Below are 42,329 nucleotides of genomic sequence, written 5' to 3'. Positions count from 1 at the left end.
TCACCCCAATCATCTGTCCCACCTTAGACGGCTGGCTCCAAAAGGTTACCCCACCGGCTTTGGGTGTTACAAACTCTCATGGTGTGACGGGCGGTGTGTACAAGGCCCGGGAACGTATTCACCGCGACATGCTGATTCGCGATTACTAGCGATTCCGACTTCGTGCAGGCGAGTTGCAGCCTGCAGTCCGAACTGAGAGCAGCTTTAAGAGATTTGCTAAACCTCGCGGTTTCGCGACTCGTTGTACTGCCCATTGTAGCACGTGTGTAGCCCAGGTCATAAGGGGCATGATGATTTGACGTCATCCCCACCTTCCTCCGGTTTGTCACCGGCAGTCTCGCCAGAGTGCCCAACTGAATGCTGGCAACTGACAACAAGGGTTGCGCTCGTTGCGGGACTTAACCCAACATCTCACGACACGAGCTGACGACAACCATGCACCACCTGTCATTTTGTCCCCGAAGGGAAAACCTAATCTCTTAGGTGGTCAAAAGATGTCAAGACCTGGTAAGGTTCTTCGCGTAGCTTCGAATTAAACCACATGCTCCACCGCTTGTGCGGGCCCCCGTCAATTCCTTTGAGTTTCAACCTTGCGGTCGTACTCCCCAGGCGGAATGCTTAGTGCGTTAGCTGCGGCACTGAAGGGCGGAAACCCTCCAACACCTAGCATTCATCGTTTACGGCGTGGACTACCAGGGTATCTAATCCTGTTCGCTACCCACGCTTTCGAACCTCAGCGTCAGTTACAGACCAGAGAGCCGCTTTCGCCACTGGTGTTCTTCCATATATCTACGCATTTCACCGCTACACATGGAGTTCCACTCTCCTCTTCTGCACTCAAGTTCCCCAGTTTCCAATGCACATCTTCGGTTAAGCCGAAGGCTTTCACATCAGACTTAAAGAACCGCCTGCGTTCCCTTTACGCCCAATAAATCCGGATAACGCTTGCCACCTACGTATTACCGCGGCTGCTGGCACGTAGTTAGCCGTGACTTGCTGGTTAGATACCGTCAACAGGTGAACAGTTACTCTCACCCGTGTTCTTCTCTAACAACAGAGTTTTACGATCCGAAGACCTTCTTCGCTCACGCGGCGTTGCTCCATCAGACTTGCGTCCATTGTGGAAGATTCCCTACTGCTGCCTCCCGTAGGAGTCTGGGCCGTGTCTCAGTCCCAATGTGGCCGATCAGTCTCTCAACTCGGCTACGTATCATTGCCTTGGTAAGCCGTTACCTTACCAACTAGCTAATACGCCGCAGGTCCATCCAGAAGTGATAGCAGAGCCATCTTTAATCATTTGACCATGCGGTCAAATGACCTATGCGGTATTAGCATCTGTTTCCAGGTGTTATCCCCCGCTTCTGGGCAGGTTACCTACGTGTTACTCACCCGTCCGCCGCTCATCGGTAAACCATCGTCAATCGGATGCAAGCATCTTCAATCAGTTGGGCCGATGCGCTCGACTTGCATGTATTAGGCACGCCGCCAGCGTTCATCCTGAGCCAGGATCAAACTCTCGATTTAAAATCTTAAGTCGATTAGACTCGTAAAAATTACTAGCGAATTGACATTCGCAAATGTTTTGCTCTTGCGTCTAGCAAGAAGCCCTACACATTTGATTTGTCGAAACTTTATTCAGTTTTCAAAGATCTACTTTAAAGTGTTTTTGTTAACACTTAGATAAGTATATCATTTTTTATTGATTTGTCAACTCTTTGTTGAAAAAATTTTAAAAAAGACAACTCACATATGTTACCAAACCAAAAAGGAAAAAGCAACACTTTTAAATTAACTTGCCATTGCCGTAGCAACAACGATTACTAATATACCAATGCCACAATCTTTCGTCAACCACTTTTTACAGAAAATCTGTTTTATTCCATTCTTCTAATGAAAAATGTTCAAAATCATCAGTGGCAACAACCGATACGCTCGTGTTATCCACCAAGCCCCGTTTCTTAATTGTGGTAAAGTCATCCCCCAGCAATGCACCAATCACTACACTAATCGTAACTGAGTGTGCAACAACTAAGATACTACCTTGTGGATGCGCAGCAAAAACTTCTTTCAAATAGTCCTTTCCCCGCTGCATGACATCTGTGAAGCTTTCGCCCCCAAATTCCGCTCCTGTATAATTAGCTGGGTCCTTATAGAACCTTATCATAGCAGGATCTGCAATATGATCGCGAATCTTGTCACCATCCCAATCACCAAAGTCGATCTCCCGTAAGGCCGGAGTTGTAATCAATTCATACTGACGTGGAATAGCACTGAGGGCAGCACGTGCAGTGTCAACAGCCCGTTTCTGACTACTTGTGACCACAGCTTCAAAGGGAACGGTCGCTAAATATGCCCCTGCTTTAGTTGCATTGCGCAACGCTTCGGGCAACAATGGCGAATCAACCTGCCCGCCTTGTAATCTTTCTTCCTGATTATAAACTGTTTTTCCGTGCCGTAAAAAATAAAACTTAGTCATCGCTATCCCCTCTTTATCACATAACTATACCTACAACTTTAAACTATTTTCCTCGATAAAAGCAATTATAAAACGCCTTTGCCCTCGCCATTAAGTTCAATCATCAAAATTTTATTACATACAAAGAGAAGCTGGGGAGAAAACAATATTTTCTCCCCAGCTTCGTTATTTATTCTCTAATATCTCACAGATGACGCGGAAAATACCCGCAAGTTTTAGTATCTAAGGACGAACGAAAGTCGCTACATCTTGTACCAACCATCATCCTAACTTAGTTCAATAACCTGCTGCAAAGGTTATTCCCCATCACCTTTGAACTAATTATTTCCGCGCCTTGCTCCGGAATGGCACTGCGTTTTCTTTGGTAATCTTAGTGATTCCATGGAAGTATGGCACCAAGACTTCTGGTACAGTAACGGAACCATCATCATTTTGATAGTTTTCTAAAATAGCTGCTACTGTCCGTCCAACTGCTAAACCTGAACCGTTCAACGTGTGAACATATTGGAGCTTGCCATTCTCATCCCGATATTGCGTGTGCATCCGCCGTGCTTGGAAGTCTAAACAGTTAGAACAGCTTGAAACTTCCCGATATTTATTTTGGGCTGGCATCCACAGCTCTAAGTCATGGGTTTCCGATGCTGTAAAGCTCATATCTCCAGTAGTTAGCTTGATAACATGGTATGGCAAGCCTAACTTCTGCAAAATGTTTTCAGCATTAGCAGTCATCTTTTCTAATTCTTCCCATGAATCTTCTGGTTTTGTATACTTAACCATTTCGACCTTGTTAAATTGGTGCATCCGAATCAAACCCCGGGTATCCCGTCCGGCAGCACCTGCTTCAGACCGGAAGCATGGGGTCAAGGCAGTCACATACACTGGCAATTCAGCTTCAGGAATAACTTCACCAGAATAATAGTTAGTCAAAGGAACTTCAGCCGTTGGGATCAACGTCATGTCTTCACCGTTAACTTGGTAAACCCCTTCTTTAAACTTAGGGAATTGACCAGTCCCATACATTGCTTGTGCTTTGACAATGTATGGTGGCAATACTTCGGTATAACCTTCCTTCATGTGTTCGTCTAACATAAAGTTATAGACGGCCCGTTCTAATTGGGCACCTAAGCCTACATAGTACACAAAGCGGGCCCCTGAAACCTTGGCTCCACGGTCAAAGTCAAGAATCCCCAATTCTTCGCCAATATCCCAGTGATGCTTTGGTTCGAAATCAAACTCACGAACGTTCCCCACCTTACGCATCTCCACCGCGCCTTCTTCAGTCAAGCCTACTGGCACACCTTCATGTGGTACGTTAGGCAAACGGGACAGTTTATCATTCAAGATTGCATCATTGGCTTCAACTTGTTCGTCCAATTCTTTGATCTTTTGACCCACTGCACGCATCTTAGCAATTGCTTCATCTGCAGGTTGCTTTGCCCGCTTAGCTGCCCCAATTTGCTTGGAAGCTTCATTTCTTTCTGCTTTGAGATTTTCTGTTTCTTGTAACAGTTTCCGCCGCTTTTTGTCCAGCGCAATCACTTCGTCAATCTCAGCTGCAGGCAACCCTCTTGTGCCTAACTTTTCTTTATAAAAATCTGGATCTTTACGGATTTTTTTAATGTCAATCATGCTTAATCCTCCTCATACAAACCTTTGCCACTTACACTTTAGCAATCAAAAAAGAGCCCTCTCATCCCCAATGGGACGAAAGGACTCTTTCGCGGTACCACCCAAATTCAACCATCGTTGGTTGCACTTAACATAATAACGGTTTCCCGTGCAGCATTACCTGCCCATACAACGCTCGCTGGAGTTTCGGTTACGGCTCACACCAACCGCCGCTTCTCTGACAACCTACTTATGGCGAACTCAGATGTTTGATCGCTTATTAATTACCCATATCATAATATGTTCTGACTGGAAATTCAAGCACCCGCTTATTTCTTTTCTTCAGCCTCTTGGGCAGCAAACTTATCTGCTAATGCTTTCTTTTGCTTAGCAATCTCTGGTTGGGTCAAATCTACTTGATCCAAAGGAATCATATGAGTGTGATGCTTGATCTTGTAGTAGAAGAACAAAATCAAGAACAGCGGCACAGACATGTAAGAGATCAAAATTGCTTGCCAATCAAAGTGTGCAAAAGACTTCAAGTCCTGTCCAATAATGACTAAGATACACAAGACAAAAGACAAGAGGGGACCAAATGGGAACCACTTAGCACTATAAATCAATTCATCAGTAGAGTGCCCTTGGACCTTGAAAGCCCGTCTGAACCGATAGTGGGACACGGCAATCCCCACCCATGCGATAAAGCCGGTCAAGCCAGAAGCAGCTACCAAGAAAGTATAAATCTGGTCACCCCAAATACTGGACAAGAACGTAAACAAACCAACAGCAGTAGTCCCAATCAAAGCCGGGAACGGAATTCCCCGCTTGTTAACCTTCTTAAAAATAGCCGGAGCCTTGCCATCTTCTGCCAATGAGAACAGCATCCGTGTAGAAGCGTACATCCCGGAGTTAGCAGCAGAAACAACTGAGGTTAAGATGACGGCATTCATAACCGAAGCAGCTGATGCCAACCCAGCGCGCCGAAAGACCAAGGTAAATGGACTAATAGCAATATCAGATGCACTGGAACCAAGCAAGTTGGGACTAGTATACGGAATGATACATGCAATCACAAAGATCGCTAAAATATAAAAGAGCAAAATCCGCCAGAAAACTTGCTTAATAGCCCGTGGCACACTTTCAGCGGGATTTTCTGACTCCCCAGCAGTAATCCCAACTAATTCAGTCCCCTGGAAAGAAAAGCCGGCCACAACGAAGACAGATAGGATCGAAGGAATGCCCCCGACAAATGGCGCTTTCTTATAGAAGAAGTTGTCCAAATAAGTAGCATGGCCCCCCATGATACCAATAATTGTCAAAAGACCTACGATCAAGAACACAATAACAGTAACCACCTTGATTAAAGATAGCCAATACTCTGTTTCCCCAAATGACCGAACAGACAAGGCATTAATCAAGAAGATCACCGCTAACGCAATCACACTCCATGTCCATTGCGGAATATGTGGGAACCAGAACTTCATCACTAAAGCAGCAGTCGAGACATCCACCGCTAAAGTGATCGCCCAGTTAAACCAGTAGTTCCATCCCATTGCAAATCCAAAAGCCGGATCAACAAAGCGGGCAGAATAGGTTGCGAATGATCCGGTAACCGGCAGGTAGGTTGCCATCTCACCCAAACTGGTCATCAAGAAATAGACCATTAAACCAATTCCAACATATGCAACGATTGCTCCGCCAGGTCCGGCTTGCGAAATAGCTTGCCCGCTGGCAACGAAAAGACCAGTTCCGATACTACCACCCAATGCAATCATTGAGAGGTGACGCGTTTGGAGCGAACGCTTAACGTGGTTCTGGTCTGACTGTGTTTGTTCCTTCATAAAAGAAACCCTCCTTAACAAAATACAGACAATACATTGTTAGAAAGAGGCTTATGGGAAGCTTCACCTCTACAGCATTCCCTACGAAAATCCTTAATGAGGGCTCACCTGTCGGTAAACCTAAATTAGATCTCCCCGTACGGTAGCGCTTTCGCTTTTTGTCAAACAAAAAGTAGTGGTTCTCAGCTTATTAAACTAAGACCCAGCGACATGTCATAAAGCTACGTGTCACTTCGGCGAGTACTCCTTTTACCGTCATTCATAGATCGCTTTACTATCTCCAGACGGTGACTTTTAGCACCCGCAACCTCTAACCTTTCTCATAATAACAAACAACTTCCAAATTGCAATAACATTCTCAATTAAAAAAAGCAGAATGCGACACTAATCTCTTTTTAATCAAGATTTGTCATCATTCTACTTTCACTAACCCATTTATATATTCAATTGATAGCCTATTTGGAGACCTGTATTCAGGCTGATCTCTGGTGCTGGCAGGCGTTTAAAACCATTCTTTTCCAAAACCCGTTGTGAGGCTATATTATCTTGGTAAACATAGGCCTCAATCACTCGGTAACCTGCTTCTTGTGCCCAGATAATAGCCAATGCTACCGCCTGGGTTCCTAAACCTTGCTTCCAATAATCTTGATTGAGGGCATAGCCCAACTCAACCTTCTGTTCATCTATGCCCTGGTCTGGGTCAAATATCGGATATAAACAAACATTTCCAATTACTTTTTGGCTGGTCGTCAATACCACTGCCCGTCCGGTCATCTGCAGCCGACGTAAGAAAAACATCCCCTGCCCTAAAGTAGTGCATACCGGAAAGTTAGCTGCTTGCGCCACAGCCGGCTGAGAAGCATAGTCTATGACATCATCCAAGTCAGCATCTCGAAACGGGCGAAGACTAACTCGAAACCGATTCGCAATCATGGTTGATCTTGATGATGTTTATCGTCATCATCAGACTTATCATCTTGCGCATCCTGCTCATCCTTGTGCTCATGATTTTGTTCATCATACTGTCGTTTTAACTGTTCTAACTGCCGTTCGATTTCTTTTTCCATCTGTTGCCGAACCTCTAGTGAAGGGCGCAAGGCAAAGAACCAGATAATCAATTCACCGACAAACGGAATGAACCGCAAAATCATATAACCAACTGGGACCCCGGCATCCCGAAACCGGCGAATAGAAGCTGTAAAAGTCGGCACAAAATACACTACCGTGGTCACTAATAATAACAGTTCTAATAGCGTAGTATTCTTTACAAAGCTCATGAGCAACTCAATAACTACTAAGAGAAGGATCACCATCCCTAAGTAACCCCACCAGTAGTCCGCTAAGCCCATCCGTCCCTGAACTTTGAAGGAATCACGTAAAAGCCGCCGGGTTGAATTAATAAGTCCGGGACGCTTGTGTGGCGGGAGATCTTTCGGATCGCGTTTAATTACTCGTACTTCAATCCCCGCTTTTTTCATATTGGCAACCAAATTGTTAAGCTCACTATTGGATGCATCATCTAACCCAGCAATTGTTTTCTCCGGTTCAGGCTCGTCTTGTGGTCGCTCCTTCCAAATAATCAACGCTTGGTCCATTCCACAATAGCTACAATAATTAGCATTGACCGGAATATCTCGCTCGCATTTCTTACACTTCTTGGTTTCAATATTCGGTTGTCCCAACTCCTGCACTGTTCCACAGAATGCACACTGCTGCTGGTTATCATCCAGCTGGTGGCCACATTTCTGACAATACATTCAATCACCTTTCTTTACTAACACAATTTCTACTCATTAAAAATTCGAATCCTTTAATAGGGGAATTCGCTGTAAGCGGTGGGCAACTGAACGGTACACAATACTTACAAAAGCAACCCAGAAGAAGCCTAAAAGCAAAGCCCCAACTGCGTCCATGGGTTTATTGGCACCAAAGTAAATACATGCCTCAACGGTCGCCAACAACCATACCAAGAGTACAAACCCTACTAAGATAGCCAAGGCACGATCGCGAAAATAAGGCAAAAAAATTGCATAAACAATTTCCAGCAATAGTACCATTCCTAAAACATGGAGCCCAGGAAAAGAATAGCTGGTTCCATACTGGATATCTCCAGTTATCATACGAGCTCCCCACCGTAGAACCCACGCCAATACCAAACCTAAACTAACAGTCAATCCAACCCACAGGGCGGGAATCTTCCACCGCATCGCCCACAAAACCACCATTAAAATAGCCGTATAAATCAAGGCCATCGTTGAGTTGGATAAGATATTAATCACATTCAAAAAAGTTGTTTTGGTTTGGGTAACTTGCCCAATAGCCAGCAGCGTCAGCCGTTCATTGAGGTGCGGTAACCATGCTGGATTGACCAACTCGGCCACATACAAAGCTACAAATAGCACTAACGCAACGATCCCCAATGGTCGACGCCGATATCTTTCTCTAACTAGCATTCCACCACTTCTTATCCTTTTTGTATTTTTTATGATACATGATACTCATCTAATAATTATACCATGGTTGATACCTTAAACTTATTTTAAAAGGAATTGATTTTATACTTTTATTTGCAATAAAAGTATTACTATGAAATAGTTAATAACATAATATAGTAAATTACATTTATAAGGGGAGATTTACTGTGCTACATACCGCTTTACTTATGTTCCTCGTGGGTGTTTTTGCTGGTACTCTGGGAGCTATCCTGGGAATCGGCGGAGGGATGATTATCACTCCTATCGTCACTCTCGCTATGGGGTTAGATATTAAATATGCTATTGGCGCTAGTATCATTGCTGTTATCGCAACTAGTTCCGGGGCAACCATTGCTTACCTGCGCGATGATGTCTTAAATCTGCGGGTAGCGATGTTTCTTGAGATTGCGACCACTATTGGGGCCATCATTGGGGCGCTCTTGACCGGAGCGATGAGTCCGGCTGTCCTGTATTTTCTCTTTGGAAGTCTTTTAGTCTTTTCTAGTTGGAACATGGTCCGCAAACTCCGTGCCGGCAAGGAAGTCCTCCACGAATCACAACCCGATAAATGGGCCGAGTTTTTCAAACTAAATAGCTCTTATTACGATAAGAACCTGCATAAGCAAGTTGATTACCAAGTCAAGAATATCCCAGCTGGTTTATCAATCATGTTTGGAGCTGGCCTGGCTTCTGGGATGTTAGGCATTGGTTCTGGGGCTTTTAAAGTAATGGCAATGGATAACGCCATGCATATGCCACTTAAGCCATCGAGTGCCACCAGTAACCTCATGATGGGGGTAACCGCTGCTGCTAGTGCCACCGTTTATTTTTTCAATGGTTCAATCAAACCCTTCATTGCTGTGCCACTTTCCTTGGGAATCCTCGTTGGAGCTGCCATTGGTAGTCGGGTTATGCAACACCTCCCATCACGGGTAATTCGGATGATCTTTATTCCAATCTTGTTATACCTAGGTTTACAAATGATCTTTAAAGCGTTTGGGGTGACTATTTAATGAATAAGAATGACAACAAGCAACAACATAACGTTGCTCAAGAAATGGCTGATATCGAGCTTATCATCGGCAAAATCATGCGGATTGGTGTGATCATCGCCGCCGCGGTCATGTTAATCGGCCTGATTATGTTACTTATTACCGGGAATGGTGGTTACTATGCCAACAGCTACCCAACAACCCTTACTGCGATCTGGCACGGTCTTTTCTTGGGACGGCCTTTTGCCTATATGATGGCTGGAACTTTCTTACTTATTTTAACGCCAGTTCTGCGGGTCATTGTTTCAATTTATGCATTCTTTGTCGAAAAAGATATGCTTTACGTGGTAATTACTACCACTGTTCTCTTAATTTTAGTGGTATCATTTATTATCGGACATAATTAATTATTTAATCTATTATTTTAAAGGAGATTGTCACTATGGGACGCCATGACTATGACAACCAACAACCAGATACTGATTCATCCCGTGAAGCATCCGGGCACCACCAGCTCAGCCCGGGAGTCCTCCTAGCTCGTAAGATTTTTTTCGGGATCCTCCTGGTCGTCGTAGTTATCATTTCTTGGGGACTTATTCGGGCATCGCACCTGTATACCCAAGCCAAGACGACTTCACAAAAAATTTATGCTCCGGTCCAAGTCACTAAACAACGTAAGACCCATACTTTATTGCAGCAAGGGCAGCCAATATCCATCCTACTTATGGGGACCGACACTGGGGCTTACGGACGGACATACACCGGACGAACGGATACGCTTATTGTGATGGTCCTTAATCCGGAACGTAAAAACATGACCTTAATCAGTCTTCCACGTGATGCTGCTGTAACAGTTAGCGACCACGAGGAAGAAGGTGTCGCCAAGCTCAATTCTGCCTATACCTATGGCGGACCCAAAGCAGCGATTAAAACCGTTCAGAACTACCTCAACATCCCTATTGATTACTATATGCTGGTCAACATGGGGGGCTTATCTAATATGGTAAATGCAGTTGGTGGAATTGATATCAAACCACTTTTGACCTTCAAATACTACTATAATTTTACTAAGGATAAGCTGACCCATATGAACGGGGACATGGCGCTCCAATACTGCCGAATGCGGCATGATGATCCACTGGGCGACTACGGACGGCAAACCCGGCAACGCCAAGTGATGATGGCTGTCTTGAAAAAGGCGATCAATATTAAAGCCATGGCAACCGATGAATTTCTCAAATCCGTTACTAAGCAAGCACGAACAGATCTCACCTTTGACGACCTGACAATGTTAGCCCTGAAATACCGTCAAACTACTACCAAAATTGATTCTACCCACCTGCAAGGTGTCGGCAAGGAAATCAACGGGGTTGACTTTGAAGTGGCTTCACAAGAAGAAAAACAAAAGATCACTAACCTTATTCGTAAAAATCTCAACCTTGAAGTCCGCACTACCGGTTATGATAGTAATATCTCGCCCTATCAACCCTTACCCAACAATCAATAACTAAATAAATGGGGGACCATTAATCACATTAAGTTGGTTAATGGTCCCCCGTTTGCTTTATCTTTTTTGTTTAGTCCAAAATTTGAAATAAGCTTGCGCAATAATTTCTGCCACTAAAAAGCCCATCGCAATCGCAGCCGCAATCATCGTTACCTGAATTAGGTACTCGATTGCCAAATCATTATTCCCCAAAGCAAAGTTTTGTACCGCTCGGTAGGCCTGACCTCCGGGCACTAATGGTACCAGACTAGGAATATTGAACAAAATCATTGGCATCCGGTGCCTTTGGGCAGCCATCATCGCTCCAATTCCAATAGCAAAAGCAGAGCAGACATTGGCCAACATCACTCCAAACGTTATTGCCTTGATTGCTAGGTAAATCGCCCAGCCAAACGCACCCACTAAGCCACAAGAATGTAGTGCCTTACGTGGAATATTAATCAAGATCCCAAAAGCTACTGTGGCTAAGTAACTAAGAGCAATACTTATAATTGTTGTCATGTCCATCCCTCTTATAAATACCGAAAAATTACTGCAACACCTGTTCCTAGAGCAGCTGCTACTAATAGAGCCTCAATTCCCCGGGCAATTCCACTTAAAATATGTCCCGCCAAAAGATCGCGAACTGCATTCGTAATCGGTACACCAGGAACTAAGGGCATCAACCCCGCAATGATAATCATATCTAAACTCTTGCCGAACCCCGAACGCACACACAATAAGGCTGTCACGGCAATTGTAAATGCCGCAATAAATTCGCTCCCAAAACGAAAACGAAAGTGCCGGTTAATCTTGCTATAAATGGTAAATCCCAACCCACTAGCTAGTGCTGTGGCTCCCAGATTCCCCCAGTAGCCACCATACATAATCGACAAAGTACACCCCACAACAATGGCCGCTAGTAGTTGACTTCGAAAGGAAAAAACCGGTACTGCTAATGTTAATGCCTGCAAGTTTTCATGCGTTTCCTTGAGACTTAGTTCTTTGTTCGCAAAGGCACGGGAAATGGCATTGACCCGGGCAACCTTCTCTAGATCAATAGAACGCGATAAGACTGGTTGGACTTCAGCCGTTTTTTTAGTTGGAATTGACATCACAATTCCCGTAGTAGTTTCAAAGATCCGCGGATCCACCACCCCCGCACTCCGGGCAATCCGCTCCATTGTATCGTGCACTCGGGTCATATCTGATCCGCTTTCGATCATTATTTTTCCAGCCAACAATACCGTATCAACAATCATTTCATTCTTATTAAGCATGATCTTTCTTCCTCAAATTTGTGCGTACTAATGATACCAGTAATATACCACTAATTAAGATTAAAAGAGCCATACTGATAAATAAAGTATTATATGTCAAAAGGTCAATGATCACCCCGCCAAATAGCGGACCGACTGCTCGTCCCGCCGAGAAAGCAACATTGACATTGGCCTGGTACTTACCTTTTTCATTCAAGCCACTGAGTTCGTCGACTACTGCCGAAATTGTCGGGAAAGTATATACCTCAGCGACCGTAACTAAAATCATCGAAAGGACAAAGCCACTGTACTCGCGGGCAAAGGTCAATGAGAAAAAGGCAACAATGAACATTGCAGTTCCACCAAACAGCTTGTAGAGGGTATTGACGTTGAAACGTTCATCTACCCAACTAATCACTGGCTGACTGAGAACGATAATCACGCCGTTCAGTGTCCACAACAGACTGTACTTAGCCATATTGATTCCCTTGGTGCCCATGTATACCGATAGGTTACTGGACCACTGGGAATAGCCTAATTGAATACAGAATGCCACCAGCAAAATTCCCATAATCACCCGCACAGCTGCCGAACTGGTAGTGGTGGTCTTAGGATCCTTATTGCGTCGCTTCTTAGCATGATTAGTAACTGGAAAGTAGCAATAGAATGCGATTATCAAAAAAACAAAAATCATAATAGCGTTAATTACAAAAATTAATGTGATTGAAATATCAATAATAAAACCAACGCACAAAGTTCCCAGCACTACCCCTAGATTCATCATAAGGTAGGTAATATTGAATACGTATCGGGATGTATACCGGGTAATACTGGTTGCCATCGAATTCAAAATAGTATTAGTAATTCCAATCCCAAAAGCATCTAGTAATAAGAAAATCGGGTAAGCCGGCCACCCATTGTAAAAAATCAGAATCGTGACTGCTAGCAGCGAGAGGCCGATCGATATTAATAACCACCGGCGGGGATTGAGATGATCGTAGATGTATCCTCCAAGGTAACTTCCCCCAATCATTAGCAGTGAATCTAAAAACAAAACGATCCCAGCAACTGTCAAACTCTCATGTAGATAGTTATGCATGTAAATGGTCGTCATCGGCCACATAAAACTTGAGCCGGTAGAAGCAATGAGGTTCCCTACTGCTAACCAAAATAATTTCAGTTCTCTTTGCGGTGCCACACTGGTTTGCACTCTTTCTCCTCCCTCCGATAATAAAAGACCAAAAATGTGCGAGAAATAACCTTCTCAGCAAGTCGTTCGTACTTAACTTACAACCTTACAATTATTCCCCATGTTATTTATGTAACATTAGCGTATAAAATAGAGGCTGAGAAAACTATGTTTTCCCAGCCTCCTTGGCAATCGTTAAAAAGCTCGCAGTTTAGTCCTTAACAACGTTGACTGCTTGTAACCCACGTTGACCTTCTTCAACATCAAAGCTAACGTGTTGTTGTTCTTCTAAGGTCTTGAAACCTTCGCCTTGAATTGCTGAGAAATGAACGAAGACATCATTACCGTCTTCACGAGTGATAAACCCGTAACCCTTGTCTGCGTTAAACCATTTAACTGTTCCTTGTTCCATATTGAAACTCCTCCTTGTGCTGTAGCACGCATACTGTAATTTCTGCTGGGTAAAACCATAATCGAAGAAGTTTAAATACAAAACATCTTAACCACGATAACCTTTACAAAAATCCACTTTTAATTGTATCACACAGCTATTGTTAATAATAGCAAATCATTTTACAAACACATAATGAGCTGCTTTAAAACCAACTGTCGTTGTTTCGCCAGTTGCAACCACTTTTAAGGTGATTGGTCCTTCAAACGGTGCATGGTCAACCACCAAAATTTGCTCACCTAACTTTAAATCAATATCGCCCATGTACTTCAACAAGTCACGATTATCAATAAAACGTTCTACTGTTACCGTGGTCCCATCAGCAATATCTGCTAGTACCGTATGACTGCCTTCTTGATAATCACCACCATCCTTAGGTGGGATCACTCCCCCATGTGGGCACTGATCAGGATAATCTAGGAACTTCTCCAAGTGATCCATCAAGTTTTCACTCGTAACATGTTCCAAGACTTCTGCATCACCATGAACATCAGAAAGGTCATAACCCAACTTATCAGTTAAAAAAACTTCCCATAAGCGGTGGCGGCGTACCAACCGTTCAGCAATCGTCCGTCCCTTAGCCGTCAGTGAGATCCCCGCGTACGGTGTATGGGCAACTAACCCCTCTTTAACCAGTTTACCGACCATTTCAGTCACTGAACCCGCAGCTACACCGAGGGCCATGGCTAGTTGCTTGTTGGCTACTTTCTTTTGTTTACCACCTAACTCAAATATAATTTTGAGATAATCTTCTTTCTTCGGGGTCACACACTCCACCTCCACAATTTAGGGTTTCATCTTTCCTCTTTAAGGTACCACAAAACTTTTTGGATATCCATTGGCAAATCACTGGTTAGTACATGTTGCTCCTCCGTAAATGGATCAACAAACCGCAAATAATGCGCATGTAACGCCTGCCTTTGCAAGGGCGTGTCCATCCGCCCACCATACAACTCATCTCCAATCAATGGGTGTCCTTGACTAGTAAAGTGCGCACGGATCTGATGAGTCCGTCCCGTATGCAGTAGTGCTTCAACTACCGTTGCTCGTGCATATTCTTTTTTGACCCAGTATTCGGTCAACGCTGGCTTCCCCGTAGCGTCTACCCCATAGCGAAAAGTATCTGCAATCCGCCCTAAAGGTACATCGATTTGTCCATGTATCGTAGACATATGCCCTGCCACTACTGCCGTATATTTTTTCACAATCTGATGATTTTCGACCTGCTTATTGATCAATCCCTGAGCCAGGCGGTGTTTGGCAATAAGGACTAACCCACTGGTAAAACGATCTAACCGGGTAATCACATGCGGGACCAAATCCTTAGCACCTTGGGCTTGCAAATAACCTTTGACGCGGTTAACTACGGTATCTGTGCGGTTACTAGGCCCGGGAACGCTCGTTAACCCCGCTGGTTTATCAATCACTAGCCAGTTACTATCCTCATATTTGATTACTAGAGGCTTATTATTAGCTGGAATCTTAGGATCGGCTTTTTCGGGCGGCAGGATCAGTGTCACTGCCACTGGTCGAGTTAATTCGTACGCCAACCGGCGCTTTTTACCTGCAACAATAACGCGCCCTTCGCCCTTGTTTAGCCGACTAGTAATCCGGTGGCTAATGCCATACCCCTGCAAGAACTTTTTTACTGTTTCCGGTTGGGTATCCGTTTTGTGCCATGTAAATTTCATTTCTTCCTCCGTTTATTGCGGACTAAATGTATCAGCCCTACTAGTAGTAATACCATACTTATTCCTAGCCACAGGTAATTCAGTATTTGCCACTGGTCCAGGAAATTAGGCACCAAATCGGCCACGATAGTAGCTGCTACTCCTGTATTTGGAGTTAAATTTAAAGCCATGAGGTGGTCATGGAGCAAACTATAACTCCCCCAACTGAGACCACCACTGACCAAACCAGCCCAACCCCAATAGTAAGCCAGCCATAACAGTGACCTTGTCCGCCACAAGGTAATAATACCCATGATGAACAGCCCCACGCTTCCACTAATCAGAAGCACCATAGTGGCCTGCTGAATCGTTTGCAAATACGGAACCAACTTATCAAAACCTAGGCCTTTCATTCGGTTGTCAGCTAACTGTTGCAGATCGCTAACCAATGCCCGCTTGAAAGCTGCGTCTATTTCTTCACTTTGCTGATTACCTGCACTAGCTAGCCGTTGGTCAAAATTTTTCGTTATCTGATCGGTAATTTGTTCAATTGGAACAAAGTCCTTCTTACCGGCATACAAATTAGTAATTCCCTGCTTTAAATCCGTCCGAATCTGCGCAGTGGTTAGCAAATCACGTGTCAGATCCGGAGAAAGAGAATAAAAGATAGCTCGATTAGTAAAGCTACGATTTAATCCCTGTTGTATTTCTAATACTGCCTGGTCCGACATAATCGTCCGAGCAAAAAATTGTGAACTAGCAATTGTGGTCTTCAACAAGATGCCGATCAACAATAAAATCCCAGCAATAAACGTTCCCACACCATACCAACTACTTCTCTTTACTGGGGGCTGAGCTGACGCCTGATGACGGCGTAAAGGTAAATCTAGTTCTGCCATTGCAATCATTCCTTTGATGAATAGTATATTTCTGCTTGGCGCTCCCGCAACAGACACCTGCATTTACGTTCTGGGTTCGTGTTTCAACGTACTTAGTAGATTCTTTTATTATACCGCACACTGTTTTGATGCAAGTATAAAAAAGAGGCGGGAATTTCCCCGCCTCGACAATATTAATCGTTACGTAAGTATAGATGATGGAATGTCCAGTAACTGACCAATAAGGCTATAACTGCTGTCACTCCATCCAGTAATAATGAATATGGTAAGGAAGTAAGGACACTTTGATCAAGATACCTTAACAGATTAATCATCATGTGTTCTTGGTGTCTAACCATCCAGGTCAAGATGACAAACATCAGGTAGTTTCCTCCGACCACAAGGGCGATCCCTACTACAACTTGAGCTTTACGCGTGAGGAGACTAAACAAAGCGCCAACTGCCATTGCCCACAACCAGGCCTCCAGAGTAAGGACTACCCCATAAATAATCATTCCGGCGATGGTCCAACCAAGATGAGTTCCGCTCAAACTTGAAGCATGCCCGAACAGTTCAAAGAAAATTGAATCGCTAATATCTGTTTTAAGTTGGTGCAGATAAGTAATCCGGTTAGAAAGAGCTTGGAAAGGAACCTGTGTAGCAAAATATAACAGGTAGCTCAGCAAACGGGTTAAGGCCCCAGCAATCACAATTGCCCAAACTTTACCTTTCCAGTATGTCCTTCGGGAAACTCCATTTTGGATCAAATACTTAAAGTCTGGGTATGTATAAAGAACAAAGAAACCCATTATTACCGTCATTCCTCCGATTGGGAGAAAAGCATAAGTTTCATAGAATGTACCATTCGTCTTAAAGATGTTGGCTACTAATGATAAACCTAGTAGCGTTACCAGCATGATGACATAATTGCGTAGGTACCGCTTGGTCAGAATCTGAGCAACTTTTCTAGTTCGTACATCTAGCATTGCTTAACCCTCCTTTCTTTCTGTGGTTTGTTGGGTCAAGTAAATAAACAGTTTTTCAAGAGGCATTTTTTCCAGATAAACTGTATCCGGCAAGATCCGCATTTCTGGCAAGTCATCGTACACATAGTAACCGGTCATGCGTCCTAGTTGTTCCTTGCCGATCACATTTAGTCCTTCCACATATGCTGTTACCTCTTTTTCTGGTCCCGTTACCAAGTAGGATTTGGTCATCATTTCATCAACTTCTTCATCCAAGATGACCTTTCCTGCTGAAAGAATCACTGCATGCGTAATGATATTAGCCACCTCTTCGATCAGGTGCGTTGACATAATGAATGTCCGCGGTTTTTTAGCATATGTATCGATCAGTTCTTGATAAAACATATCCCGGTGGTTAGCATCCAGCCCCAAGACTGGTTCGTCGAGTAAGATATAGTCAGCTGTTACTGTCAAGGCGATGATATCTTTAAAAATAGACCGGTACCCGGTTGAAAGTTGACCATACTTTTGATCAAGATCTAATCCAAACTTTTGCGCCAAACGTTCAGCATATGCCTGATCCAACCCACCATAAAAAGCGGCTGTATCTGCTAAGATGGTCGCTAATTTAAGATTTTTAGGATATAAATTACGTTCTCCCATTACATAAATTCGTTGCAAAGCAAGGTCATTGTCTACCACACTGTGCCCATCTAAGGTAATCTCTCCATCTTGAGCAAAAATCCGGTTAGCAATCAAGGATAGGAGGGTCGTTTTACCAATCCCGTTCCGACCTAGCAATCCATAGATTGTCTGCGGTTGAAAGGTCACCGAAATATCCTGCAAGACCTCTTTTTTCTTAAACTTAACGCTTAAATGGCTAATCTTTAGTCCGTTCATCCTTGTTCCATCCCCTTTGAATCAATTGCCATAATTGTTCTTCTGTTAACCCCAGTTTTTGTGCTTCTTGAACCAAGCTGACGATATAGTTTTTATAAAACATATCTTGGCGTCGTTGGGTAACTCTTTCTTGTGCCCCACTCTTAACAAACATCCCTAGCCCCCGTCGCTTTTCTAGCAGGTCAGCAGCTACCAATAAGTTCATCCCCTTGAGGACCGTAGCCGGGTTAATATGGTATTGTTTAGAGATTTCGGTTGTTGAGGGGACTCGTTCCCCCTCCGCAAAGGTCCCGGTAAAAATCGCATCTTCGATCTGCTCAGATACTTGCAAGTAAATCGGTTCGATACTGTTGAAATTGAAATTCATCATCGCGTTCTCACCGCCTATCTCTCCTCGGTTAGTTACTTATGTAATTAACTATAATGGTTTTGCATTATTTTTGCAACTTTTTTCTAGAAACCTATGCTACACTGAACAACAGAAATACATTGAGGTGAACTATTCATGTTTGACTATCGCAACAAACGACGCTACCACCTGGTTTGGCTAGTAATCTACACTATTCTTTTTGGGTGGTTAACTTTTTTAGTGGCCCGGCATAGCCCCGTTATTACTGCTCTTGACCGTACTATCCAAGGATGGCTTATTCCTTTTACCAATCCGCAAGTTACCAAAGTTGTCGTTTTTCTCACTAACCTGGGTAGTCCAACCATGGGGGTCATCTTGGGACTGATCGTTTGCATCACTTTATTACTCCTTCACAACCGGGCAACCTTCCTCTGGGGGGCAGTCTTCCTAATTAGTGGTAACCTCATCAATAGTGTCGTCAAACACATCGTCCACCGAACAAGACCTAGTGACAAACTTGTTCCCCAGGGAGGATTCAGTTATCCTAGTGGTCATACCCTGAGTACCGGGTTACTGGTTATGCTTCTGTTGGCGCTCATTGTCAGTCAAATCCACAACCGGGCCGTTCACGACCTCTTAGTCTGCCTTGGCTACTTGTGGATTGTGGTTATTGCGTTAACCAGGATCTATCTTCATGTGCATTTTCCTTCCGACACAATCGGAGCTGGGCTTTTGTTGGGAATTATTTGGAACGTAACTCTCCTGTGTTATCCTTATCATCAATTTCAGTAATTTAAAAGCGCTGGACGAGAAATTCTCACCCAGCGCTTTTTAAGCATTGCAAGCTTATTTCAAACTAGCGGCACTTACTATTAAAGCCTGATAATTTTTACTCTTTAATGTATAGACGGCATTCCCTTTAACCCAAGAAATGGTACCACCGTTATCTACCTCAAAGGTTCCAGCTCCCCGTGTTTCCGGCACTGGCAACGCATATGCTTGGGTTAAGGCCACTACTTTGCGGGCTGTTTTCTTCGGATCCTGTCCTGCTACTGCTGATCCCCGAACCCCTAATGACCACCGACCTTCGTTCCAGTGGAGGTAACGTTGGCCCGCACCAGAATTAACTGTTCCGACAATGTTGTATCCCAAGTCAACATGAGGCAACTTAACCTCTGCTTTCCCATCTGAATACTTGACCGTAGCTGTAGCTTCAGTCCGGGACCCATATGTCTTTTTGGATAGTGTCAGGAAAGGCTGGGAATCATTCAGGCGTGAATCATTGAGCGCCACTCCCCGATTATGCCCGTAAAAATCAACCGTATAGTTGTTTTGATCTCCACTATAACGAGCATTTTCTACCCCATTGATTAGGTGGGCGGTAGGGAACTTCTCATTTGCTCCCAACTTTTGTTTGAGCTGTTGGCCTAAATCAACCAGACGCTTGCTATCCTCATCAGTGGTAGCAGCTGAACTACTGGTAGCTTCACTGGAACTTGTCTGCCTTGTACTTGACGAAGCTTGCTTCTGCTCTGTGGACGCCTTTTTCTCTGTCTTGCTAGCCGTAGTTTGTGTGTCATGCTTAGTATCTGTGCTCTTACCACAACCTGCTAATAGCAAGCCACTAAGCAAAACAATTAGTAATTTACTTTTACGCATATAAAATCCTCCCCGGAAGTATTCCCACTACTACCTTTAATTTTATTACATTTTTTGATTATTTCACGCGGTTTGTAAAATTAAGTTAGAAAAATAAAAAGCCATTTGTGGTAGACTTTTGAATACCCATACAGCAAAAGAAAGGACACCACAAGTGACCTACCATCATCTTACCATAGACGAACTAACGATGATCGCTAATTTTCGTGACCAAGGAGTAAAAGCCTACCGGGCCGCCAAACTTTTGCATCGGAGCTTAGAAACCGTCTATCGAGTTTATCGCTTTCTGGCCGCCGGCCACACGCTCCAAGAGTATTCGTAAAAACAAGGCTCATTGCGGTCGGAAGGCCATTCAATTGCCCACTGATGAGGCAACTTATATCAAAGCCAAAGTGGCTCAAGACCGGACGCCAGACACAATCATGGGACGCGCTGAACAACCACTCAGCTGTAGTATGCGGACGCTTTACCGCCTTTTTGAGCGGGGTACCTTTGATGTGCGGACTTTGCCGATGAAAGGCAAACGTCGCCCCAATGGTTACATAGAACGGCGGGGGAAGGCTGGTCAACTTGGCCAAAGCATTCACCAACGGGCTATCGACTTTCCCAACTTTAACCGTAAATTCAGCCACCTTGAAGCCGACACCGTCCAGGGCAAAGGACATCAGGGCGCCGTTATGACTTTGGTCGAACGGACTTCCAAAGTCGAAGTAATTCTTAACGTCCATAGTAAGACGGACACCAGTGTGACCCAGCACTTACAGGAATGGCTGGCAAAGTTTCCACTCCACTTCTTCAAGTCGATTACCTTCGACAATGGGAAGGAGTTCGCTGACTGGCGAGCAATTGCCAACCAATTTGACCTCCAGACCTACTTTGCCGAGGTGGGGGCACCTAACCAACGGGGGTTAAACGAGAACAACAACGGCCTTCTGCGGCGCGATGGGCTCCACAAAGGCCGCGATCTCCGCCACCTAGTTGATGAAGAGGTTGCTCAAATAATGAGCTACCGGAACAACATTCCTCGTAAGTCATTGGGCTATCAAACACCTTACGAGGTATTCATGAAGTATGTCACTGATGAGCAACTACTTTTTTTCTAACTTAAATTGACATTTTGGGAAATAAAAAAAAGAGGTTGGTGAAAACTGAATTTTCTACCAACCTCTAACTCAAGTATTAGTGTTTTCTTGTAAAAAGATAGTTCCACAGCATTGCTTCCTTCTGTGGTGCAGGATCAACGCCCAGTACTTCAGCAATCCCAAACGCAAAAGCCAATGCCGTTGCCGGTCCCCGACTAGTTAAAATCTTGTGGTCCTGGTCGACTACTACCATCTCCTCACTAAACCGTGCTCCTGGTGTTTCACTGGCAATATCGTCCTTCATTCCTGGATACATTGTGAAGGCCGTATCCGTGAGCAAGCCGTACCGCGCTAAGGCGATGGGAGCAGCACACATTGCAGCGTTCCATTGCCTAGCTTCAGAGCGGGTTTGCATCAGATGCTGCAATTGGGCACTGTCACGCAACCGTTGCGCCCCACCAGAGCCGCCAGGGAGGACTACCATATCATAGGTTAGAAGATCGTCTCCCACAACTTTATCACAGGTCAGGGCAATATCATGTGCCCCCATAACATGGATATCATCCAAGCCAACCATGTCACAGGACACCTGTAACCGGCGTAAAACATCCACTACTGATAAACCTTCAATTTCTTCACACCCATCAGCAAAAATTACCGCTACTTTTGGCATGTTATTTCCTCCCTTTTTAGACTACTTATTCTTACGTTGCTTAAGCTTTTTGATATCAGCTTTGACCCCTGTCTTAACAATTTGGCTAAAGGACCGCGCCGTCGCAAATTGTTCACGTGGTAAATATTTGTGAATTGCTCGGATCACTTCCCGTGGTCGTTTAACCGCGAACATGTAAGTCCCATTGCGCTTGGTTTCAAAAGCAATCCGTGGGATCCACCGTCCTCCAAACAGGAGGGAAACACGAACCGTTTTTACTTCCGTCCATGGAATCTGAGCAAAGTTCTTCGGATTTTGATCATCATAAAATTCAAATGCTTTATTACCAACGCTGGCCATCCCATATTGATTGAAGCCCATAAATGAAGTTGCTTTAACTTCCAAATCAACATGTTCGTTTTGTGATTCTACTAACCGTTCTGTTGCCACTCTTTTGCCTCTCTTCATCGTATTATTGTTGTCATTCTACCATAAATTTATTGTCCTAATGTAAATGAGGTCTAGAACCCGTTTTCGAATTCTAGACCTCATCCCGTTCGCGGATCACTCCGTTACGGTTATCCCTTCGTATTCAAAATTAAAGGATCCCCAATACGTGGAAGACAATCCCCACGATGAATAAACCAATGATGATTACGATTGGAGAAACGTTCTTCTTCAATAACCACATACAGAAGAATGTCAGTAAAACAGCTGCTAAGCCTGGAATCAATTGATCCAAGTTGTTTTGCAATGTTGTTACCTTGTACTTATCTAAGGACAGACCCTTACCCAAGTTGTATTGAGTCAAGGCTTCCTTGATCCCTGCAGAACCCTTTGGTAACTTGTCCCATTCAATATAAGCACCTTTTTGTTGCTTAACAGTTGAAACAACTGGCGTGAACTTGATGGATACCCAACGTTCTACCAGGGCACCCAGGATAAACATCCCCAGGATAGAAGCACCCTTAGTGATGTCTTGCAAAATACCACCAGAAAGGTCCTTAGTAATTTCGGAACCGGCACGGTAGCCCAGTTCTTGAGTGTACCACATGAAGGCCCAACGAATAATGTTCCATAATACGAAGAACAAGATTGGTCCCATGATGTTACCACTCAGGGCAAGGGAAGCACCTAAAGCCCCTAAGATAGGCCGAACAGTAAACCAGAAGACAGGGTCACCGACACCGGCCAAAGGACCCATCATCCCGATCTTAACCCCTTGAATAGCAGCGTTATCGATTTCAGCACCATTAGCTCTTTCTTCTTCGAGGGCTAAAGTAACCCCGATAACTGGTGAAGCTAAGTATGGGTGCGTGTTGAAGAATTCCAGGTGGCGTTCCAAAGCAGCTTTCCGTTCTTCTTCAGTCTTGTAAAACTTCTTTAAAGCAGGGATTAATGCGTAGCACCAACCACCATTTTGCATCCGTTCGTAGTTCCAGGAACCTTGTAAGAAGGTTGAACGCCATGCAACATGTAAACGATCACTCTTTGTTAAAGTAATTCTTTTTTCAGCCATGTTTATAACCTCCCTCTTATTCGTAGTCATTCAAGATATCGCCGAGTGGATCACTTGAGCCTTGGCTAGCATTAGCATTGCCAGAGCCACCAACTTTTTCTAAGTGCAAGTAGATCAAAGCAAGAGCAACACCGATTGTCCCGAGGGCGATCAGAGTTAATTCTTGCAAGGCAGCGATAACGAAACCTAAAGCGAAGAATGGCCATACTTCACGGGAAGCCATCATGTTGATAACCATTGCGTAACCAACGGCCACAACCATGCCCCCACCGATAGCCATACCTTCATTTAACCATGCAGGCATTGCTTCGAGGGCACTTCTAACAGTTGCAGTAGGGATAGCTAATAACAGTGCAGCTGGAATAGCAATCCGTAAACCTTGTAATGCTAAGGCGATTAATTGCCAAACTTCGATAGTCCGGAAAGAACCCTTCTTAGCACCGTTATCCATGATGTGAACAATCGCAGTTGAGATTGTCCGCACGATCATAGTTAAGAACAAGCCAGCAACTGCCAAAGGAATAGCGATTGCGATCGCAGAATTAACACCCTTAGTCCCTTGGTCACCTAAAACAAGAATAATAGCAGATGCAACAGATGCCAAGGCAGCGTCAGGGGCAACCGCAGCCCCGATATTAGCCCAACCTAAGGCGATCATTTGTAAGGAACCACCTAAAATAACACATTCTGGTAAGTGGCCTGTTACTAAACCAATCAATGTACATGCAATCAGGGGTTGGTGGAGTTGGAATTCATCCAAGATCCCTTCCATACCCGCAAAGAATGCAACAATAAATACTAGAATTGCTGAAATTGCAGACATAATTTTACCTCCTAAATCGAATTACTTTTTAGCTAATTCTGCGTTAGCTTTCTTCAACAGACTGTTGATATCTTCTGGTGAATCAGCTGGAACCTTACGGACGTTGAACTTGATACCCATCTTGAGCAATTCTTCAATAGCTTCAACGTCGTCAGGACCCATGGCGATCGCGTTGTTAACAACTACTTTACCAGTGGAGTGCGCGATAGAACCTAAGTTGATTTCCTTGATATCTACGCCACCTTTGATTGCCCGTAAGGCATCCGCACAGTTTTCAAAGAGTACCAATGCCCGTGTATCACCGAAACGTGGGTCTTTGGCCACTTGTTCCATCTTAGAGATTGGAACAACGTTAGCTTTAATTCCAACAGGAGCTGCCTGTTCAATCAGTTTCTTCCGTAATTCATCATGCGCTACAGCATCAGAAACAACAATGATCCGTGTTGGTTGCACAGACTTGGACCATGCAGTGGCAACTTGTCCGTGAAGTAACCGGGAGTCAACCCGTGCCAATACGTACTTGATGTGACCGTCTCCCAGCACAGTTCCTTCAGGAATAGCCCCTTGTGGTTGTGCCGCAGCAGCTGGTTCCTTAGTAGCTTCTTCAGCTGGAGCCAGGTCTTCTGGACGAACTTTAACACCATCTTTGGCTGTTTCAATGACATGAGCCGCAATTTCTTGGGCGCTTTCCATTGATAACCGGGAAGCATAAGCTTCAATTACCATTGGCAAGTTCATCCCCGCTACGATTGCCCACTTATCTTTGTGTTCTTCGTAGAGTTGGTTTGCCTGGTTAAACGGTGTACCGCCCCAAAGGTCAACCAAGAACAAAATTTGGTCTTGGTCATCGAAAGATGCGATCGCTTTTTCCATTTTAGCGCGCACATCTTCTGGACCTTCATTAGGCTTTAAAATGACAGCTGCGACGTTTTCTTGTTTACCAAAAATCATTTCACCTGATTGGTAAATCCCTTCGGCGAAGCCACCATGACTAGCTAAGATAATTCCTACCATAGCTAACTACCTCCTTGATTTTTGTGTCCGTAGGCTCTCAATTAAATAGTAAATAATAGCAATCTAAGGGTTAAGACCCGTCATAATAAAAAAGAAAGCCCTTTCGAACTATCTGAATTATACAATAAAGCTAAATAAATGACAATTATGTATGCAATTTTATACCAATTTAGCATTATTTAACTAAATCCGTTATATAAAAAGGCTTTTCTCAAACTAACCATTACTAAAATGACGCTTCATAAATTTATTTTGTTCAAAAATATAAGCAAAGTTGCATATTTCTCGTGCAACTGACTTAATTCGCCTATAAAAAAACCGGCCAACGTTGATACCTCAACGAATCTGGCCAGTTTTTATGAAATAATGCTTGCCTTATCCTTATTTTGTCCATTGAATTGTGGACGTGGCGGAATTTTCCCTACCTGCTTGTCCTTAGTATGCAACAACCATAACGAATTGACTACCGCAATCACCGTTACACCTACATCAGCGAAGACAGCGACCCACATGCTAGTCAAGCCCAATGCGCCTAAAACTAAAAAGAGGAGTTTGCAACCAAGGGCAAAAATGATATTTTCCCATACTATTCGCTTTGTTTTACGTGCAATATTAACCACTTTGACTAGGGAACTAGGATCATCATGCATCAATACTACATCAGCTGCTCCAATAGCAGCGTCAGAACCTAAGTCCCCCATTGCAATCCCAACATCAGCACTGGTCAAAACTGGAGTGTCATTCAAGCCATCACCCACAAAAGCAACTTGAGCATGACCAGCTAGTTCTTGCTTGTACCGATCAACATAGGCCACCTTATCTTGGGGGAGGCAAGAGCAGTGAACTTCATCCAATCGCAATTCATTTGCCAAGGCCTGACCGACTTGGGGAACATCTCCGGTCAACATCACTTGCTTAGTAATCCCCAACGACCGCAATTCTGCAACCGTAGCTGCACTATCTGGCTTAACCACGTCAGCCACTACCAGCAAACCTTGGTACTGCCCGTCATAAGCCACGTATACTCGTGTTCCCGCCTGGTACAGGTCGGTTTCTCCTTGAGGAAGTATAATTCCTGCTTGCAAAAGGAGTTCGCGCTTCCCCACTAGCAATTCTTGACCCTGGTAGCAAGCGCGTACCCCCTGCCCAACAAGTTCTTTACGGTCTTGAACTTGATCCATAGCTGCGTGTCCTAATCTTGCATATGCCACAATTGACTGGGCAATCGGGTGGGGGGAAGCCGTCTCTGCTAAAGCCGCCATGCGAATCAGATCAGCTTCCGCCACCCCAGCATGGGGAACAGTCGCAACCACAGCAAATTCTCCTTGCGTTAGAGTTCCTGTTTTATCATAAACAACTGTTTTGACTCCGGCGAGTGCTTCGAGGAAGTTTGACCCTTTAATCAAGGCTCCCGCCTTGGAAGCTGCCCCGAGCCCTCCGAAAAAGCCAAGTGGAATCGAAATCACTAACGCACATGGGCAAGAAATCACTAGGAAGATCAAGGCCCGTTGAATCCAAACTGCCCACGCACCGCCTGTCACTAATGGCGGAACAACTGCCAATAGTGCTGCCAAGACCACTACTATTGGTGTATATACTTTAGCAAAGCGCTGGATAAAGTTTTCAGTTACCGTCTTTTTTTCACTCGCATGCTCCACCAATTCTAAGATTTGCGAAGCTGTTGAAGCCCCGAATTCTTTGGTAACACTGACCCGGACTACCCCATCTTGGACAATCGTTCCTGACAAAACATCGTCCCCCACAGTCACATACTGTGGTTGGCTTTCTCCGGTCAAGGCTGCTGTATTAAGATACGTCTGCCCTGCAACTATACATCCATCAACTGGGACTTTCTCCCCGGGGTTAACTACGATCACGTCCCCCACTTGAACCTGTTCTGGTCGAACCCGGTGAACCTGCCCATTGAGCTCCAAGTTAGCATAATCAGGCCGGAGATCCATCAAAGCAGTAATCGACTGGCGCGAGTTAGCAACTGCTCGATTTTGGAAAAACTCCCCGAGCTGATAAAACAGCATCACTGCTACTGCCTCAGGGTACTGCTGCAACATAAATGCCCCCACGGTAGCTACAACCATCAAAAAATTCTCATCAAACACCTGCCCTTTAATGATATTGCGACAAGCCTTAACGACAACTTCCCCACCTACAAGTAGGTAAGCTACCCCATAATACACTAGCAGTGCAGGATTAGGCCAAGTTAGCCAATGCCCCAGACAGAGCAGGGCGGCACTGAATCCAATCATACTCAATGTGATTTTTTCTTCATGCGTTAGTCTTAGCTTCATCCTACCCCTCCGTTCATTCAACTAGCTAAATTCGATATCTTTAATTTAAGATATGAACATATACTCATATATTTAACTGGTTTTAGTATAGCACTTTCATAGACCTAGGTAAATATCTCTTTTGCATCCCGTGCTGTTTGATAGTAATATTATGCTAGTTATATTTGAATTCACGTGAAACAGGTGGCACAATGACAAAACAAAAACTTTTTCTTCCCACTGATGCAGAAATCGAGCGAAGCGTCGCTATCTTTAAAGCATTTGGTGACCAAACGCGGTACAAGATTCTTGCTTTGCTCTATGATCACCAACTTTCCGTCAATGAAATCGCTGCGCAGTTAGAAGTCTCGCAGTCAGCTGTTTCCCACCAACTCAAAGTTTTACGTCAAACTGGGTTGGTCCGGGGAGACCATCAAGGGCAAAAAGTTCTCTACGAACTGGCTGATCGCCATATTATTATGATTTTCCGGCAGGTTAAAGAACATATTTCTGAAGATGATTTTTAGGCATGGCAGATTGCAATAAATAACTTGAACAAATTTAATGACGCAGATTAAGCAAGAAGATCTCAATTGGAGTTCGCCAGTTCAAACATTTGAGAGGCCGTGAATTCAGATACCAGTTAATCTGAATCAATTCATCATCACTAATCTCTTCAATTGGCTGACCCTTAGGAATAAATCGCCGTAACACTCGATTACGATTCTCATTACTACCACGTTCATGCGGAGAATAAGCATGTGCAAAGTACAACGGCACGCCGGTATTTTTCTCAATTGATTGGTAGTTGGCGAACTCTTTCCCGTGATCAACCGTCAGTGTCTTGAGATTAGTTCCTAATTGATTAGCTAACTCAAGGATAGCCTTAGTCATTGAAGTGCTATCTCGTCCATCAAGCCGTTTAACGATAGTAAGGCGACTCTTGCGTTCGACAAACGTAGCTACTGCTTGACCTTTGCGCTTACCAGATAAAACCGTATCAGCTTCAAAATGACCTGCAATATTACGATCAGAAGCTTCAGCTGGACGATCTTCAATCGAACGACCATGACTAAAAGTACCACGAGTTTCTTTAGCCCGCTTACGGCGAATACCATGATCTGGTAAGTCAGTTAAGCTAATCTCTAAGAGGCCTTGATCAACCCAGTTATAGATAGTCTTATAGGCGATCATAACCACATGGGCTACTTGTTCAATTGACCATTTTTGGACCTTGATCTTTTCTTCGATTAGTCGTTTGAGGTTAACCGTTAATGAGCATTTCCGGCCACGATAACTAAGTTTAGTTTCGTGGTCGGCTTGCGCACTAGTCGCATGGTATTCACCCTTTAACCGGTGAATTTCATTAAAGATAGTAGTCTTACTAAAGCCCAGGTAATCAGCGATATATCGAAGAGATCGCTTTTCATGACGAAGCGTTTCGATGACAATGCGGTCTTCAAATGATAAAATAGTGGTGCCCATAAAGGTCCTTCTTTCTAATGGAATGTTGTGACGACACCATTAAAGACCTTTATGGGTTTTTCTGTCCACTAAAATGTTCAACTTAAATTTTACAATCTGCCGCATAATAAAAGAAGGAGGTGTCGTTTCTACAACACCTCCTCCTTTTTTATTTTAGAAATTTTTCTGCCATTCTTCTTGATCTTTTTCCTTTTCCTCAGCGAGAATTTCATTAACCTCAGTGATGATTTCATCTTTAGTTAATTGCTCGTACTGCTTAACTAGCGCCCCTGGACCGCCACTATATTCGAACTGAAGGAAGCGGTTCTGGGTCACAGGCTGCTTCCGCCAAGCCAAGTATGCTCCTTTGGTGTCCCAAATAGTGATCAAGAGGTATTCACCATCACGAGGGTGCTTCTTTTGGCCTACTATCGTCCGCAGCAAACCAGCTGGGCGGGTACTTGGTAGCCGCCATTCATCTAATAGTGAGTTAAAAACTTTCTGTTCATCCTTATCAAGGGTAACGTATCTAAGTTCGAAGAACCCATCCCAGATATCAGTATCTGCTTCATTATCATACAGCAAATTAAACTGTAAGTCTGAGGATAACAAGACCTGCTTGCCACCAGTAATATCCATCAACATGTACCGTTCACGTTCTGCATTCTTAAAATATAGCATCCGCCGCTCTGGATATTCATCCATCACGTATTTAATTGCCATTGGAGCACCAACAGTTAAACTAATTCGATCAAGCATTTCTAACACTCCTTTGTATAGATCCCCAGTAACTACGGTCTTTCAGTAAACTCCCCTTCAATCACACTATCATGCTTTTTGCGTGGAGCATTGGGCATCACAATGGCCGCAATAATGTATGCTAGCAAACCAAAACCAGTAGTTAAAATTAAAACACCACCGATAATGCGGACAATGGTCTTGTCCCAACCAAGATACTCAGCCACACCACCTAAAACACCAGCAACTATCTTGTCACGCGACTTAACTAATTGCTTCTTTGCCATAGCAATTCCTCCCTTTTATAAATACTCCTTCTCACTTTCATTCTAACACATCACATAATTTCGTTGTCACCATCACTATTGGTGATTAGTTCCAAAACATCCTGAGCTTCAGCATGATCTCGAATCGTATCACTACTATGGTGCCCATGCAAGACGTTTTCATCACCACCCCGGAGAATGAAGCCTTGGGCGGTAACATTGCGTAATTCATTGTCCCCATCGCTAGTCCGAATCGTAACTCGGTTGCTGATAGTAATATCATTCCCTTCAACATCCCCATCAGCATTGTCTATGTTGGTCCCATCTAAAGTTACCTGGTGGAAGTCAACATCCGTGTCACTGCTTCGCACACTTATTTGCTTCAAACTGGTTCCATTTTGCCCAACTAATTCGCCATCAGTAATATCAAGCTTGCCGTCTTCCAAGCTACTCCTAGACAGCGTTATATCCGTGTCGCTAGTTGTTAGCGCCGTTTGTTTAGCTGTAACCCCATCTAAATGCAAGACCCCATCAGTAACATTGACAGTCAACTGCTTGAGTTCAACGGCTGCTGGTACAGTGATCTCTATCCGGGGTAAAGTATAGTTTTCATCATTAAAGGCTAAGCTGACTACGCCCCCGTGGTCCTTAGCTTTTACGAATATTTCATCTTTGGTTGCCTTGATCTGGGGTCGGGGTTGTCGTCCAGAGAAACTAACCTGATATTTTGTCCCCCGCCGAATAGTTACCTGAGCACCCGTGGCATCAACATGAATCTTTTGGGGATTGCCTTGCGGAATCACGTGCGCTGTTTGTTTTTTCGTGGAAACAATCGTTGGGCGCCCGCTCTGAAAAGTCACAATCCGATTACCATGGTTAAACAACCCTATCAGAAGTAACACCAGCCCAACTAAGAGTAGGCCACCACCAATTTTAAGCATCTTTTTCATCGTACGGCTCTCCTTTCCTTAATCTTGGTGTAACAGTACCGGGTAAAGTTGCTAATTCCGCGTGCTATTCCCCGCACTGCCATAATGCACAACGGTGTCATGATCAAGAAGCCTGCTAAACAACTCAAACCAGCTCCGAGATAGAAAAGACCGACCGCCCAGTTGGTAAAGAGCAAGCCCACCCCCATGTATATGGCAACAAATCCTGCCACAAATATAGCAGCTAGAATGGCGAGCGCTGTAATTCCAAACGAAAAAAGAACAGCGACCATTGTAATAAAACCACCAAAAAGAATTATCCCGCCACCAATTGTCAACATCGAAGTCGCTGCCAACAAGATTAGGATTGTTAACTTGATCTTGCTTCGAGGTGAGGAATTGGCATCCGCTGAATTGGTTTCCTCCTGGTGGATAGAATAATCAGCCAAAATCTTCCGGCTCAATTGCCGTGGTGATCCCAATCGTTTTTCAATCTCAGCACGCGTTGTTAAATCTGCATCAAATAAATATTCGTCATAAAAATCCATGACCTCTGCTTGTTCATCCGCAGTTAGCATCCCTAAGTGTTGCTTTAATTCAGCTAAATATTGTTCCTGAACCGTCATCCTTCCTCACCTTCCTCTGTTGGTTCAATATTGACCTGGGTAAAGACAGTATCCAGACTGTTTTTGTAATCATTCCACATCTTCACAATCCGTTGCAGATGCATCCGCCCCGCATCAGTAATTTGATAGTAACGCCGGTTACGGCCTGCATAAGGGACATCATATGTCGTCAAATAGCCATGTTTTTTCAATCTACGTAAAATGGGATAAATAGTCGATTCTGAGATGGTAATCACCTGTTGGATATCCTGTGTTAAAGAATACCCATAGTGGTCTTCTTGAAGTAACAGGGCCAACACTAACCCATCCATCAGATCAGCTGTGACTGCGATCTTCACTTTGATTCCCCCTTTACTATTTCTTTAACTATATTATATGACGTATAATATATAACAGTCAATTATAATGTTTAAAGAAAAGTATATCTCCATAAAAAGTAAGTGGGCATCATTAGTGAATAAAGACAAAGGCTGAGAGAAAACAATGCTTTCTCCCAGCCTTTCGCCATTATTCATTTTTACTATCCGGTTCTGCAGTAAGTGGGCGCAGCTGAAATTCATTTTTGCCATCACGAATACAGCCCACCAAATGGTATTGCTTCCCGTCAGGACTCGTTACTTGCCCTAAATCGATTAACCCCTTGTCTTCTTCATCAAAGCTCACTTGCTTTACCCGTTGCTTGAAAAACGTCTTCAATTTGCGGTACTTATCGTGAGCACGCTGGGCTTTTTCAGCCGCCTTACTCAGGGTAAACCCTTCATCAAGATAATGTTTGATCAGTGATACTTGATAGAGGTCAGGCAATCCATACCGGCGCATAGCTGCCTCTTCTTTGTCCAGGGGCGTGATGTATCCTTTCTTTTCCCAGTAACGAATCTGGCGTGCCGATACCCCTGTTATCTGGCTGACTTCACCGATACCAAATATCAGGTCTTTCCAAATTCGATTGACATTTGTCATATTGATTTTCAAAAAATCAGTCCTTTATTTAATAATTAATTACTCACACAGTTTTCATAATTCTTCCTTTATATTGTAACTATTTTGACATTGTTGTCAACTTTCTTGACAAAGAATATAAAAGCGGGTATAGTAGCTGGTAATCGTTAAATTTATATATGAGGAGATGTTTAAAAATCATGGATACAAACGCACCCGTTGATATCCACGGCAAGCCCTATAACCGGTCAATGCTGATCATTGTGCTGATGGTTGGTTCTTTCTGTACGGTTTTAAACGGAACTTTGCTCGCCACTGCTTTACCTTCAATTATGAAGTCTTTCGATGTCAGCACTGCGACCGTTGAATGGCTTTCAACCGGGTTCTTCCTGGTTAACGGGATCATGATCCCAGTTTCTGCATGGTTGATCAATAAGTTTGGTTCCCGCATTATGTATCTAACTGCCATGACTACTTTCTTAATCGGGACAGTTTTGTCCTTCATGGCTCCTGACTTTGGCTCATTACTTACCGGCCGGCTCATCCAAGCCCTCGGGGTCGGGGTGACAATGCCTTTGCTCCAAACTATCATGTTGTCCATCTTCCCGCCCGAAAAGCGGGGAGCTGCCATGGGGTCCGTAGGGATCGTTATCGGGTTGGCTCCTGCTTTAGGACCAACTCTTTCCGGTTGGATCGTTGATAATTGGTCATGGCGGGAACTCTTCGGAATGATCATTCCGATCTGTGTGTTGGTTTTGGTGCTAGCTTTCTTCTTTATGAAGAGCGTTTTACCAACTAGCAACCAAAAGTTGGACGTTCTTTCCATCACTACTTCAACCATCGGTTTTGGTTCTATGCTGTACGGGTTCTCTGAAGCTGGTAACAAGGGCTGGACTGATCCTATTATCATTGCCTTTATCGTTGTTGGGGCCATCTTCGTTGTTTTGTTTGGCTTGCGCCAACTTCGGATGGAAAACCCCTTCTTGGACGTTAGTGTCTTCAAGTATAACGAATTTGCTTTGGCCGCTGTCCTCAGTGGGGTTACCAACTTAGCAATGATGGGGATTGAAATGACCCTACCCTTATATATCCAAGGAATCCGGGGCTTATCAGCTTTCCACTCTGGGTTAGTCTTACTCCCTGGGGCTTTGTGCATGGGGTTCATGTCCCCAATCACTGGGCGGCTATTCGACCGCTTCGGTGCCCGCCGGATGTCAATTACAGGGATGGTACTCTTAACTCTAGGGACTGTGCCATTCCTCTTCTTGAATGAAAATACTTCAATCATGATGATTGTTATTTTCTATGCAATTCGGTTCTTCGGGATTGCTATGGTTATGATGCCTGTTACAACTTCTGGGATGAACGTTCTGCCATTGAATCGGATGTCCCATGGGACTGCTGTTAACAACACTTTCCGGCAAGTTTTGAGTTCAATCGGGACAGCCATCATGGTTTCTGTGATGAGTGATGTCACTAAGAGTAATATGCCTGCCAAGAGTGTGCTTCACAATACGCCGCTTATTTACAAGGACAAGGCAATTGCTGCTACGGTTTCTGGCTTCCATGCTTCTTTCGGTGTTGCCCTTGGCTTTGCCGTCTTAGCACTGTTCCTAGCTTTCTTCTTGAAGAAAGGCAACCGGGCTCGGGAAGCAGCTGCATTAAAGGGAAAGGAGGAAAATAACTAATGTTAATTGCTATTTTAATTATTTCCGTTATCTTATTTGCCTTCTTTAATATCTTGCCAGTGATCAAAGGTCACCAAGTGGTGGCTGGGTTCTTCTTGCTCGTTGCTATCCTCAGTGGTTTGGCTATTGTCGGTAAGGATAATTACCACTTTGGTACTAAAGTACAAACAACTTCACAGACCACCCCATTGGTCTCATCAGGAGACAAAAAGATTAACGTTCTCCTCTATCAACCTTTGGGCAATGGTCAAGAAAAAGTTTATTTATACAAGACTGATGATAAGCAAAAGGCCCCTAAACCAATTAAAACCGACCACCTCAAAACCCAAGTCAAGTGGACCAATGGTTCTAGCAAAATGGTGGTCAAAGAAGAACGCTATGTTTCTAGCAGCAATCTCAGTCGGACCCTTTTAGGCAACATCAAACCTAAGGACAATTTGAAGCAACGGACTTATACCTTCTATATCAACAAGAACTGGTCTGTCCTCTCTGTGGCTCAAGCTAAGCAGTTGGCTAAGGCTTTAAAGTCACCACAAGTTCAAGCTCAACTCAAAGCCAAGATCCAACAGCAAGCCCAAAAGGCTGTGATGGAAGCAATGATGAAAAAGCCTAATATGTCAGCAACCGAACGGGCTGAGGTAACTCAAGCTGCCGTTGCGCAAGCACAAAAGACTGCTATTCAATCTTTATTGCAAAATAAAACTAAATAGAAGCATTCATTCTTAGCAAGCAAATGACTTCGCACAAGATCAAAAAGCTACCACATGTAGTATTGTTAAACTAACAATGCTATATGGTGGTAGCTTTTTTTTAGCCAATCCTTCCGGCGATAATTCTTAAACATAAACTTCGACGCCTATCTTTACCTTTCCTTAACTCTGGCATAATACATTCTTCACAAATTATATATAGTATAATGAATGTAGTCAGATCCATTGAACTACAGAAAGTAGGTTATTTTTATGACAATTAAAGCGACTGATGATCACCCCGCGCCTAGCGCTACTACAACTACTCCTAGCGCTATTGTATCAGCACAAGTGATCGCCATTAATCCAGGCACACTTACCCTGCGGACCCAGGATCAAAAAATCATTATTGCGCATCAACCGCAATTTAAGAATCGTTCTGACCACAAATTATATGTTAAAACAATGATGGATATCTGCCGGTCTGGCTTATGGATCCCAGTTGATATGACCACCCGGCAGCTCCTCCAGTATGACTGGTTTGACACACCAGCTACTGCTTATAGTTTCTAATGATTCAGAGACCGCCAAAGACTAACTTGGGGGTCTCCTTTTTAATAAAAAAGACCATCTGCAGCAAGCGCTTAGATAGTCTTCCAACCTATATTCTCTTCTTGATGTGTTACACCGTAACAACCAGTGATAGCAATGCGACTGCGATAAGTCCTAAGACCACCGACAATCCCATTGATCTTGTTCGATAAGCGACCGCAATCACAATTAGCGAGGCGAGAATTTTGGCCACATTATGAAACCCGACAAATGTAAATTTTGCACTATTCATAAAAACATCTTTTACAACCAATGCCGTAAACAGTGATACCGGCACATACTTCATCCATTCATTAAACCATTCAGGAATTTGCCGTGTTGCAAAAATCCGCAGCGGAATATAACGAGGTATAAACGCTACTGCCATTGATAAAATGATCAGGATAAAATGATCCATTGAACTCATTGCCATAATGCGTTATCCCTCCGACTCCGTCTCTGATTTCTTGCTAATCGTCTTTAGGCGACTAGCACGCGGTTTGATCTTGCTCAGTAAGAAACCTTTAGCCTTACCGTGCTTTACTAAATAATCTTCGATAGCAAAGCCAATCAAAGAAGCCATTAAAGTAGCAGCAACTAAGCCCATCGTACTCTTAAATAGGCTCATGAAGAAGATCGCTGCCACTCCTGAAATCAAACTGATTAGCACTGTCAACTTGTTCTTGAACTGCATTACCACCATGTAGATAAACAAAGCAGTCAAAGCATAGTCAACAATTTCCAGGTTAATCGTTATCAAACTACCGATTAAACTACCAATCATATTGGCTACTGTCCAAAAAGCTAGTGAATAGTGTTCTACCATCCACGCATCCATTGGTTTCCAGCTCTTATCCGTAGCAAACTTTAAGTAGTTAACGGCGTAGTTTTCATCGTTCAGCGAAAGGGCAAACCCGAAGAGGAAACTCTTCTTCGTTCCCCGCAGGTACTGCGATAAACTTGATCCTAATAACGCATATCGTAATTCAAGGAAGAACAGCATCACTAAAATCGTTGGCATCGATGCATTAACTGTCAACATTGAAGCAATCATAAACTGAGCCCCACCAGAAAAGACAAACAGGGAGATCAGCACTACCATCAGCGTGTTAAACCCAGCGGCGTGCAACAAAACCCCAGCGGCCATCCCGATAGGAACATAGCTGAGACATAAAGGCATAGTTACCCGTAATACCTCAAGCCATCGTGGTTCTTTCTTTTTCACGAATAAGCCTCCAAAAAATAAATGTCCTCGCAAAATCGATTATAACATATAAATTCCGAATATTAAGCAATTTATCCACCGCCAAATGCGATGAAAACGCATACTTGAGTCAAATTGGTTATTCTGTAATCTTGCGCATCTTGGTATAGGAGATGACCACTTTTTGTTTGAGCTCCGCAGCTGTCATTGTATGACTAAACCGGGGATCAAAAACTATAATGGCTGAATTGTTTAACTGCTTGGTAACCTTACCGGTATACTTGTGCCGGTGAAAAACAAATTCCACGTGGGTTCCTTGGACAAAACTCTTACCATGAGCATTGGGAACAATAGGCTTGGCTTCCCCTCGCATCCGCGCATTCCGCTTCTTCTTGGCTTCTTCACGACTCTTGTCTGTTTGGGTCATGTTGGTCTCTCCTTTCAAAATTAATCCAATGTTCACTTTCCATTATACCGCACTTCTCGCTTCCACCTAAAATATCACCTCGAGACACAAAAAGCTGGGGGAAAACATTGTTTTCCCCCAGCCATGATCTTTTGTTAACAGATATTAGTTATCTTCTTTTTCTTCTGGATTGTGCTTGTTAGCACGGTAGTCCTTGTCTTGTTTGATATCACCAACATAGGATACTTTGCCACTATGCCGTAACCAGTGCATGGAGATCCAAATCAAGAGCAAGCAAACCACTGTGATTGCGATCATAATCAGCTGACAATGAATAAACCATGCACTACCAAACCCACCATTGAGGGCTTCACGGAAGCCATAGACCGAGTATGTCATTGGTAAGTATGGATTGATTGCTTGGTAGAATCCATTGAGCGCTGTTGTGATTTGGATTGGGAATGTCCCACCAGCCCCACCAAGTTGGAATACCAGCAAGATCAGGACAATAAACCGTCCCGGATTGCCAAAGAGCAAGGAGAACAGCATCACTAAAAACATTGCCAGTAACGCAAACTGGATGGTGTTCAAGAAGAACTCACCGTGGTGCAATGGTACCAAACCAACCGTATACATAATACCCGCATCGATCAGGGCTGCCCCAACCGCTACGAAGGTTGCAACGATTGCTTTGCTGAAGAACCAATCCGTCGGTGTCCCATCAGCTGTAGCTAAACGTTTAATTGGGTAGATAATGTTGAAGGCTAAAGCCAAGACGAACAGACTTACTGACATCATGTATGGTGCTAAGGCATGGCCGTAGTTTTGAACATGGGCATAGTTCTTTTTACTTAACTTAACTGGGTTCCCCATCATCTTGCCTGTCCGCTTGCTGAGTGGTAAGGCTTTGATGCCGTCACTTCCCTTTTGTAGGCTCGTCGACAATTCATCGCTACCATCAGCTAACTGACTAGCACCATCTTCCAGCTTACCGGAGTTGTCAACCAATTGTTGGGTCCCGTTAGCTAAAGCATTAACCCCAGCTTCTAAAGCAGGTACCTTGGCGTTTAACTCATTCAAACCAGATGATAACTGGTTACCACCAGCAGCTAATAACTGGATAGCGTTAACCAGCACTGGCACTTGGCCGTTTAGTTGACCGAGACCTGCAGTAACTTGGGAGCTACCGTTAGCTAATTGGCTCGACCCACTGAGTAATTGTCCAGAATTACCAGCTAGTTGTTGGGTCCCGGCGTAGATTTGACCGATCCCTGCCTTTAACTCTGGAACCTTACCATTCAGCGCGTTCAAACCATTTGCTAATTCCTTGGAACCCGAATTAAGGGCTTTATTCGCAGCTTCAAGTTGGGAAGAACCACCAAGTTCTTTTTCTAATTGATCAACTTGCTTATCTAACCCCGCCGTCTTACTTGCTAATTGACTAGATCCAGCCTGCAATTGCCCCGTAGCACTCTTTAATGCTGTCAGCTGGTCACCCAAATCTTTAAGTTGCTTTTGCATCTCTGGACCGGTCATTCCCTTAGCAGTTGTCAACATATCTTCAATGTTTTGCTTAGAGTTAGCTAAAGTTGTCAAACTTCCTGCCAGCTTGTTCAATTCTTGAGAAGATGCTTGTGATTGTTGCTTTAAGTTAGAAGCAATTGTTTGCAAGCCAGTACTGATTCCATCTTGTTTACCGCTAGCATCATCGAGCTTGGCAACCGCTGCCTGTAAGCTCTGCTTTTGGCTATCATCCAATTTGTCTGAGTTCATTACTGCGTTAATTTTAGTTTTAGCATCAGCAATATCACTCTTGGAAGCATTGGCCGCCCCAATAGCCTGGTTCAGCCCAGCTCCCGCCGCTTCGGTTTGCTTCCCAGCTTGCGCTAATTGTGTCTGTAACTGTTGAATTTCTGTTGTCGATGGTAACTGGTTCACCAATTGGGCCATCTGGTCAGTTTGCGTCGACACCTTGTTCATCGTTGCCAACATCGTGGCAAACTGACTTGGATCAATCTTTTGGACTGAGTCATTCAACTGGGTCATGTACTTGTTCAATTCAGAGGTTGCTTGCGGGAGGGCTTTGAGTTGGTCGAGCTGCCCTGACTGAGAGTTGAATTTAGCCAACAATCCTGCCACAGTTCCGGTATATTGGTTTATACCATCTTGCAAACCATTAGCCCCTGTGGCAAGTTTCCCGATACCACCAGCTAAAGTGTCTGTTTTACTATTCAGCTGACCAACACCTTGGTTCACTTGGAAGACCCCATTGGTGTAAGTAATCAACCCTGTATGGAGGGCTTTGGCCCCGGTTGTCACCTGACCTGATCCCTGGTATAGCTTGTTTACACCAGAAGCCAGTTCACCAGTTTTGCCATTTAATGTGTTCAAACCACTACCAAGTTGGTTGGCACCAGTTGCCAGGGCATTAACCCCTGCTTTCAATGGCTTAACGCTAACCTGCATTTCGATCAACCCATTGTTGACCTGCTTAACGCCGGCAGTGTACTGGTACATCCCGTCTTTAAGGGCGGTTGACCCATCGCTGAGTTGCCCCGCACCTTTAGCGGCCTTGTCCATCCCTTTACCGAGCTTCTTGGTAACCCCAATCATCGTATCGGCATAAGTTGTGGCCACCTCATTGCGGACCCGACTACCAATTTCCTTAACCCCGTTTTTACCAATGATTGAACCGATGTAGTTCAACGATTCATTGGCTTCATAATGCAGGTTCATCTTCTTAGGATGCTTGTCCAAAACTGTAGTCGCATTCTTGGAAAAATCTTTCGGAATTGTGATAGTGAGGTAATACTTCCGGTGACGCAATCCGTAATCGGCCTCTTTTTGAGATACAAAATCCCACTTTAAGCCTTTGCTTTCCTTCATGTTTTTAACTAAATCCTTACCAACATTCAGGTGTTGCCCCCTAAATGTTACTGCTTGGTCTTTGTTGACCACTGCAACTGGTAAGTTATCCGTCTTACCATATGGATCCCAAACAGATTTAAGGAAGAAGAAAGTGTATAAGAACGGAACAAGCATTAGACCAAACAATGTGATCATCGCAATCTTGTTACGCAAAATACTCTTTAGCTCTTCTTTAATCATATTCAAAGTCCATGCACCTCCCATTCTTGTTAATCAGACTCTCTATTTAGAGTGTGTAGAATACGTAAAATAATACTACACTCGTCTTATTCTAGTAACAAGAAACAAGTGTCGCGGTTTGTCTTATCCCTAATGTAATGTTTGGTACAATGCTTCAACCCCACCGAAAACTAGGATGATCCCTACCACTAGGTACCACACAAAAACCTTCTTGCGCCCCTTTTGTCGCTGCTTGAAGGCATATGTCAAAATGTAGGCCGCCAACCCCCAACATAAAATAACTTGGACTATAATATTGTGAAAATTCATTGCTTGTCTTCCTTTACTAATTATTCTCTTCTAGGTTACCACAGTTTTAACCTGCTTTATTTAGTGTAAACAAAAGAGCGTAACTAGCTAGGCTACGCTCATATTGTTAATCTTTAGCTTGTTGATATTGAACCGGAAAATGCATTACAAAACTTGTTAGACGTTTATTTGAAGTAACACTGATCGTGCCATGGTGCAATTCAACGATACTTTGCGTAATCGCCAAACCTAACCCTGTCCCGCCAGTTTCCCGCGACCGTGAATGTTCTGCGCGATAAAAACGATCAAAGATCCGCTTTTGGGCTGTTAACGGGATCTCTTCTCCATCGTTAGCCACACTCGTTTCAATAGTATTATCATCCACCAAGTGCGCTGAAAGATAGATATTATGGCCGCCAGTTCCGTATTTAAAGGCATTGGTAATCAGATTGTTATAAACCCGCGCTAACTTCTCTGGGTCTGCATCCATCATTAATGGCGTTTCTGGCTTGTGCACTGTAATCGTCATGTGTTTCTTTTGAGCTTCGAGTTCAAAACTAGCTCCCAGCTGCTCGAGCATGTTTCCCAGATCAATCTGCATAATATTTAGCGGTGTGTCCGTCTGGCGGACCTTGGTATATTCAAACAAATCATCTACCAAGGACTTCATCTGTTTGGACTTTAAGAACGCCACATGGACATACTTGAGGATGTCTGCTTGGGTCTGGTACTGCTTATTTTCTATCAACCCCAAATAGCCAATAATTGAAGTCAAAGGTGTCCGAATATCATGACTAACATTTGTAATCAACTCATCCTTGGACTTTTCAATCCGCCGTTCTTCATCCATAGCCTGCACCGAAGCATCTACGAGGGCATTGACACTGTTAACTACCCGCTGCATCTGACCGTGAAGCTGGAAGGGAATTCGGTGATCAAAGTGCCCATCGCTGATATAGTGCAACTCAGCAATAATATGTCTGAGCTGCATCTGGCGATAACGCCGCATCAAGCGCCAATACACTACTACCGTGTCAATAATCAGCATGATAGTAGCAGCAATCCAGCTCCATGACCATACTTTAACGTCATTGGGACCAAAAGCCAGGGACATTTTGATCAGAAAGATCCCGTTTTGAAGCCCTGGGTTAGATTCGACCCATTGATTGAGGAGGATATAGCACGACATATTCAGCAACAATAACAGAAAAACCGTGATTATCCCTTCACCAAAAAGCTCACTTTTTTCCCTTCCAGTTAATTGGAATTTTATCCGTTCTTGTTCTTCCATGATTACTAATGAGCCTCGATCTTATAGCCGACACCCCATACTGTTTGAATCACTTGGTCCCCGCCCGTCGCTTCTTCGATTTTATCCCGTAGGTGACTTACATGGACCATAACAGTTTTAGCAGAAACAACTGATTCTTGTTGCCAAACTCTTTCAAAGATCTCATCTGCTGAAAAGACCCGGTTAGGATGACTTGCCAGCAGGTATAAAATCCCAAATTCTAGTGCTGTCAGTTGGATAGTCTGTCCGTTGACCGTTTCAACCTCATGGGAATCACGCTTGATCAGAAGTGGACCCACTTCGATTTGATCTGGTTCATCATTACGCACGTCATGTGAAGCCCGACGCAGTAAAGACTTGATCCGCGCCATAACTTCCAAAGGGTTAAAGGGCTTGGTAACATAATCATCTGCCCCCTGAATTAAGCCCTGAATCTTATCTAAATCCTCACTCTTAGCAGACAAGACTAAAATTGGAATCTGCGAATCTTTCCGCACTTCTTTGATCACTTCCATCCCATCCATCTCTGG

The 42,329-nt window shown here is 43.9% G+C and carries 45 protein-coding genes, 1 rRNA gene, 1 pseudogene and 1 riboswitch (2 of these 48 only partly in view); of the genes and pseudogenes, 9 read left to right on the top strand and 38 right to left on the bottom strand.

Features of this window, described 5'->3' with window-relative positions; translation table 11 throughout:
* The 7 genes from V3C97_RS00920 to V3C97_RS00890 all read right to left on the bottom strand — a co-directional run.
* A 16S ribosomal RNA gene (locus V3C97_RS00920) occupies positions 1–1,524 on the bottom strand; it reaches 50 nt to the left of the window's first position.
* Between the two features lie 334 nt (positions 1,525–1,858).
* Positions 1,859–2,476, bottom strand: a complete 618-nt coding sequence (locus V3C97_RS00915) for a histidine phosphatase family protein (RefSeq protein WP_009553865.1) — start codon at positions 2,474–2,476, stop codon at positions 1,859–1,861.
* A 321-nt stretch (positions 2,477–2,797) separates the two neighbouring features.
* Positions 2,798–4,105, bottom strand: a complete 1,308-nt coding sequence (serS, locus tag V3C97_RS00910) for a serine--tRNA ligase (RefSeq protein ID WP_338434284.1) — start codon at positions 4,103–4,105, stop codon at positions 2,798–2,800.
* Positions 4,106–4,413: 308 nt separating this feature from the next.
* Positions 4,414–5,925, bottom strand: coding sequence for an amino acid permease (locus tag V3C97_RS00905; protein ID WP_009553867.1), 1,512 nt, complete (start codon positions 5,923–5,925; stop codon positions 4,414–4,416).
* 135 nt (positions 5,926–6,060) lie between these two features.
* Positions 6,061–6,246, bottom strand: a riboswitch (Lysine riboswitch).
* 114 nt (positions 6,247–6,360) lie between these two features.
* Complete coding sequence (locus V3C97_RS00900) at positions 6,361–6,858, bottom strand: GNAT family N-acetyltransferase (protein ID WP_009553868.1); 498 nt, start codon at positions 6,856–6,858, stop codon at positions 6,361–6,363.
* Positions 6,855–7,682, bottom strand: coding sequence for a DUF805 domain-containing protein (locus tag V3C97_RS00895; RefSeq protein WP_338434283.1), 828 nt, complete (start codon positions 7,680–7,682; stop codon positions 6,855–6,857). The genes V3C97_RS00900 and V3C97_RS00895 overlap by 4 nt, the downstream gene beginning before the upstream one ends.
* Positions 7,683–7,718: 36 nt before the next feature.
* Positions 7,719–8,378 (bottom strand): phosphatase, encoded by a 660-nt coding sequence (locus V3C97_RS00890; protein ID WP_009553870.1) that lies wholly within the window; start codon positions 8,376–8,378, stop codon positions 7,719–7,721.
* 188 nt (positions 8,379–8,566) lie between these two features.
* Here V3C97_RS00890 and V3C97_RS00885 point away from each other — a divergent pair, with 188 nt between their 5' ends.
* From V3C97_RS00885 to V3C97_RS00875, 3 genes are read left to right on the top strand one after another with little or no spacing between them, the layout of a single operon-like run.
* Complete coding sequence (locus V3C97_RS00885) at positions 8,567–9,412, top strand: sulfite exporter TauE/SafE family protein (protein ID WP_009553871.1); 846 nt, start codon at positions 8,567–8,569, stop codon at positions 9,410–9,412.
* Positions 9,412–9,798, top strand: a complete 387-nt coding sequence (locus V3C97_RS00880) for a DUF1634 domain-containing protein (RefSeq protein WP_009553872.1) — start codon at positions 9,412–9,414, stop codon at positions 9,796–9,798. The genes V3C97_RS00885 and V3C97_RS00880 overlap by 1 nt, the downstream gene beginning before the upstream one ends.
* Positions 9,799–9,833: 35 nt before the next feature.
* Positions 9,834–10,898, top strand: coding sequence for an LCP family protein (locus V3C97_RS00875; protein ID WP_009553873.1), 1,065 nt, complete (start codon positions 9,834–9,836; stop codon positions 10,896–10,898).
* A 57-nt stretch (positions 10,899–10,955) separates the two neighbouring features.
* On the opposite strand, the gene V3C97_RS00870 is transcribed toward V3C97_RS00875, so the two are convergent.
* From V3C97_RS00870 to V3C97_RS00825, 10 genes are all read right to left on the bottom strand, one after another.
* Positions 10,956–11,399, bottom strand: coding sequence for a threonine/serine exporter family protein (locus tag V3C97_RS00870; RefSeq protein WP_009553874.1), 444 nt, complete (start codon positions 11,397–11,399; stop codon positions 10,956–10,958).
* A gap of 11 nt (positions 11,400–11,410) precedes the next feature.
* Positions 11,411–12,157 (bottom strand): threonine/serine exporter family protein, encoded by a 747-nt coding sequence (locus V3C97_RS00865; RefSeq protein ID WP_338434282.1) that lies wholly within the window; start codon positions 12,155–12,157, stop codon positions 11,411–11,413.
* Entirely contained in the window at positions 12,150–13,346 is a 1,197-nt protein-coding gene (locus tag V3C97_RS00860; RefSeq protein WP_338434281.1) for an MFS transporter, read from the bottom strand. Before V3C97_RS00860 ends, V3C97_RS00865 begins: the two co-directional genes overlap by 8 nt.
* A gap of 190 nt (positions 13,347–13,536) precedes the next feature.
* Positions 13,537–13,737 carry a cold-shock protein gene (locus V3C97_RS00855; protein ID WP_009553877.1) on the bottom strand — a complete coding sequence of 67 codons (201 nt, stop codon included), beginning with the start codon at positions 13,735–13,737 and terminating at the stop codon, positions 13,537–13,539.
* Between the two features lie 156 nt (positions 13,738–13,893).
* Positions 13,894–14,544 (bottom strand): metal-dependent transcriptional regulator, encoded by a 651-nt coding sequence (locus tag V3C97_RS00850; RefSeq protein WP_338434280.1) that lies wholly within the window; start codon positions 14,542–14,544, stop codon positions 13,894–13,896.
* 26 nt (positions 14,545–14,570) lie between these two features.
* Positions 14,571–15,467: an RluA family pseudouridine synthase gene (locus tag V3C97_RS00845; RefSeq protein WP_338434279.1), complete on the bottom strand. Its 897-nt coding sequence runs from the start codon at positions 15,465–15,467 to the stop codon at positions 14,571–14,573.
* Entirely contained in the window at positions 15,464–16,345 is an 882-nt protein-coding gene (locus tag V3C97_RS00840; RefSeq protein ID WP_338434278.1) for a hypothetical protein, read from the bottom strand. Before V3C97_RS00840 ends, V3C97_RS00845 begins: the two co-directional genes overlap by 4 nt.
* 173 nt (positions 16,346–16,518) lie before the next feature.
* Positions 16,519–17,310 carry a hypothetical protein gene (locus V3C97_RS00835; RefSeq protein ID WP_283147078.1) on the bottom strand — a complete coding sequence of 264 codons (792 nt, stop codon included), beginning with the start codon at positions 17,308–17,310 and terminating at the stop codon, positions 16,519–16,521.
* A 3-nt stretch (positions 17,311–17,313) separates the two neighbouring features.
* Positions 17,314–18,189 carry an ABC transporter ATP-binding protein gene (locus V3C97_RS00830; RefSeq protein ID WP_180849162.1) on the bottom strand — a complete coding sequence of 292 codons (876 nt, stop codon included), beginning with the start codon at positions 18,187–18,189 and terminating at the stop codon, positions 17,314–17,316.
* Complete coding sequence (locus tag V3C97_RS00825; RefSeq protein ID WP_027826906.1) at positions 18,170–18,556, bottom strand: GntR family transcriptional regulator; 387 nt, start codon at positions 18,554–18,556, stop codon at positions 18,170–18,172. The genes V3C97_RS00830 and V3C97_RS00825 overlap by 20 nt, the downstream gene beginning before the upstream one ends.
* Positions 18,557–18,694: 138 nt before the next feature.
* Between V3C97_RS00825 and V3C97_RS00820 the strand changes: the two genes are divergently transcribed.
* Positions 18,695–19,330: a phosphatase PAP2 family protein gene (locus V3C97_RS00820; RefSeq protein ID WP_268889234.1), complete on the top strand. Its 636-nt coding sequence runs from the start codon at positions 18,695–18,697 to the stop codon at positions 19,328–19,330.
* 54 nt (positions 19,331–19,384) lie between these two features.
* Here V3C97_RS00820 and V3C97_RS00815 read toward each other — a convergent pair whose 3' ends face one another.
* The gene (locus V3C97_RS00815) at positions 19,385–20,197 is read right to left on the bottom strand and encodes a hypothetical protein (protein ID WP_338434277.1); all 813 of its coding nucleotides are present in this window, start codon (positions 20,195–20,197) and stop codon (positions 19,385–19,387) included.
* 154 nt (positions 20,198–20,351) lie between these two features.
* Here V3C97_RS00815 and V3C97_RS00810 point away from each other — a divergent pair.
* Positions 20,352–21,300 (top strand): annotated as a pseudogene (locus V3C97_RS00810) (IS30 family transposase).
* Between the two features lie 76 nt (positions 21,301–21,376).
* On the opposite strand, the gene V3C97_RS00805 reads toward V3C97_RS00810, so the two are convergent.
* The 6 genes from V3C97_RS00805 to V3C97_RS00780 form a co-directional block, all read right to left on the bottom strand.
* Entirely contained in the window at positions 21,377–21,952 is a 576-nt protein-coding gene (locus tag V3C97_RS00805) for a DJ-1 family glyoxalase III (RefSeq protein ID WP_027826903.1), read from the bottom strand.
* A 21-nt stretch (positions 21,953–21,973) separates the two neighbouring features.
* Complete coding sequence (locus V3C97_RS00800; protein ID WP_009553901.1) at positions 21,974–22,381, bottom strand: DUF956 family protein; 408 nt, start codon at positions 22,379–22,381, stop codon at positions 21,974–21,976.
* A gap of 148 nt (positions 22,382–22,529) precedes the next feature.
* Entirely contained in the window at positions 22,530–23,450 is a 921-nt protein-coding gene (locus tag V3C97_RS00795) for a PTS system mannose/fructose/sorbose family transporter subunit IID (protein WP_009553902.1), read from the bottom strand.
* Between the two features lie 16 nt (positions 23,451–23,466).
* The gene (locus V3C97_RS00790) at positions 23,467–24,273 is read right to left on the bottom strand and encodes a PTS mannose/fructose/sorbose transporter subunit IIC (RefSeq protein WP_009553903.1); all 807 of its coding nucleotides are present in this window, start codon (positions 24,271–24,273) and stop codon (positions 23,467–23,469) included.
* 21 nt (positions 24,274–24,294) lie between these two features.
* Positions 24,295–25,287, bottom strand: a complete 993-nt coding sequence (locus tag V3C97_RS00785; protein WP_009553904.1) for a PTS sugar transporter subunit IIB — start codon at positions 25,285–25,287, stop codon at positions 24,295–24,297.
* Positions 25,288–25,643: 356 nt separating this feature from the next.
* The gene (locus tag V3C97_RS00780; protein WP_338434276.1) at positions 25,644–27,593 is read right to left on the bottom strand and encodes a heavy metal translocating P-type ATPase; all 1,950 of its coding nucleotides are present in this window, start codon (positions 27,591–27,593) and stop codon (positions 25,644–25,646) included.
* A 191-nt stretch (positions 27,594–27,784) separates the two neighbouring features.
* Between V3C97_RS00780 and V3C97_RS00775 the strand changes: the two genes are divergently transcribed.
* The gene (locus tag V3C97_RS00775; protein WP_338434275.1) at positions 27,785–28,099 is read left to right on the top strand and encodes a metalloregulator ArsR/SmtB family transcription factor; all 315 of its coding nucleotides are present in this window, start codon (positions 27,785–27,787) and stop codon (positions 28,097–28,099) included.
* A 34-nt stretch (positions 28,100–28,133) separates the two neighbouring features.
* On the opposite strand, the gene V3C97_RS00770 is transcribed toward V3C97_RS00775, so the two are convergent.
* The 7 genes from V3C97_RS00770 to V3C97_RS00740 form a co-directional block, all read right to left on the bottom strand.
* Positions 28,134–29,057, bottom strand: a complete 924-nt coding sequence (locus tag V3C97_RS00770; protein WP_086118461.1) for an IS30 family transposase — start codon at positions 29,055–29,057, stop codon at positions 28,134–28,136.
* Between the two features lie 153 nt (positions 29,058–29,210).
* On the bottom strand, positions 29,211–29,795 hold the full coding sequence (locus tag V3C97_RS00765) for a hypothetical protein (RefSeq protein ID WP_268889213.1): 585 nt from the start codon (positions 29,793–29,795) through the stop codon (positions 29,211–29,213).
* A 32-nt stretch (positions 29,796–29,827) separates the two neighbouring features.
* The gene (locus tag V3C97_RS00760; protein WP_027827029.1) at positions 29,828–30,061 is read right to left on the bottom strand and encodes a PspC domain-containing protein; all 234 of its coding nucleotides are present in this window, start codon (positions 30,059–30,061) and stop codon (positions 29,828–29,830) included.
* Between the two features lie 50 nt (positions 30,062–30,111).
* Positions 30,112–30,990, bottom strand: coding sequence for a DUF4097 family beta strand repeat-containing protein (locus V3C97_RS00755; RefSeq protein WP_338434274.1), 879 nt, complete (start codon positions 30,988–30,990; stop codon positions 30,112–30,114).
* Positions 30,987–31,595: a DUF1700 domain-containing protein gene (locus tag V3C97_RS00750; protein WP_338434273.1), complete on the bottom strand. Its 609-nt coding sequence runs from the start codon at positions 31,593–31,595 to the stop codon at positions 30,987–30,989. Before V3C97_RS00750 ends, V3C97_RS00755 begins: the two co-directional genes overlap by 4 nt.
* Complete coding sequence (locus tag V3C97_RS00745; RefSeq protein ID WP_027827032.1) at positions 31,592–31,933, bottom strand: PadR family transcriptional regulator; 342 nt, start codon at positions 31,931–31,933, stop codon at positions 31,592–31,594. The genes V3C97_RS00750 and V3C97_RS00745 overlap by 4 nt, the downstream gene beginning before the upstream one ends.
* Before the next feature lie 169 nt (positions 31,934–32,102).
* On the bottom strand, positions 32,103–32,567 hold the full coding sequence (locus V3C97_RS00740) for a MerR family transcriptional regulator (RefSeq protein ID WP_009553912.1): 465 nt from the start codon (positions 32,565–32,567) through the stop codon (positions 32,103–32,105).
* A 167-nt stretch (positions 32,568–32,734) separates the two neighbouring features.
* On the opposite strand from V3C97_RS00740, the gene V3C97_RS00735 reads away from it, so the two are divergent.
* From V3C97_RS00735 to V3C97_RS00725, 3 genes are all read left to right on the top strand, one after another.
* Positions 32,735–34,222 carry an MDR family MFS transporter gene (locus tag V3C97_RS00735; RefSeq protein WP_338434272.1) on the top strand — a complete coding sequence of 496 codons (1,488 nt, stop codon included), beginning with the start codon at positions 32,735–32,737 and terminating at the stop codon, positions 34,220–34,222.
* A complete protein-coding gene (locus V3C97_RS00730; protein WP_278838703.1) occupies positions 34,222–34,932 on the top strand; it encodes a DUF4811 domain-containing protein in 711 nt (236 codons plus the stop codon). The genes V3C97_RS00735 and V3C97_RS00730 overlap by 1 nt, the downstream gene beginning before the upstream one ends.
* A gap of 252 nt (positions 34,933–35,184) precedes the next feature.
* Positions 35,185–35,484, top strand: a complete 300-nt coding sequence (locus V3C97_RS00725) for a hypothetical protein (RefSeq protein ID WP_268889207.1) — start codon at positions 35,185–35,187, stop codon at positions 35,482–35,484.
* Positions 35,485–35,593: 109 nt separating this feature from the next.
* Here V3C97_RS00725 and V3C97_RS00720 read toward each other — a convergent pair whose 3' ends face one another.
* The 7 genes from V3C97_RS00720 to V3C97_RS00690 all read right to left on the bottom strand — a co-directional run.
* Positions 35,594–35,935, bottom strand: a complete 342-nt coding sequence (locus V3C97_RS00720) for an AzlD domain-containing protein (protein ID WP_009553916.1) — start codon at positions 35,933–35,935, stop codon at positions 35,594–35,596.
* A gap of 6 nt (positions 35,936–35,941) precedes the next feature.
* Positions 35,942–36,727 carry an AzlC family ABC transporter permease gene (locus V3C97_RS00715; RefSeq protein WP_009553917.1) on the bottom strand — a complete coding sequence of 262 codons (786 nt, stop codon included), beginning with the start codon at positions 36,725–36,727 and terminating at the stop codon, positions 35,942–35,944.
* 118 nt (positions 36,728–36,845) lie between these two features.
* Positions 36,846–37,133 (bottom strand): hypothetical protein, encoded by a 288-nt coding sequence (locus V3C97_RS00710; RefSeq protein ID WP_422392852.1) that lies wholly within the window; start codon positions 37,131–37,133, stop codon positions 36,846–36,848.
* 144 nt (positions 37,134–37,277) lie between these two features.
* Entirely contained in the window at positions 37,278–40,220 is a 2,943-nt protein-coding gene (locus V3C97_RS00705) for a YhgE/Pip domain-containing protein (protein ID WP_338434526.1), read from the bottom strand.
* Between the two features lie 129 nt (positions 40,221–40,349).
* A complete protein-coding gene (locus tag V3C97_RS00700; protein ID WP_040533884.1) occupies positions 40,350–40,529 on the bottom strand; it encodes a hypothetical protein in 180 nt (59 codons plus the stop codon).
* Positions 40,530–40,635: 106 nt separating this feature from the next.
* Entirely contained in the window at positions 40,636–41,781 is a 1,146-nt protein-coding gene (locus V3C97_RS00695; protein WP_338434525.1) for a HAMP domain-containing sensor histidine kinase, read from the bottom strand.
* A 23-nt stretch (positions 41,782–41,804) separates the two neighbouring features.
* Positions 41,805–42,329: the 3' portion of a response regulator transcription factor gene (locus V3C97_RS00690; protein WP_009553921.1), read on the bottom strand. It continues 165 nt past the right edge of the window; only the last 525 of its 690 coding nucleotides appear in the window; its start codon lies beyond the right edge, outside the window; it ends in the stop codon at positions 41,805–41,807.

It is taken from the genome of Ligilactobacillus saerimneri (genome assembly GCF_036689625.1).
Taxonomy (GTDB): domain Bacteria; phylum Bacillota; class Bacilli; order Lactobacillales; family Lactobacillaceae; genus Ligilactobacillus; species Ligilactobacillus saerimneri.
Note: the sequence above shows the minus strand (reverse complement) of the source record. Positions and strands in the feature narration are given on the sequence as shown.

Bases quoted from the DNA above. Each gene is read 5' to 3' on its own strand.
- V3C97_RS00720 (WP_009553916.1), bottom strand. From the start codon at position 35,935: ATGGCAATGAGTTCAATGGATCATTTTATCCTGATCATTTTATCAATG.
- V3C97_RS00730 (WP_278838703.1), top strand. From the start codon at position 34,222: ATGTTAATTGCTATTTTAATTATTTCCGTTATCTTATTTGCCTTCTTT.
- V3C97_RS00895 (WP_338434283.1), bottom strand. From the start codon at position 7,682: ATGTATTGTCAGAAATGTGGCCACCAGCTGGATGATAACCAGCAGCAG.
- V3C97_RS00865 (WP_338434282.1), bottom strand. From the start codon at position 12,157: ATGCTTAATAAGAATGAAATGATTGTTGATACGGTATTGTTGGCTGGA.
- V3C97_RS00875 (WP_009553873.1), top strand. From the start codon at position 9,834: ATGGGACGCCATGACTATGACAACCAACAACCAGATACTGATTCATCC.
- V3C97_RS00790 (WP_009553903.1), bottom strand. From the start codon at position 24,273: ATGTCTGCAATTTCAGCAATTCTAGTATTTATTGTTGCATTCTTTGCG.
- V3C97_RS00700 (WP_040533884.1), bottom strand. From the start codon at position 40,529: ATGAATTTTCACAATATTATAGTCCAAGTTATTTTATGTTGGGGGTTG.
- V3C97_RS00915 (WP_009553865.1), bottom strand. From the start codon at position 2,476: ATGACTAAGTTTTATTTTTTACGGCACGGAAAAACAGTTTATAATCAG.
- V3C97_RS00725 (WP_268889207.1), top strand. From the start codon at position 35,185: ATGACAATTAAAGCGACTGATGATCACCCCGCGCCTAGCGCTACTACA.
- V3C97_RS00815 (WP_338434277.1), bottom strand. From the start codon at position 20,197: ATGCGTAAAAGTAAATTACTAATTGTTTTGCTTAGTGGCTTGCTATTA.
- V3C97_RS00780 (WP_338434276.1), bottom strand. From the start codon at position 27,593: ATGAAGCTAAGACTAACGCATGAAGAAAAAATCACATTGAGTATGATT.
- V3C97_RS00710 (WP_422392852.1), bottom strand. From the start codon at position 37,133: ATGACCCAAACAGACAAGAGTCGTGAAGAAGCCAAGAAGAAGCGGAAT.
- V3C97_RS00770 (WP_086118461.1), bottom strand. From the start codon at position 29,057: ATGGGCACCACTATTTTATCATTTGAAGACCGCATTGTCATCGAAACG.
- V3C97_RS00830 (WP_180849162.1), bottom strand. From the start codon at position 18,189: ATGAACGGACTAAAGATTAGCCATTTAAGCGTTAAGTTTAAGAAAAAA.
- V3C97_RS00750 (WP_338434273.1), bottom strand. From the start codon at position 31,595: ATGACGGTTCAGGAACAATATTTAGCTGAATTAAAGCAACACTTAGGG.
- V3C97_RS00870 (WP_009553874.1), bottom strand. From the start codon at position 11,399: ATGACAACAATTATAAGTATTGCTCTTAGTTACTTAGCCACAGTAGCT.
- V3C97_RS00760 (WP_027827029.1), bottom strand. From the start codon at position 30,061: ATGGCAAAGAAGCAATTAGTTAAGTCGCGTGACAAGATAGTTGCTGGT.
- V3C97_RS00880 (WP_009553872.1), top strand. From the start codon at position 9,412: ATGAATAAGAATGACAACAAGCAACAACATAACGTTGCTCAAGAAATG.
- V3C97_RS00785 (WP_009553904.1), bottom strand. From the start codon at position 25,287: ATGGTAGGAATTATCTTAGCTAGTCATGGTGGCTTCGCCGAAGGGATT.
- V3C97_RS00855 (WP_009553877.1), bottom strand. From the start codon at position 13,737: ATGGAACAAGGAACAGTTAAATGGTTTAACGCAGACAAGGGTTACGGG.
- V3C97_RS00795 (WP_009553902.1), bottom strand. From the start codon at position 23,450: ATGGCTGAAAAAAGAATTACTTTAACAAAGAGTGATCGTTTACATGTT.
- V3C97_RS00900 (WP_009553868.1), bottom strand. From the start codon at position 6,858: ATGATTGCGAATCGGTTTCGAGTTAGTCTTCGCCCGTTTCGAGATGCT.
- V3C97_RS00765 (WP_268889213.1), bottom strand. From the start codon at position 29,795: ATGCTTGATCGAATTAGTTTAACTGTTGGTGCTCCAATGGCAATTAAA.
- V3C97_RS00845 (WP_338434279.1), bottom strand. From the start codon at position 15,467: ATGAAATTTACATGGCACAAAACGGATACCCAACCGGAAACAGTAAAA.
- V3C97_RS00820 (WP_268889234.1), top strand. From the start codon at position 18,695: ATGTTTGACTATCGCAACAAACGACGCTACCACCTGGTTTGGCTAGTA.
- serS (WP_338434284.1), bottom strand. From the start codon at position 4,105: ATGATTGACATTAAAAAAATCCGTAAAGATCCAGATTTTTATAAAGAA.
- V3C97_RS00905 (WP_009553867.1), bottom strand. From the start codon at position 5,925: ATGAAGGAACAAACACAGTCAGACCAGAACCACGTTAAGCGTTCGCTC.
- V3C97_RS00825 (WP_027826906.1), bottom strand. From the start codon at position 18,556: ATGAATTTCAATTTCAACAGTATCGAACCGATTTACTTGCAAGTATCT.
- V3C97_RS00805 (WP_027826903.1), bottom strand. From the start codon at position 21,952: ATGCCAAAAGTAGCGGTAATTTTTGCTGATGGGTGTGAAGAAATTGAA.
- V3C97_RS00835 (WP_283147078.1), bottom strand. From the start codon at position 17,310: ATGCTAGATGTACGAACTAGAAAAGTTGCTCAGATTCTGACCAAGCGG.
- V3C97_RS00890 (WP_009553870.1), bottom strand. From the start codon at position 8,378: ATGCTAGTTAGAGAAAGATATCGGCGTCGACCATTGGGGATCGTTGCG.
- V3C97_RS00735 (WP_338434272.1), top strand. From the start codon at position 32,735: ATGGATACAAACGCACCCGTTGATATCCACGGCAAGCCCTATAACCGG.
- V3C97_RS00775 (WP_338434275.1), top strand. From the start codon at position 27,785: ATGACAAAACAAAAACTTTTTCTTCCCACTGATGCAGAAATCGAGCGA.
- V3C97_RS00840 (WP_338434278.1), bottom strand. From the start codon at position 16,345: ATGGCAGAACTAGATTTACCTTTACGCCGTCATCAGGCGTCAGCTCAG.
- V3C97_RS00705 (WP_338434526.1), bottom strand. From the start codon at position 40,220: ATGATTAAAGAAGAGCTAAAGAGTATTTTGCGTAACAAGATTGCGATG.
- V3C97_RS00755 (WP_338434274.1), bottom strand. From the start codon at position 30,990: ATGAAAAAGATGCTTAAAATTGGTGGTGGCCTACTCTTAGTTGGGCTG.